Below are 54,759 nucleotides of genomic sequence, written 5' to 3' on the forward strand. Positions count from 1 at the left end.
TCCCCGACTTTTCCCGGGCCGGGGGGGGCGCCGCCCCCCCGGCGGCGGGGTGCCGTCAGATGCTCAGGCCCTTTTCGCTGCCCTTCTTGAGCTTGCGGTCGTCGCGAAGCTGCAGGAACGGCTCCTTGTCGGCGGGGTGTCCGGCCGCGATGGCGCGGCCGCGCTCCAGCTCCGCGTCGAGTTCGGCGCCGAGCAGGACGGCGATGTTCGAGATCCACAGCCAGATCAGGAAGGCGATGATGCCGGCGAGTGCGCCGTACGTCGCCTCGTAGTTCGCGAAACCGGTCAGGTAGAAGACGAACGCGCCGGAGGCGACGAGCCAGAGCAGCACCGCGAAGACGCCGCCCGGAGTGACCCAGCGGAAACCGCCGGTCCTCGCGTTCGGCGAGGCCCAGTAGAGGATCGCGAACATCAGGCTGACGATCAGTATCAACACGGGCCACTTCGCGATGCCCCACGTGGTCACGGCCGCGGAGCCGAGGCCGATCGCCTCGCCGGCCACCTTGGCGACCTCGCCGGTGAACACGACGATGACGACAGAGGCGATCAGCATCAGGCCGACGACCGCGGTGACGGCGAGCCGGATCGGCAGCGTCATCCAGACCGGCCGGCCCTCCGGCACGTCGTAGATGGCGTTCGAGGCGCGCATGAAGGCGCCGACGTAGCCGGACGCCGACCAGAAGGCCACGACGATGCCGATGACGGCCGCCAGCCCGGCGGTGCCCGGGTCCGAGACCTGGCTGAGCACCTGGTCCAGCAGGCTCTGGATCTGGCGGGGGGCGATCTCCTGCACGGACTTCTGCACGGTCTCCTGCCCGTTGTCGCCCACCATGCCGAGGATCGACACGATCACCAGGACGCCGGGGAAGATCGACAGCACGCTGTAGTAGGTCAGCGCCGCGGCCCAGTCGCTGAGGTTGTCCTCGGAGAACTGCTTGAGCGTGCGCTTGAGCGCGCGCAGCAGGCCCCTGCCGCCGAGCTGGGTCGGCTTGTCCGGGCCCGCGTCGGGGCCGGGCGCGGAGGGGGCGTCCGCGGCGGCGCCGACGCCGCTGCCGTCGACGTCGCGGGCCCCGGCGGCGCGTGCCTCGCCGGGGGTCTCCGGAGCATCGCCCGCGCCGGGAGGGCCGGCGGCCCGGTCGTCGGCCGGGTGATCGGTCTTGCGGAGAAGCCTCATCGTGGGACCTCCAGGCGGCGCGTCATGATCTCTGCCGCCTTCCGGACGCCTGCCACCCCCCGCAGGCGGCCCGTGGGAAGCGCGGTCCAGCAGTGAGAATGCCCAGCGGCGGGTGATCTAACCCTGCGCTCTCCCAGCGGACGCACAGCCCCGGGGTCAGCGGCAGAGCAGCCGGCCCATCCGGCGGCCCGCGACGAGCAGGCCGATCACCAGCAGCACGAGCAGGTAGAGCACGTCCAGCAGCTGGGTCCAGCCCACCGAACCCAGCGTGATCGCCCGGATCAGGTCGACCGAGCGGTAGAGCGGCGTCACCTCCACCACCCAGCGCAGCAGCGGCGGATAGGCCTCGGCCGGGACGAACGTGCCCGAGAACAGGAAGAGCGCGAACTGGGCCGACCCCATCAGGTCGAAGTCCTGCCAGCTGCGCATGAAGGTGGACAGCGCCATGCCGACGCCGCCGAAGGCGAAGCCCACCAGGACCGTGGCCGCGAACGCGCCGAGGGCCGGGCCGGCCGTGGTCAGCCCCATCGCCACCATGATCGCCAGGAAGGCGGCGGCGTAGACGCTGCCGCGGATCATCGCCCAGGACAGCTCGCCGAGGGCGATCTCCATCGGCCGCACCGGGGTCGCCAGGATCCCGTCGTAGAGCTTCATGAACTTCATCTTGCTGAAGAAGTTGAAGGTGGTCTCCGCCAGCGCGCCCGTCATGGCCGACGAGGCCAGCATCGCCGGCGCCACGAACGCCGCGTATTCGATCACCCGGCCGTCCGGCAGCGTCAGGTCGCCGACCAGCGAGCCCACCCCGACCCCGATGGAGAACAGGTAGAGGACCGGCTCGAGGAAGCCCGACGCCATCACCAGCCAGTAGGCCGTGCGGAGGGTCGACGCGTTGCGCTCGACGATCGATGCCGAACGACGCGCCGCGCCCTGGACCAGAACCAGTCGCGGCAGGAGCAGGGTCACCATTTCGCAAGTCCTCTCACACCACGAGCCGGCGGCCGAACTGCCGGTAGGCCAGGAGCCAGCCGAGAACGACCCAGAGGGTCAGGTAGAGCAGGTGCCCCAGGGCGGGCCAGGCCGGCGCGACGCCGAGGGTGGCGGCCCGGCTCAGGTCGACGCCGTGCCAGAGCGGCAGCACATAGGCGATCCAGCGCAGCAGCGAGGGCAGCGACTCGACCGGGAAGAAGACACCGGAGAAGAGCGACATCGGGATCATCCCGAGCCGGAAGAGGATCGCCAGGTAGCTGTCGCTGCGGACCGTCGCGGAGTAGGCGAACGTCACGGTGGCCACCGCCAGGCCGACGAGCGCCGCGATCGGCAGCGTCGCCAGCGCCCACCAGGAGTGCAGCGCGCCGAACCCGGTCGCGATCAGCAGGAACGCCCCGCAACTGGTCAGCGTGCGGAAGACGATGAAGGCCAGGTGCCCGTCGAGGATGTCGGTGACGCGCAGCGGCGCGGCCGCCTGGCCGAAGTAATAGCGCTGCCATTCGAAGCCGCCGAACACCGGCCACGCGGAGTCGCTCATCGCGACCTGAACGGCGGTCGAGGCGATCAGCCCCGGCACCATCCAGTCCAGATAGGGCACGCCCTCGACGCCGCCGGTCACATAGGCGCCGACGCCCACGCCGAAGCCGAGCATGGTCAGCAGCGGCAGCACGAACGACGAGAGCACGCTCGAGCGCCAGATCCGCCGGTAGCTGACCAGGTGGTATTCGAGGACGTAGCGGGTCATCTCAATCCACCAGGGTCCGGCCGGTGAGGAGCAGGAAGACGTCCTCGAGGCTGCTGCGGCGCACCAGCACGCTGGCCGGGCTGAGCGACCGGCCGTGCACCTCGGCGACCGCGGCGTCGCCGTCGGCGACGTAGAGCAGGATCCGGTCGGGCAGCACCTCGATCCGCTCCGCCACCGCGTCCAGCTTGTCGGCGAAGGCGTCCTGCGACTCCGCGTTGAAGCGCAGCTCGACCACCTCGCGCGTCGAATGCCGCTCGATCAGGTCGCGGGGCGAGCCCTCCGCGACGATCTTTCCGCCGTCCATCACCACCAGGCGGTCGCAGAGCTGCTCGGCCTCGTCCATGTAGTGGGTGGTGAGCACGAGCGTCACGCCCTGCCGCTTGAGCCGGAACAGCCGCTCCCAGACCAGGTGCCGGGCCTGCGGGTCGAGGCCGGTCGTCGGCTCGTCGAGCAGCACGATCTCGGGCTCGTTGACCAGGGCGCGGGCGATGGTGAGCCGGCGTTTCATGCCGCCGGAGAGCGGCTCGACCTTGCTGTCGGCCCGCTCGGTGAGCTGGACGAAGTCGAGCAGCTCCGCGGCGCGGGCCCGGGCCACCTTGCGCGGGATGCCGAAGAAGCGGGCGTAGGTGGTGAGATTCTCGGCGACGGTCAGCTCGAGGTCGAGGTTGTCGAGCTGCGGGCAGACGCCCAGCTTGGCCCGGATCCTCGGCCCGTCGCGCAGCGGGTCCATGTCGAGGATGCGCAGCGTGCCGCCGGACGGCGGGGAGACGCAGCCGATCATGCGCATCGTGGAGCTCTTGCCGGCGCCGTTGGGCCCGAGGAAGCCGAACGCCTCGCCGCGCCGCACGTCGACGTCGATGCCGTCGACCGCGGTGAAGTCACCGAAGCGTTTGACCAGCCCCCGGGCGTGGATGAGAGTCACCAGGCAGACCCTAGTGACCGGGTGCGACAGATTTTCACGCCGGTGGCGTGTTGGCCTCCCGGGCCGAGTCGACCAGCCGGTCGGTGACCTCCACGATCGGCTCCGCGTCGACGGCAGTCCTCGCGTCGTACCGGACCGCCCAGCTCAGGCCGTCGACGCCGCTGACCCGGCGGCCCACGACGCGCACGCCACCGCTCGGCGGCAGCGGGTGGTGCGACGTGTACGCCACCGAGCGGGTCACCCGCGTGCGTACCTGATCGGGCAGTTCACCGGGCTCGAGCAGCAGGAAGCCGATGACGGGCGCGTCGATGAGGACCGTGTAGCCGGGCCGTTCCGCGGCCGTCTCGGCGGGCGTGATCAGCAGCTCGCGACCGGACCAGGAGACCTTGTGGATCTCGTGCCAGCCGAGCCGGCGGCCGGGCGGCAGCCAGAGCCCCCGGTTGGTGGCCACCAGCACCTCGGTGCCCGGCTCGCCGACGTAAGCCCAGGCCAGGATCCGCTCCTCGGCCTCGAGGGGCGGGCTCAGCCCGGCTGGAATCCTTCGGCGCCGACGAAAGATACTCACAATCCACCTGCCGCCTGGTCGCGCAGTGCGCGAGCGTGCTGTTCGAGAGAGAAGAGCTCCCCGGCCAGTGCCAGGTATTCGTCGCGGTGCGCGACGGGGTTGATCCGCTGCACCTTGGACTTCAGCTCCTTGATCCGGGTGGTGACCGCGCCGACCTGCAGCCGGGCGAGCGTCACCTGGACGTACCGCAGGTCAGCCTCGCCGTCGACGTGCAGCGGCACCACCGCGAGCTCGCCGACCAGCGCCTTGCCGCCCAGGTCGTCGCAGGCGTCGCGGACGGCCTCGATCCAGCTCGCGCCGCCGGTCGCCGCGGCGGTGCCGCCCGCGGCCGCGACGGCCTTGCGGATGCCCTGCAGGACCGGATCGCCGTAGGTCTCCGGGCCCAGCGCGTCGAACATCGGGCCGGCGAGCACCGGGTGCTGCAGGGCCAGCTTCAGCGCCTCGCGCTCGACCAGCCGCTGCGGGCTGTCGGCGGCCCGGCGCGGCGCGGCCGCACCGGACGGCGACTCGGGCGCTGACGCGGACGCCACGGCCCGCTGCACCGGCTCGAGGTCCATGCCGAGGTCGCCGGCGAGCTTGCGGGCGTACTCGGGGCGCTTCTCCCGGTCTTTGATCTTGGCAACCAGCGGCGCCGCGCGGCGCATGGCCTCGACCCGGCCCTCGACGGTGTCCAGGTCGAAGCGGGACAGGGTCTGCCGCAGCGCGAAGTCGACGAGCGGCTCGCGGCTCGCGATCATGTCCCGGACCGCGAGGTCGCCCTTGGCCAGCCGCAGCTCGCAGGGGTCCATGTTGTCCGGGCTGACCGCGATGAAGGTGCGCCCGACGAAGCGCTGGTCCTCCTCGAACGCGCGCAGGGCCGCCTTCTGGCCGGCCGCGTCGCCGTCGAAGGTGTAGATGATCTCGCCGGTGAAGCTGTCGCTGTCCATCAGCAGCCGGCGCAGCACGCCGATGTGGTCGATGCCGAAGGAGGTGCCGCAGGTCGCGACGGCGGTCGGCTCCCCGGCCTCGTGGCAGGCCATCACGTCGGTGTAGCCCTCGACGATGACCGCCCGGCCCCGCTTGGCCATCTCCCGCTTGGCGTGGTCGATGCCGTAGAGGACGTGCGACTTCTTGTAGAGCGGCGACTCGGGGGTGTTCAGGTATTTCGGGCCGTCGTCGTCCTCGAACAGCTTGCGCGCGCCGAAGCCGATGACGTCGCCGGTGAGGTCGCGGATCGGCCAGAGCAGCCGGCGGCGGAAGCGGTCGATGAGCGAACCCGAGCGGGCGGGCTTGGCCAGCCCGCCGGCGGTCAGCTCCTCGGCCGTGAAGCCCTTCTGCCGCAGGTGCTTGGTGAGCGGGTCCCAGCCCTCCGGCGCGAAGCCGCAGCCGTAGCGCTCGGCGGCGGCGCGGCCGAAGCCGCGCTGGGCGAGGAACTCGCGGGCGCTGCGCGCGCCCGGCGTGGTCAGCTGGTCCTGGTAGAACTCGGCCGCCGCCGCGTGCGCGGCGATCAGCCGCTGCCGCTGGCCCGGCTGCCGGCGCGGGCCGTCGCTCTTCGGGCCGGACTCGTCGTATCGCAGCTGGATGCCGGCCTTGCCGGCCAGCCGCTCCACCGACTCGATGAAGCTCAGGTGCTCGGCGTCCATCAGGAACTTGATGGCGTCGCCACCGGCGCCGCAGCCGTGACAGAAATAGACATTTCGGGCGGGCGACACGGTGAACGACGGCGTCTTCTCGTCGTGGAAGGGGCACAGCCCCTTGAGGTTGCCGCCGCCCGCGGACCGCAGCGTCACGGTCTCGTTGATCACTTCCGCGATCGAGGTCCGGTCGCGGACCAGCGCGATGTCCTCATCCTTGACCCTGCCCGCCACCGCTACATACTGCCTCGCGCTAGCTATCGGCCGCCATGAGGGTCCGGTGCCAGGCGACCGCCGCCGGATCGGTCAGCGAGGCGACCTGGTCGATCACCACCCGCAGTCGCGCCGCGTCGTTCTCCGCGGTCTTCCACTGCTCCGCGAACATCGGGTCGAGGTGCGCGGGCGCGCGCTCGCTGAGCACCGCGACCAGCTCCGTAAGGATCTCGCGCTGCCGCTCGTACCACTGCTCGGCGGCCCGGGCGCGCATCACGTAGCGCAACGCCATGCCCTTCAGCAGCGCGCACTGGTTACGGACGGTACGCGGGACGATCAGGTCGACGTCGTAGCGCCGTAGCGGATCCGAGCCGTGCCGGCTGTTGGTGGCGCCGACCGCCGAGGAGACGAACCGCCCGGTCAGCACGCTCGTCATGCGCTTGAGGGCGACCTGGGAGCGGCGGCCGCCGTCGTAGTCGGCCGTGGCGGTCACCACCTCGTCGGCCAGCAGCAGTTCCAGCGCCTCGCCGAGCGCGTCCGGGGTCTCGTCGGAGTAGCTGGCCGCCACGTCGGCGCAGAGCTCGGCGCGCTCGCCGGCGTCGAGCAGCAGCGGCCGCAGCGAGAGGTAGCCGCCGTGCACGCCGTCCTCGACGTCGTGCACGGAGTAGGCCACGTCGTCGGCCCAGTCCATGACCTGGGCCTCGAGGCACTTGCGCTCGCCGGGCGGCGCCGTCTCGCGGATCCAGTCGAAGACCGGGCGGTCGTCGTCGTACACGCCGAACTTGCGCTGGCCGGCCCGCCGCGGCCAGGGGTACTTGCAGCTGGCGTCGAGGGAGGCGCGGGTCAGGTTGAGCCCGGCGCCGTCGACCTTGGCCTCCAGCCGGGTGAGCACCCGCAGGGTCTGGGCGTTGCCCTCGAAGCCGCCGCAGGACTCGGCGGCCCGGTGCAGGGCCGCCTCGCCGTTGTGCCCGAACGGCGGGTGGCCGATGTCGTGCGCGAGGCCCGCGACGTCCACCACGTCGGGGTCGCAGCCCAGCCGGGTGCCCATCTCGCGGGAGATCTGCGCGACCTCCAGCGAGTGCGTCAAGCGGGTACGCAGGAAGTCGTCCGACCCGGCGGTGTGCACCTGGGTCTTGGCGGCGAGCCGGCGGAACCCGGCCGAGTGCAGGACCCGGGCGCGGTCGCGCTCGAACTGGGTGCGCCCGTAGCCGCTGTCCTTGGCGGGCTCGCGCACCCAACGCAGGGCATCGCCGTCCGTCATGCCAACACCCTAAGGCGTCCGCCCGGGCCGCCGATGCGTTTGGTGTGGAGTCTGATGCGCACACCCGGTCCCGTCTCACCATCGTCGCGCGCCTGGTCCTGATGGCCGCGATCGGCGTCGCCTCGGTGGCGCTGGTCGTGGTCGCGGCGTCCTGGGGCTCGTCGCACCAGTCCGACGACGCCTCGGACATGGCCTCGGTCAGCAACGGCATGAGCAGCCAGTGGAACGCCGACATGATGCACGACGCCCTGCGCGGCGACGTGATGTCGGCGATGTTCGCGGTAACGGCGCAGCAGCGCGAGGCCTACGGCGTCGCGGAGGTGTCCGAGCACGCCGAGACGCTGCTGAGCAAGTACGACGCCGCCGCCGCGACCGCGCCCGGCCCGCTCGCCGACGACTACGCGCAGGCGCGTCCGGCCGTCGCCGCGTACGCACAGGCCGCGACGGACCTGGTCGCGCTCGCCGGGACCGACCACGCGGCGGCGGTGGCCCGGCTGCCGACGTTCCTCGAGGCCTTCGGCGCACTGGAGGAGCAGCTGGGCTCGATCGACGAGGCGATGCTGCGAGCGGTGCAGGACGCGGAGGCCGCGGGTGACGACTCGAGCCGCACCAGCGGCCTGCTCATCCTGCTCACCGGCCTCGCCGGCGCGGCGCTGACCGCCGCGGCGGCCTACCTCACCATCCGCGCGGTGCGCCGGCCGCTGCGGCTGATGCTCGCGGCCCTGCGCTCGGCGGCCGACCGCGACCTGACCGTCGAGGCCACGGTGATCCGCGGCGACGAGTTCGGCGAGATGGCCCGGGCCCTCAACGCGGCGCTGGCCGCGATCCGGACGACGGTCTCGGCGACCGCCACCAGCGTCGGAGTGCTCACCGCCGCCAGCGGCGACCTGCGCGAGCTGGCCGGCGAGCTCGACACGACGGCGGAACAGACGTCGGCGCGGGCGCGCAGCGCGGACGCCGCGGCCCATCAGGTCTCGGACTCCGTCACCGACATGATGGCCGCGACCGAGGAGCTGTCCGCGTCCAGCCGGGAGATCGCCCGGCAGACCAGCGACGCCGCCGTCACCACGGCCGCGGCCGGCGAGAGCGCGGCCTCCACCACGGCGCTGGTGAGCACGCTCAGCGAGGCGAGCCGAGAGATCGGCACCATCGTGCAGCTGATCACCAGCATCGCCGAGCAGACGAACCTGCTGGCGCTCAACGCGACGATCGAGGCCGCCCGGGCCGGCGACGCCGGCAAGGGCTTCGCGGTCGTCGCCTCCGAGGTCAAGGACCTCGCGCAGGAGACCGCGAAGGCGACAAGCGACATCACCGCCCGGATCTCGGCGATCCAGGACATGACCTCCCGTACGGCCGAGGCGATCGACGCCGTCTCCGCGGTCATCACCCGCATCGACGACGGTCAGCACACGATCGCCGCGGCCGTCGAGGAGCAGTCGGCCACGACCGAGCTCATGGCCCGCAACGTCAGCGAGGTGTCGACCGCGGCCACCGACATCAGCGACACGCTCACGCACATCTCCGCGTCCACCGGGTCCACCGCCGACAACGCGAACACGACCCGCCACTCCGCCGAGCGGGTCAGCACGGCCGCCGGCGAGATCCGGGAGCTGATCGGTCAGTTCACCTACTGACCGGGCTTGCGGGACGACAGCACGCAGAACTCGTTGCCCTCCGGGTCGGCGAGCACCACCCAGCTCACGTCGTGCTGGCCGATGTCGACGTGCCGGGCTCCCATGTCGACGAGCCGCTCGACCTCGGCCTCCTGGTCGTCCGGGCGCAGGTCGATGTGCAGGCGGTTCTTCACCGTCTTCGGGTCCGGCGCCGAACCGAACAGCAGGCCGGGCAGGTCCTCCGGGGTCCGCCGGATCTCCACCTCGTCCGGCTTCTCGTACACGATCTGGTAGCCGAGCGCCGCCGCCCACCAGCGGGCCAGCCGTGCCGGGTCCTCCGCGTCGACGACGATCTGCTCCCACTTGCTCGGCATCGGCAAACCTCCACGAGACGCCATCGAAAAGTGGCGATCATGTTACGCGCAAAAGGCCTGCGGGCTAAGGCATCGGCAACGCACCGTCGGTGCGACCCGCTCCCGCGCCGCGATCGAGACTCATAGGAAGGTCGATGCCCGTTCCTAGGAGCCACCGTGAATTCACTTCGCCGCCTGCTCGTCAACCTGGCCGAGTCCGGGCGCACCGGCGCGCTGCACATCGACGGCTCACCCGGCGGCGTGCTCTACCTGGTGGCCGGACGGCTGACCCACGCCGAGTCGCCGGCCTGCCCGGGCATCGGCGAGCGGCTGGTCGCCTGCGGGCGGCTGTCGGAGGCGGTGTGGCGTTCGGCGTACGAGTCGGGAGTGGACGGCCGGGCCGTCGGGCGGGCGCTGCTGCGCGACGGCCACCTGGGCCACCACGAGCTGGCCTGCCGGGTGGTCGCCGCCATCACCGAGGCCACCCACGTGCTGCTGCAGAGCGACGCCCCGGTGCGCTTCGTTGCGGGCGAGCGGCACTGGTTCGGCACGATCGCCGAGGTGGAGCTCGGCGGCCTCGTACCGGAGACGGCGAAGCGGTTGCTGAACCGCCCGGCGCCGCATCGGCCGCACCGGGTTTCCCGGGCCCGTAAGCCCGCCCAGGCAACGAAATGAGCACGGCGAGGATGACGCACACCTGGTGCGACCCGAGATCGCAGCGTGCCCGCAGGATGGCTCATTGTGACGGCGCGCAGGACCGGATCTGCGCGTCCCAGCACGAAGATCACCCCGGCCGACCGTGGCAAAACAGCCTCGCCGTCCCGCCAGCGGCCGGGCTTGGCGATCGGCGGGAGCATCGCTCGGCTGAGGAGAGATGTGCCCGGGGTTGAGAACTGTCTGCAAGAGGCCATGGCGATTCCTGGCGCGGTGGGGGCCAGCATCGTCGACTACACCACAGGGTTCCCGGTCGCCACGACGGGAGCAGCACCCAACGAGGACCACCAGGCCGCCGCGGCGGGCACGGCAGACGTCGTGCAGGCCGCGCAGAGCCGGTCACTGTTCGTCTCGGCGGTGCCACACGACCTGCTCGAGGACCTGATCATCACGACCGCGGGGGGCTACCACCTGCTGCGGCTCGTCCGCACCGATTTCGACAGCCGGCTGGTGCTCTACGTCTGGCTCGACCGGATCCACGGCAACCTCGCGGTGGCCCGGCGCCGCATGCAGACCCTGGCCGATGAACTCGTAGCGACCTAGCAGTGAGGAGTCAAGGTGAAGCCCTCGAAGACCGCTGCACCCGGGCGCCTGCTCACGCAGGTCGCGGGCGAGCGGCAGACGGGCGCCCTGGTCGTCGGCGGCCATCCCGGCGGCACGGTCTACCTCATCGAGGGGCAGGTGACGTACGCGGAGTCACCGGCCGCCCCGGGAGTCGGCGAGCTTTTGACGGCGTCGGGCCGGCTCGCCGCCCGGACCTGGCAGGCGGCGCTCGACGCCGGGACCTCACGGGCCCACGTCGGGCGGCTGCTGCTGGAACAGGGCCACCTGACGCAGGGGGAGCTCGAGCTGTGCGTGCTCGGCGCCACCTACGACGCCGCGTACTTCGCGCTCTCCCCCGCCTCCGCGCCGGTCGACTTCCTGGACGGCGCCACGCACTGGCTCGGCCAGGTGGTCCGCGTCGACCCGGCGGCGGTCACCCGCGAGGCCCGCCGCCGGGCCCGGCTGCTGGACGAGATCTTCCCGCACCCTGACATCGACACCGCGGCGGTGATCCCCGTCCCGCGGCCGCCGGTCGAGCGGATCACGCTCACCGCAGCCCAGTGGGAGTTGCTGGTCAGCGCCGACGGCCAGCGCACCCCGGCGGACCTGGCCCAGCTGCTGGGCCGGGCCGGGTACGCGACGATCCAGGAACTGCGCCGGCTCGCGGCGCTCGGCCTGATCGAGCGGCCACCGCACCGCGAGCACCCGAACGACAACCCCGATTTCGTACGGCTACCGCGCGCGCGAGGCACGTCGGTGGACGTACAACGGCCGTCCGTCGGCGTTTCCGACAGCCCGACCGTGCCCATCATCACGGGCGCGCGCCCGGCCTCGGGCGACCCGCCGCCGAGCGTGCTGGAGCCCGATCCGGCGACGGCGAACGGCACCGTCTACCGCCCGCCGCGGCTGGCGCGGCGCAAGCCGGGCGCCAAGCTGCCGAAGGACATCGCCGCGGACACCGAGCACACCCATCCCGGCACCGACGAGGTTCTGCTCAAACGCATACGTACGGCACTGAGAGCGCTGCGGTGACCCGCGCCCCACCGACCCGCTGACCCGGGCCTGACCAGAAAGGAGAGACCGAGGATGACGGTGGATCCGGCGGTACTGACGGAACTCGGCAAACTCCGCATCAGGGTTCCCGAGCTCTCCGGCAGTGTCCTCGCCACCGCCGACGGCATGGTGGTCGCGCACGACGCGCACGGCATCGAGCCGGACAGTCTTGCGGCCCTCGCCGCCGCCCACCTCGCCCTCGCCCGTCGGTTCGCGCACGCCGTCAACCACGGCAACCTGCGCGAGTCGGTGGTGGAGTGCGACGGCGGGTACATCACCTCGTACACCGCGGGCCCGAACGCCCTGCTGACGCTCGTCACGTCCGGCGACGCCAATCTGGCCATGGTGCACCTCGAGGCCCGCCGAACCGTCAGACGGCTCGTGAAGATCCTGGTCCTCGAGGCGCAAACACCGACCCGCACGGAGATTCCGACCCAGATGGGGCCGAGTACGCCACTGGCACGGCGCACGCCGATGGCCACCCTGCAGAACACGTTTCGCGGCCGGCAGGCCGGCTGAGCAAGCCACCACCGAAACGCCTCACCCACCATCCCGAAGACGGAGGAACCATCCCATGGCTGACATGGACACCGCGCTCAAGGAAATCATGGACATCGACGGCGCCATCGGCGTCGCGCTGGTCGACCACACGAGCGGCATGGCCCTCGGCACGGCCGGCGGCGGCAAGGAGATCGACCTGACGGTCGCCGCGGCCGGAAACACCGACGTGGTCCGGGCCAAGCTCCGGGCGATGGAGATGCTCAACATCACGGAGAAGATCGAGGACATCCTCATCACGCTGGACACGCAGTACCACATGATCCGGCCGCTCGCGAGCCGCTCCGGCAAGGGCCTGTTCCTGTACGTCGCGCTGCGCCGGGACCGTTCGAACCTCGCCATGGCCCGGCACCACCTGAAGCGCATCGAGGCCGACCTCGACGTCTGATCGGTCGGGCCACACCGGACGGGAGGGGCGGAAACGCCCTTCCCGTCTTTTGGTGGTTCAGCCGCCGCTGTTCTCCATCTCGGCGCCCTCCGGAACGGTGTCGTCGTCGCGGCTGTCCAGCCAGCCGTACGGGAGCGACACCTTGCCGGGCGCGTTGATGCGGCCGCGGGGCTGGCCCAGCGACTCGCGGGGGAACGGCTCGGAGCCGTCGAGCTGCGCCAGCAGGTCGTCCAGGACCGCCAGCGACGTCACCATCGCCAGCGAGCGGCGCAACTCGCCGCCGACCGGGAAGCCCTTCAGATACCACGCCACGTGCTTGCGGAAGTCCGCGCAGCCGTGCCGCTCGTCGCCCAGCGCGTCGACCAGCAGGTGCGCGTGCCGGGACATGATCGCCGCGACCTCGCCCAGGTTGGGCAGCTCCTGCGAGGTCCGGCCGGCGAACGCCGCCTCGAGGTCCTTGAACAGCCACGGCCGGCCCAGGCAGCCGCGGCCGACGACCACGCCGTCGACGCCGGTGTGCTCGACCATGCGGAGCGCGTCCGAGGCCTCCCAGATGTCGCCGTTGCCCAGCACCGGGACGTCGAGGGCCTGCTTGAGGGTCGCGATCGCGTCCCAGTCCGCGGTGCCCGAGTAGCGCTGTTCCGCCGTGCGGGCGTGCAGCGCGACCGCCGCGACGCCGGCCTCCTGCGCGATCAGGCCGGCCTCGACGTAGGTCAGGTGGTCGTCGTCGATGCCCTTGCGCATCTTGATCGTCAGCGGGATGCCCGCCGGCGCCGCGGCCTGGACCGCCTGCCGCACGATCCGGCCGAACAGCTTGCGCCGCCACGGCAGGGCGCTGCCGCCGCCGCGGCGGGTGACCTTGGGCACCGGGCAGCCGAAGTTGAGGTCGATGTGATCCGCCCAGCCCTCCTCGGCGACCATCCGCACGGCGGCGGCGGTCACGTCGGGGTCGACGCCGTAGAGCTGCAGGCTGCGGAACTTCTCGTCGGCCCCGAACTCGATCATCTTGAGCGTCTTGGGGATCCGCTCGACGAGTGCGCGGGTCGTGATCATCTCGCAGACGTAGACGCCACCGCCCTGCTCGCGGCAGAGCCGGCGGAACGCGACATTGGTGATGCCGGCCATCGGCGCGAGCACGACCGGCGGCCAAACCTCGTAGTCACCGAGGTTCAGCGGCGCGGCGGGAAGAGCAGGAGTCACGTCATCGAGCATGACACACCAAAAATCCGGGAAATCAAGGCTGAAGGCGAGGTCAGCAGCCGGGCAGGTGCTTGATCAAGTATTCCTCGATGCGGTCGAGGCCCACCCGCTCCTGCCTCATGGTGTCGCGGTCGCGGACCGTCACCGCGTCATCGGTGAGGGTGTCGAAGTCGACGGTGACGCAGAACGGGGTGCCGATCTCGTCCTGGCGCCGGTAGCGGCGCCCGATCGCCTGCGAGTCGTCGAACTCGACCATCCAGCGCTTGCGCAGCAGGTCCGCCAGGCCGCGGGCCTTCGGCGAGAGCTCCGGGTTGCGCGAGAGCGGCAGCACCGCGACCTTGATCGGCGCCAGCCGCGGGTCGAAGCGCATCACCGTGCGCTTGTCGACGCCGCCCTTGGTGTTCGGCGCCTCGTCCTCGTCGTAGGCCTCGAGCAGGAACGCCAGCACGGCGCGGGTCAGCCCGGCGGCGGGCTCGATGACGTACGGCACCCAGCGTTCCTGCTTCTCCTGGTCGAAGTACGACAGGTCGACGCCGGAGTGCTTGGAGTGGGTGTTCAGGTCGAAGTCGGTGCGGTTGGCGACGCCCTCGAGCTCGGCGAACTCGGTGCCGCCGAACTGGAAGCGGTACTCGATGTCGACGGTGCGCTTCGAGTAGTGCGAGAGCTTCTCCTTGGGGTGCTCGTAGAAGCGCAGGTTGTTCTCGGACAGGCCGAGGTCGCGGTACCAGTTCCAGCGCTGCTCGAGCCAGTATTCGTGCCAGGTCTCATCGGTGCCCGGCTCGACGAAGAACTCCATCTCCATCTGCTCGAACTCGCGGGTCCGGAAGATGAAGTTGCCGGGGGTGATCTCGTTGCGGAACGACTTGCCGACCTGCGCGATGCCGAACGGCGGCTTCTTGCGCGCGGCGGTCGCCACGTTGTTGTAGTTGACGAAGATGCCCTGCGCGGTCTCGGGCCGCAGGTAGTGCAGCCCGTCCGCGCTCTCGGTCGGGCCGAGGTAGGTCTTCATCAGGCCGTTGAACATCTTCGGCTCGGTGAAGGTGCCCTTGTTGCCGCAGTTGGGGCAGTTCAGCTCGCTCAGCGACGCGGGCGGCGTGCCGTGCTTGTGCTCGAACGCCTCCTCGAGGTGGTCGGCGCGGAACCGCTTGTGGCACGACTGGCACTCGGTCAGCGGGTCGACGAACGCGTCGAGGTGACCGGAGGCGGCCCAGACCTCGCGGGCGAGGATGACGGCGGAGTCCAGGCCGACGATGTCGTCGCGCTGCTGGACCATGGTGCGCCACCACTGGCGGCGCACGTTCTCCTTCAGCTCGACGCCCAGCGGACCGTAGTCCCACGCCGAGCGGCTGCCTCCGTAGATCTCGCTGGATCCGAACACCAGGCCCCGGCGCTTGGCCAGGCTGACGACGGCGTCGATGCGATCGGCGGGCATGTTCCTCCTACGCCGGCTGGTTGTCGGCGGGGATCTAGAAAGGTCGGACAAAATCAGGAGATTACTCCTCGACGCTGCACACCTCGAAGGCGCCCGTCCCGTGGTTCTGCTCCAGATAGGCAACCAGCTCGGCGGTGTCACCGTTGGTGTACGTGACGTTCACCGGCGTGGAGAGCTCCACGAATTCGACGTCGCCCACGTCGTAGGTGGCGATCTGCTCCTCGGCGGAGACCCGCCTGGTGAACTCGGACTCGTCCTCGGCCTTCCGCGCCTTTTCGCAGAGCTGGTCGTAGGCCTCCGACCACTCGCGGTCCTTCAGGGCGTGGAAGTAGTCGCCGACGACCACCTCGGCCTGCTCGCTGAGCGCGCTGCCCATGACGGTGACGAGCCCGACCGACGCGGCGACGCCGCCGCCGCAGGCCAGCACCAGCACGGTCACGCCGATGCCGAACCCCATGCCGAGGCGCCGGCCGCGCCCCTCGACCGGCGGCGCCGGGAACGGCGGAACCACGCCGGGGCCCTGCGGTGGCGGCGGTGGCTGCTGCTCCCCGATGAGGGTCATGGGTTCAGCGTACGGCTCAGCGCCACGGCTCGGCGGCCCGGTCGCTGGCCGTGGCCACGACCTCGCCGCCGGGCTGGGCACTGGCCAGCGTCTCGAACGCCGACGGCTCGTCGACCGACTCGGAGAGCAGCGGGGTCGCGTGCACCTTGACGTCGAAGCCGCCGAGCGCGCGCCGGTAGGCTCCGACGGACTCCCATTCGGTGACCAGGGTCCAGTAGGCGGGGTCGTCCAGCGCGCGGGTGAGCCGGCCGGAGAGATAGCCGGGCCGTTCCGCCAGGGCGGCGAGGGCGGCGTGCGCCCGCTCGGTGAACGAATCCTGCGTGTCGGCGGGGACGACGAAGCGGTTGAGCACCAGCATGACGTGAGCGTACGCACACCCCCGGAAGGCCGACGTGACCCCACCCAAGTCCGAGAACCTGCTGCGCCGGCTGGCGGGCGTGAACCCGACGGTGGCCTTCATCGTCGCCCTCGTGCTGCTGCTGGCCGGCCTGTTCCTGCCCGGCATCATCGGCGCCGCGCTGCTCTTCGTGCTGTGCGCGGCGATGGCGGCGCTCACCGTCACCACCTGGCCGGTGCAGTCGACGCCGGTGCGGGCGATCCGGGTCACGCTGCTGACCCTGCTGCTGGCGACGGTCATCGCGAAGATGATCTGACACCATGCGCTTTTGACAATCATTACCAATAGGGCGCACAGTTGGTGGCATGATGCAGCTCCGCCGCCGGCTCGCGGCCGTCGCCGTGGCCCTGCTGGTCGGCGCGAGCGCGGGGTGCGGTGACAAGGCGAGCGGCTTCGCGGCCGACGGCCGGCTCGACATGGTGACCGCGTTCTATCCGCTGCGGTTCCTCGGCGAGCGGATCGGCGGCGACGCGGTGGCGATCACCGAGCTGACCAAGCCGGGCGCCGAGCCGCACGACGTCGAGCTCAACCCGCGCCAGGTCGGCGAGATCAGCGACGCCGGGCTCGTCCTCTACCTCGGCGGCTTCCAGCCCGCGGTGGACGAGGCCGTGGCGCAGGAGGCGACCGGGCGGGCCCTCGACGCCGGCTCGGTGGTCAAGCTGCTCGCCGCCGGTGAGCACGGCGGGCACGCGCCGGGCGAGCGGGAGCACGCCCGGGGCGGCACCGACCCGCACGTCTGGCTGGACCCGGTGCGCTTCGCCGCCGTCGCCGACCGGCTCGCGGAGCGCCTCGCCCAGGCCGACCCGGCCCGCGCGGACGCCTACCGGTCGCGGGCCGCCGCGCTGCACGCCCAGCTCGACCGGCTCGACGCCGAATACGCGGCCCGGCTCGGGACCTGCGCGCGGCGCGAGATCGTCACCAGCCACACCGCCTTCCGGTACCTGGCCGACCGGTACGGGCTGACCGAGGTCGGCATCACCGGCGTGTCCCCCGAGTCGGAACCGTCGCCGCGGCACCTGGCGCACGTCGCGGAGCAGGCGCGGGCCACGGGCACCACCACGATCTTCTTCGAGACGCTGGTGAGCCCGAAGGTCGCCGACACCATCGCCCGCGAGGTCGGCGCGCGGACCGCCGTCCTCGACCCTCTCGAAGGGCTCACCGTGCCGGATGCGGACTACTTTTCGGTCATGCGCAGCAACCTGACCGCCCTGACCGCGGCCCTGGGGTGCACCTCATGAGCGTCGTGGAGGTGCGGCACGCCGCGGTCTCCTACGGCGGTCGCGCGGTGCTGCACGACGTCACCCTGGACGTGGCACCGGGACAGGTCGTCGCGATCCTGGGCGCCAACGGCTCCGGCAAGTCCACCCTGATCCGCACCATCCTCGGCCTGGTGCCGCTGGCGGCGGGCTCGATCGAGCTCTTCGGCACGCCACAGCGCCGGTTCCGGCAGTGGGCCCGGATCGGCTACGTCCCGCAGCGGATGGGCGCCGGCAGCGGCGTGCCGGCGACGGTCGGCGAGGTCGTCGCCTCCGGCCGCCTTGCCCGCCGGGGCATCTTCCGCCCGTCCGGCGCCGCCGACCGGGCCGCCGTCCACGCGGCGCTCGAGGACGTCGGCCTGCTCGATCGCATCGGCGACCCGGTGAGCACCCTCTCCGGCGGCCAGCAGCAGCGCACCCTCATCGCCCGCGCCCTGGCCGGGCGGCCCGACCTGCTGGTGCTCGACGAGCCGACGGCCGGCGTCGACGCGGCCAGCCAGGACGCGTTCGCCGCGGCGCTGCGCCACTTCGGCGGCGCCGGCGGCACGATCCTGCTGGTCGCGCACGAGCTCGGCCCGATCGAGCCGCTTGTCGACCGGGCCGTCGTGGTCCACGACGGCCGGATCGCCTACGAGGGTGCGGTGCCCGAGCCCGCCGGCCACCACGCTCAGCCCGGCCACGACCACGTCCACCCGCACGCCGAGGCCGAACGACCCGCGATCTGCGTGGCACCCACCGATCGGATGCCCACCCGCTGATGCCCGTCCAACCGCCCCGCCGCCGCCCCTGAGGGGACTGAAGACCCATCGACCTTTACCAGTACGAGTTCATGGTCCGAGCCCTCGTCGGCGCGCTGATCATCGGTCTGGTCGCGCCCGCGCTCGGCATCTACCTGGTGCAGCGGCGGCTGTCGCTGATCGGCGACGGCATCGGGCACGTGGCGCTGACCGGCGTCGGCGTCGGGCTGCTGCTGCAGCAGTCACCCGTGCTCACCGCCGTGATCGTCTCGGTGGTCGGCGCGATCGGCGTCGAGCTGGTGCGCGAGCGCGGCCGCACCTCCGGCGACCTGGCCCTGGCCCTGCTCTTCTACGGCGGCATCGCGGGCGGCGTGGTGCTGGTCGGGCTCTCCGACAACAGCAGCAACGCCAACCTGATGCAGTTCCTCTTCGGCTCGCTGACCACCACGTCGCAAGAGGACCTGACGGTCATCGCGGTGCTCGGCGTCGCCGTGCTGATCGCGATGCTCGGGCTGCGGCAGGCGCTGTTCGCGGTCTGCAACGACGAGGAGTACGCGCGCGTCTCGGGGCTTCCCGTGCGTACGCTCAATCTGCTGATGGCCGTGACCACGGCCGTGACCGTCACGATCGCCATGCGCACCGTCGGGCTGCTGCTGGTCAGCGCCCTGATGGTGATCCCGGTCGCCGCCGCCCAGCAGGTCACCCGCGGCTTTCGCAGCACGATGGCCGCGGCCATGCTGATCGGGGTCGGCGCGGCCGCCGCGGGCATCACGCTGGCCGGCGAGGTGAACACCGCGCCCGGCGCCACGATCGTCATCCTGGCCATCGCGGTCTTCGTCGCGCTCACCGTCGGCAGCGCCACCTGGCGGGTGCTGCGCCGGCGGTCCGGACCGGCGCGGGCCGGGGCGGACGCGGAGCCGCCGGACGTCGTTCTTCAGGCGGGGTCCCGATGAGCAGTAACGTTGCCCCGGTGACGACGAGCGGCTACGAGGCCTACGAGGCGGCCGGCGAGCTGCTCCGCGCGCTCTCCGCGCCGATCCGGGTCGCGATCGTCGCGGAGCTCGGCGCCGGGGAACGCTGCGTGCACGAACTGGTCGAGAAGCTGGGCGCGCCGCAGCCGCTGGTCTCCCAGCACCTGCGGGTTCTGCGCGGCGCCGGCGTGGTGCGCAGTGCACGCCGGGGCCGGGAGATCGCATACTCACTCGTGGACGAACACGTCGCACACATCGTCGCCGACGCGGTGAGCCACGCGAGGGAGGGAAGCCGGTCATGACCGACTGCACCGAGCGCAGCGAGGGCCAGGAGGGCATGACGAAGGAGGTGGAGTCATGATCGAACGGGGTGAGGGCGTCCTCGATGAGGGGACCGTCGTCCGGAACACCAAGCAGCGGACCGCGGTCAGCGCGGCCCTTGCCGAGGCCGAGGGGTTCAACAGCGCCCAGGATCTGCACGCGATGCTGCGCAGCCGGGGCGAGCGGGTCGGCCTGACCACCGTCTACCGCACGCTGCAGGGCCTCGCCGACGCCGGCGAGATCGACGTGATGCGCCCGCCCGGCGGCGAGCACCTCTACCGCCGGTGCAGCCAGGGCCACCACCACCATCTGGTCTGCCGGTCCTGCGGCCGGGCCGTCGAGGTGGAGGGGCCGGCCGTCGAGGCCTGGGCCGAGAAGGTCGCCGGCAAGCACGGCTTCGCCGACGTCTCGCACACGATGGAGATCTTCGGAACCTGCCCGGAGTGCGCGGGCAAGCGTTCCTAGCCTCGCCGTGGGACGCTGACCCGCGTGAAGATGTACGCCGACCGGCTGCCCACCGCCCTCCGTCAGCTCCTCACCGACCTGCTCGTCGTCTTCTGGATCTACGCCTGGATCCGGGCCGGGATCTGGATCAACGACCTGGTGGAGAAGCTCGGCGTGCCGGGCGCGAAGCTGCAGGAGGCCGGCACCGGCATCGCCGGCAACCTGGGCGACATCTCGGGCAAGGTCGGCCGGGTCCCGCTGGTCGGCGACCAGCTGACCGCGCCGTTCACCAAGGCCGCGAACGCCGCCAACGCGCTCGCCGAGGCCGGCCGCCAGCAGCAGGACATGGCGGACAACCTGGCGCTTGTCGTCTCCGTGGCGATCATCGCGGGGCCGCTGGCGCTGGTGCTCTTCATCTGGCTGCCGCTGCGGCTGCGCTGGATGCGCCGGGCCGGGGTGGCCTGCCGGGTCCGCGACGAGCCGGCCGGGCAGGACCTGCTGGCGCTGCGGGCGCTGGCCTCCCGGCCGCTGAACGAGCTGACGAAGCTGGGTCCGGACATCGCGCAGTCGTGGCGCAACGGCGACGCGGCGGCGGTGCAGGCGCTGGCGGCGCTCGAGCTCAAGGACATGGGGCTCAAGCCTGCGAAGGCTCGTTAGGCTCCGCCTTCTGCCCCCGGTAGGCCTCGTTGACCTCGTCGAACTCGTCGTCCATCCAGGTGCGCTTGGCGAACGGGATCGCCGCCCAGAACGTCAGGAAGTACGACGCGGTGATCGCCGCCAGCAGGCTCGCGGCCCAGATGTTCATCAGGTAGTCGGCGATCAGCAGGACGCTGCTGACCATCGAGACCAGCAGCAGGGCGAGGCCGCCGGTGGCCATCCGGTGCGCGTAGCGCACCAGTTCCGGCTTGCGGCCCCGGCGGAACAGCGCCCGGTGGAAGGCCACCGGCGAAATGATCATCGCGGCGGCGAACGCGGCCGCCATCAGCGCCACGATGTAGGTGTTCTTCTGGAACTCCGTTGTCGACGGGAAGCCGCTGCTGAACGGCAGGGTCAGCAGGAACGCGAAGAGGATCTGCACGCCCGTCTGAGTCACCCGCAGCTCCTGCAGCAGGTCCCCGAAGTTGCGGTTCCAGCGCTGCCGCTCGGACTCGTGACTGGTCGGTCGCTGATCCGCAGCCATCGAGCCTCCTTGAGATGACGCAGGAGACTCCCGGCCGGAGCGGCGTCAGACGCCGATGCGAGCCAGAGTCACGTCGGCCAGCGCCTGCGGCGCCTCCTCCGGCACCCAGTGGCCGATCCCCCGCAGGGTGACGAACCGGTAATCTGCCGCGACCCAGGTGGCGGTGGCCAGCGCCGCCGGCCTGCCGACGGCCGGGTCGCCGTCGCTCCAAACATACGTGGTCGGCACTGTGATCTTGCGAACCTTCGCCAGCTTACCCGGGGTGATCGCGCGGTACCAGTTCAAGGCGCCGGTCAGCCGGCCGGGGTCCTGCATCGCGGTCGCGTACTGGCCGGCGCGGGCGCCGATGGGTCGCATCATCCGGCGCAGCATGCTCGCGTTGCCGGCGAGCAGCAGCCGCTCGGCCATCCTGGACCGGAACACACCCATGTAGGCGAACCGCAGCTTCTGCGACGGCTGGTTGTGCAGGGCGATGCCGAGCCCGCGCGGGTGCGGCACCGAGACGGCCGTGAGCGTGCTGACCCGCTCGGGATGCAGGTCGGCCAGCAGCCAGCCGACCTGCGCACCCCAGTCGTGGCCGACGACGTGCGCCTTCTCGACGCCGAGCGCGTCGAGCACCGCGATCGCGTCGGCGGCCGGCTCGTCGAGGCGGTAGTCGGCGACCGCGGTCGGCCGGGCGCCGGGCGAATAGCCGCGCTGGTCCAGGGCGTACGTGCGTAACCCGGCGGCGTGCAGCCTCGGGAGGATAAGATCGAACTCGCGGTGATCCTGCGGGAAGCCGTGCAGCAGAAGGACCGGCGGGCCGTCGACCGGGCCACCCTCGTACACGTCGAAGGTGAGCCCCCTCGCCTTGATCTGCATGTGACGCCTCCTACGCTGTCCCGTACGGCCGTACGGTGTTAGCGTCATCGAAACACATGCAATGAGGTCTGTTCTCGAACGGGCCTCACCGACAGGGGAGCGCACAGCGCTGAGAGTGCGGGTGACACCGCAGACCCTAGAACCTGATCTGGGTAATGCCAGCGCAGGGAGCTCGGTCTTTCTCAAGCCGCGCCGTGCCCGGGAGCACCCGGGCGGGGTGTCGCGTCTCCTCCCGGTACGAGCTGGGAGGCACGAATGAATTACCGCTGGCGCACGGTCGACATCATCGTCGCATCGATCATCGCCGTCACCTTCGGCGTGATCTTCTGGGCCTGGAACCTGGTCTGGAGCGCCACCGCAGGCGCGTTCGCCTTCTTCCCGCCCGCGCAGGCGCTGCTCTACGGCGTCTGGCTGATGCCGGCGGTGCTGGCCGGGCTGATCATCCGCAAGCCGGGCGCCGCGCTCTACACCGAGACGGTCGCGGCCGTCATCTCCGCGCTGCTGGGTTCCTCCTGGGGCGTCATCATCATCCTGCAGGGCCTCGCGCAGGGAATCGGCGCGGAGCTGGCGTTCGGCATCCTGCTGTACCGCTCGTGGAAGCTTCCGGCGGCGCTGCTGGCCGGCCTGCTGACCGGGTTCAGCGCGGCGGTGTTCGACTTCTTCTACTGGAACGCGGCCGCCGACCTGTGGGACTACCGGATCCCGTACGCGGTGATCACGATGGTCAGCAGCACGATCATCGCGGGCGCCGGATCCTGGGCGCTGGCCCGGGCGCTGGCACCGACCGGCGTGCTCGACCGTTTCGCCGCGGGCCGCGACCGAGCCCTGGTCTAGCCCGTGCCCGAGGTCGTGCTGCGCGGTTTCGGCTGGCGCCACGCCGGGCGCCGGGCCTGGGCCGTGCGCGGCGTCGACCTGCGCATCTCGCACGGCGAGCGGGTGCTCCTGCTGGGACCCTCCGGGGCCGGCAAGAGCACCCTGCTCGCCGCGCTGGCCGGCCTGCTGCCCGAGGACTCCGGCGAGTCCGAGGGCACCGTCGAGATCGACGGGCTGGAGCCGGTCAAGGCCCGCGAACGGGTCGGCATCGTCTTCCAGGACCCGCAGACCCAGCTCGTGATGGCCCGCTGCGGCGACGACGTGGCGTTCGGGCTGGAGAACCGGGGCGTGCCCGCGGAGGAGATCTGGCCGCGGGTGTCCGAGGCGCTCGATCGCGTCGGATTCCCGTACCCGATCGGCAGGAGGACCGCCGCCCTGTCCGGCGGCGAGCAGCAGCGCCTGGCCCTCGCCGGGGTCCTCGCGCCGCGGCCGGGCCTGCTGCTGCTGGACGAGCCGACCGCGAACCTCGACCCCGCGGGCGGCGCGCTGATCCGCTCGGCGATCGCCCGGTCACACGACCCGGACACCACGCTGATCCTGGTCGAGCACCGGATCGCCGAGGCGCTCACCCTGGTCGACCGGGTGGTCGTCCTGGAGCCCGGCGGCGGCGTCCGCGCCGACGGCACGCCGACGGCGGTCTTCTCGCTCCTCGGTGATCAGCTCGCCGAGCAGGGCGTCTGGGTGCCGGGCCGGCCCCTGCCGACCCACCGGGCCGTCGCACCCCCGGCCGATCCCCTGGTACGCGCGGAGCACGTCACCGTCCGGCACCGGCTCCCGGCGACCACCATCTGCGCACGGGCCGGCGAGGCGCTCGCCGTGACCGGCCCGAACGGCGCCGGCAAGTCCACCCTGGCCCTGCTGCTCGGCGGGCTGCTCGCACCCACCTCGGGCTCGGTCGACGCGGCGCCGGGCGGCGCCCCGCACAAATGGCGGGCGGCGGCGCTCACCCAGCGCATCGGATCCGTCTTCCAGTCGCCGGAACACCAGTTCGTCACGTCCCGGGTCGCCGACGAGCTCGCCCTCGGCCCCCGGCAACTGGGCCGGACGGACGTCTCCGCCACAGTGGACGAACTGCTCGATCGGCTGCGGCTGACGAAGCTGGCCGGCGCGAATCCCTACACCCTCTCCGGCGGCGAGGCCCGGCGGCTCAGCGTCGCGACGGCCCTGGCCACCGCGCCCCGGCTGCTCGTACTCGACGAACCCACCTTCGGCCAGGACCGGCGCACCTGGATCGAGCTGGTCGAATTGCTGGCCCGGCTGCGCGACGACGGGTGCGGCATCGTCGCGGTCACCCACGACGAGGACTTCGTGACCGCCCTCGCCGACCGCACTGTCGTCCTGGGCCGGCCCGGATGACCCTCGTCCTGGAACCGGTCGCCGACGCCACCGCTCCCCTGGCCCGGCGCAACCCGGTCGCCAAGCTCGGCGCGGCGCTGCTGTTCTCGCTGCCGCTGGCGGCGACCCTCGACCCGCTGACCCCCGCCCTCGCGCTCGTCATCGAGCTGGCGCTGCTGCCGTTCTTCGGCGTCCGCTACCGGGTGCTGGCCCGGCGGTCCTGGCCGCTCACCCTGGCCGCCGCGGGCATCCTGGTGACGATGGTGCTGTTCGCGGCCGACCGCACCGGGGCGCCGCTGTTCTCGCTGGGGCCGTTCGACATCACCACCGGCGTGGTCGCGACCGCGCTGGGCCTGGTGCTGCGGCTCTTCGCGGTCGCGCTGCCGGGCATCATCGTCTTCGCCACCACCGACCCGACCGATCTCGCCGACGCCCTGGTGCAGAACGCGAAGGCACCCGCCCGCTTCGCGATCGGCGCGCTCGCGGCCTTCCGGATTGTCCCGCTGCTGGGCGAGGAGTGGCAGATGCTCGCCCTGGCCCGCCGGGCCCGCGGCATCGACGCCGGCCGCAACCCGCTCGCGCGGCTGCGGCTGTTCGGATCCACCGCCTTCGCCCTGCTGGTGGGCGCCCTGCGCCGCGGCGCCCGGCTGGCACTGGCGATGGACGCCCGCGGCTTCGACTCCGGCATCCCCCGCACCTGCGCCCGCCGCCAGGTCTTCGGCCGCGCGGACGCGGCGCTGATGATCGGCGCGGCCGCGCTCTCGGCGGCGATCCTGACGATCAGCATCCAGGCCGGCCTCTTCCGCCCGATCATCGGCTGAGACCCGCCCGGGCTACCGGCCGCGGATGGACCGCAGGAGGCTCTCGGGGAACAGCTCCTCGCGCTCCAGCGGATCGGCGCGATCCGCCCAGCGGCTCCAGACGGTTTCGCAGGTGCGGCACCAGAACGGCATCCTGCAGACCCGCTTCTGGTCCTCCTGGCGACGGCAGAGCAGAAAACCGAGCGACCTCAAGTCCCCATCGCAACCCGGGCACCTGTCGTCCTGCCACACCGAGTCCGCCATCCCGCCAGCATGGCCCGCCGGCGGCCATCCGTCCACGTGGCCTCCGCCGTCGTGCAGGCGGTAGTTCATCGGGTTACCAGGCCGGACTCCCAGGCCCAGGCAGCGATCCCGACGCGGTTGAGTCCGCCGAGCTTGGTGGACAGGTGGGTCACATGGGTCTTCACGGTGCCGGCCGAGATGAACAGTTCGGCGCCGATCTGTTCGTTGCTCAGCCCGCGGGCGAGCAGCCGGGCCACGTCCCGCTCGCGTTCGGTGAGTGGCGGTTCGGGACTTCGGGTGGCGCGGCCGGTGGTGAGCCCGGCCAGCAGCCGAACGGTGACCTCCGGGCTGATGAGGGTGGTGCCGGCCAGCGCGGCGCGGACGGCCTCGACGAGCAGCCCCGGGGCGGAGGCCTTGAGCAGGAAACCGCTGGCGCCGTCGCGCAGCGCGCGGGTGACGTACTCGTCGTCATGGAACGTGGTGACCACGACGACCTTCGTGGGCAGCGATGGTGTGGCGACGATGCGCCGGGTCAGTTCGAGGCCGTCGATGCCCGGCATGCGAATGTCGGCGAGCAGGATCGTCGGCCGCAGCCGCCGGACCAGCGCCCACGCGGAGTCGCCGTCGGCGGCCTCGCCGACCACGTGGTAGCCGCGCTGTGCGGCGAGGACCATCCGGAAGCCGTGGCGGATCATCTCGTGGTCGTCGGCGATCACCACGGTGGTCACGGCTTCGGCCTTCGGAGTCAGTCCAGGGGCAACGATGCGGCGACCCTCCATTGTGATCCGGCGGCTCCGGCGTTCAGTTCGCCGCCGAGCGATCGCACCCGCTCGTCCAGAGCGGCCAGCCCGGTCGCTGCGGCCGCGCCCCGGGCCGGCTTCGGGTGTGGCCGCAGCTCGTTGACGACCACGATGTGCAGCTGCCGTTCGTCCCGGCTGATGCGGACCTGGACCTCGGTGTCGTGCGGGGCGTGCCGTCCGGCGTTGGTCAGCGCCTCGGTGATCACGCGATGGGCGGTGTCCTGCACCACCGCGGGTATGTCGGCTTCATCGTCCGCGGCGGTCGTCAAGGTCACCGGCATGGGATTGTTCGCGGTGAGCTCCGGCACGTCCGCGAGCCGGTACCGCGGCCGGGCCGCGGCATCGATCCGGAGCAGAGCGATGCTCCGGTCCAGCCGCCGGAGGGCGCGCGCCGCGGCCTGTTCGATCTGCCCCAATGCCGGCCGCACGTCGGGCCCGGGTGCGAGCCGCATCGACTGTGCCATGACGGCGATGGCGGCGACGTCGTGTGCCACGTAGTCGTGCAGATCGGCGGCGAGCAGGTGGCGTTGCTCCGACCGCGCCCGGTGCACCGCCTCGGCCGCGGCCCGGGCACGGCCGTCGAGGTGGCGGCCGAGCAGGATCGCCGACCCGACCACGGAAGCGCCGAGGCCTGCGAGGAAGAGCTGCTGCGGTAGCGGGGAGCCGGGCAGGAGCCGCAGCGACACCGCGGCGCCCGGGACGAGGAGGAACAGCCCACTCAATCGTCCCGGGTACGCCGGCCGGCCGGCGAGCACCGCAAGCCCGGCGACCTCGATGGTGGTCCAGAACAGCACCCGGTCGCCGTCGGCCCGGACGTCGACGAAGCTGTAGCCGAACGTGCGCCAGGCCCAGACGCTCGCGGCGAGTGAGACCCCGGCCGCGACGATGCCCAGCGGCAACCGCCAGGTGATCAGCGACCGGGCCAGGGCGGCGGCGAGAACGACCGCGGTTGCCGAGAGGCGCAGCTGCACGGGCGTGCCGTACCAGGATGCCAGCACGCACACGACACCCACCGGAACCCAGATGAGCCGCCCCATGCCCGCCAGCATGTCACGGCGCCACCGGCTGGACGGTCACGCCGGGCTCCGGTAAGGACGGCACGGGTGGCACGTTACGGAGCCGAACGTCGAAGAAGGCGACGAGGTAGCGCCGGACCGTCCGATAGGCCAGCGGCTGCACTTCGCCGACATCCTGCCGGACCCGCGCCGCGGTCGCCGGATAACGCGCGGCCACCTGGGCGAGGATCACCCCGTCGTCGGTGAAGGCACGGGCCGTCGCGCCCGGCACGCTCACGGTCGCCCGCCGGGCCGGGCCGGAGTCCGGCTCGTCGCCGATCACCAGCGCCGGCGGATCCGCCGGGCCCGCTCTCGCGTACGGCGCCACCCCGATCGATGCCATCGCGGAGACGCCGGGAAGTGCGGCCAGCGCCGCGAGCGTCCCCCGGCTGGTGCCGGCCCAGCCGAAAAGACCGACGCGCCGGAGGTCCACGGTGGCACGCAACTCGGGGTCGAGCCGGTCGAGGCGACGCAGAACGGAACCGATGTCCGCAGCTCGTGCCGCGTCCGCGGCGGCGCGGTTCGGTGTCCGGGTGGCGCCGGACGGCCGGATCACCCTTCGGGTGGGAAACAGCTCCACGACGGGGGCGTCGTACGGGTGGTCGACGGTGACCACCGCATAGCCGTGGCTGGCCAGCTCCTCGGCGATGCCGCCGTACGCGGTCCGCATCACGCCGGGCGGCGCCGACCCGATCAGGACCGGGAACGAACCGGCCGCGGGTGGCGCCCATTCGTGGGCGTGGGTGCGAAACATCCAGTTGACGTCGTCGGGCCGCAATCCGAGCCGCCGCTCCTCGCCGGGTGCCCAGGCCAGGCTGCCCAGTTCGGTCATGTCCTGAGCGACCGCGTAGTACGCCAGCGGCGTCCGCCCCGCCGCGGCGGGATAGTGCACGTCGAGCATCACCGTCCGGTGCTCGTCCGGCCGCCACGGATCCGATCGGGCGGTGTCCGTCAGAAGCATCCGCCGGACCCCGACGTCGTACGGGCCGGTAGGTGCGGGCAGCACGGGGCTGAACGTCTGCCGGCGGCCGCCGGTCTCACCGAACCGCGGCAGCAGCAGCATCATGGCGCCGGCCAGGAGCAGCCCGGCGAGCGCCGAAACCAGGAGTCGTCTTCGCACCGGTTCATGCTGCGGGCCGCCACCGGCAACGCACATCTCCCGGGCGGGAGAGCACCGGCACGCCATCGCGGCGGAACTCCCCCGCCGGGGAGACGACCGGCGACCGAGGACATCGGACACTGCCGTCATGAGAGCATCACGAGCGGCCGGTGCCGTCTGGGGCTGGGCCGTCTTCCTCGCCGCGATGGGCGTCTACTGGACCCTCGGCGGTGCCGGCTATCCGTTCGGCCGCAACGATGTCGACGGACCCGCCTACACGTCGCTGTTCAGCGGCGTCGAGCGCGGCGTGGGCGGCCCCGCCATCGCCATCGCGGGTGTCGTGGCCGGGCTCATGGCCGTGCACCTGCAGAAGGCGCCTCGCGGACCACGGCATCGTGCCGTGGTGCTCGGTGCGGCCACCGTCCTGGCGCTCGGGCTGGTCGGCGTGGTGGCCGACGGCCGGATGATCCTGCTGCTGCCGCCGCTGGGTCTCTTCCCGATCGCCTGGCTCGCCGCGGACTGGCCCACCGTCTTCCAGGCCGGGCTGGTTGCCGGCGCCGCGACGCTCCTGCCGGCCTGCGTCGGCTACGCCCGCCGGACTCGCGACCCGGGCGGGCGGGCCCGCCGACACCCGGGACGCTGGATCCGGATCGGCACGGTGGCCACGTTCGTGGCGGCGGCCTGCCCCGTGCCGTACGCGATGATCCGGCTGGCCTGGTCGCGCGGCTGGAGCGTCGGCGCACCGGAGCCGTTCGTAGCCTCGCTGCTGCGCAACCAACCGGAGAATGCGCTCATCGAGCCCGTCCTGGCATCGTTCGCGCTCGGCGGTGCCACCCTCACCCTCGGCCTGCTGTGCCGGTGGGGCCGGATCTTTCCCCGCTGGATTCCGAGGCTGCGGGGCAGGGCCGTACCGCTGTGGTTTCCGCTCGGGCTTGGCGGGTCGGCCGCCATCGGCATCCTCGGCTTCGGTCGCGGCCTGCTGTTGACCCAGCTCGGATACCGGCCACCGGGGCAGCTCGACACGTTCCAGCTCTGGGGTCAGCCGATCCACGACCCCGCCTACTGGGGCGCCGGCGGCCTCGGCTGGATCTTCTTCCCGCTGTGGTCCATCAGTCTCGGTCTGGCCCTCACCGGCTACTACCTCCGCCGTCGGTCACCCGCGTTCCATGGAGCCGGGTTGTCCTAGTGGCTTCCGGCGCCCCTGCGCGGCACCGTCCGGAGCCGGCAAGGCCTCGGTGCCGGCCGGAAGGTGCAGGGACCCCAGCAGGTCGAGCGCGCCGGGAGGCGCAGCAGCGAGACAGCGAGACGTTCATCGGCCGGCCGCCCTGTCAGGATGGTGGCATGCTTGTTGCCTTCTCCATCACCCCGCTCGGCGCGGGTGAGTCCGTCGGTGACCTGGTGGCCGAGGCCGTCCGGGTCGTGCGGGCCTCCGGGTTGCCCAATCGCACCGACGCCATGTTCACCACCGTCGAGGGCGAGTGGGACGAGGTCATGGCCGTCGTCAAGCAGGCGGTCGACGCCGTGGCCGCCCACGCGCCACGGGTGAGCGTCTCGCTCAAGGCCGACATCCGGCCCGGCGTCACCGACGCGCTGCACGCCAAGGTCGAGCACGTCGAACGGCGGCTGGCGCAGCGGTGAGAAGCCTGATCATGTGGGACATCGACTACACCCTGCTGCGCGGCGGAGGGGTGGCCGCGCAGGCCTGGCGGGCCGCGTTCACGGAGGTCACCGGGGTCGCGTGGCGGGCGACGCCGAGCTTCGGCGGCCGGACCGACCTCGACATCTGCGCCGAGGTCTTCGCCACGCACGGCGTCACCGACTGCACGCCCGAGCGGTTCTTCGCCCGCTATGTCGAGCAGGTGCACGTCTCGCGGCATCTCTTCGCCGAGCAGGGCGCGCTGCTGCCGGGCGTGCGGGGCGTGCTCGACCAGCTGAGCGCGCGCGACGACGTGGTGCAGACGCTGGTCACCGGGAACGTGCCGCAGGTCGCCGCCGCCAAGGTCGCCGCGTTCGATCTCGGCGCGGCGTTCGATGCCGAGATCGGCGGTTACGGCACCGACGACAGCGTGCGCGCCGCGCTGGTGCGGCGGTGCCTGGAGCGGGCCGAGGCCAAGTACGGCGAGCGGTTCCGGGCCGTGGTGATCGGCGACACCGCCTACGACGTGAGGGCCGCGCTGGCCAACGACGCCTTCGCCGTGGGGGTGGCCACCGGGTCGGCCAGCATGGCCGAGCTGGTGCTGGCCGGCGCGCACGCCGTGCTGCCCGATCTCTCCGACGTGGACGCCGCGGTCGCGGTCATCACGGCCTGAGCCCGCGGCGGTCGCTCAGCTCGGTGCGACGGGGTTGGGTATCGCCCCGCCGAAGCGGCGGTCGCGCCGGGCGTAGAGCTCGCACGCATACCAGAGGTGGCGGCGGTCGAAGTCGGGCCACAGCGTGTCGAGGAAGACCAGCTCCGCGTAGGCCGACTGCCAGAGCAGGAAGTTGGAGGTGCGCTCCTCGCCGGAGGGGCGCAGGAACATGTCCACCTCGGGGATCTCCGGGTGGTACAGGTATTTCGCGATCGTCTTCTCGTTGATCTTGTCGGCCTTGAGCCGGCCCGCCACCACGTCGCGGGCGATCGCCGCCGCCGCGTCCGCGATCTCGGCCTGGCCGCCGTAGTTGACGCAGAACTGCAGGGTCAGCTTGGAGTTGCCCTTGGACATCTCCTCCGCCGTCTGCAGCTCGGAGATCACGCTTTTCCAGAGCCGGCCCGCGCGGCCCGACCACACCACCCGGACGCCCAGGTCGACCAGCTCGTCGCGGCGGCGGCGGATCACGTCGCGGTTGAAGCCCATCAGGAAGCGGACCTCCTCCGGGGAGCGCTTCCAGTTCTCCGTCGAGAACGCGTAGGCCGAGAGGTAGGGGATGCCGAGCTCGATGGCGCCCTCGACGGTGTCGAAGAGCGAATACTCCCCCTGCTCGTGACCCTTGGTGCGGGACAGCCCCCGGTCCTTGGCCCAGCGACCGTTGCCGTCCATCACCACCGCGACGTGCTTCGGAATCGCGGCCGCCGGCAGCGCCGGCGGGCGGGCTCCGGAGGGGTGCGGAGTGGGCGGACGTGTCACGAGGTGCTCTCCCGTCGATCGACAAGCGGCAGCGCGCGCAGGTTGCGCTCCATGTGCCACTGCAGGTGTGCTGCCACCAGGCCGCTGCACTCGCGGCGGACCGGTGGCTCGGTGGCGTCGGCGACCTGCCAGTCGCCGCTGGTCAGGGCTGCCATCAGGGCGATCGTCGCGGGCGCCGGGTGCGCCGCGCCGGGCGGGCGGCAGTCGGGGCAGACCGAGCCGCCCGCGGGCACCGAGAACGCGCCGTGCTGCCCGGGGGTGCCGCAGACCGCGCACTCGGCCAGCGCGGGCGCCCAGCCCGCGAAACTCATCCCGCGCAGCAGGTAGGCGTCCAGGACCAGGCTGCTGGCGTGCTCGGCCGCGGCGAGGGCCTTGAGCGCGCCGAGGGTGAGCTGGAACAGCCGCAGCGCCGGCTCCCGCTCGACCGGGGAGAGCCGCTCGGCGGTCTCCGCGATGGCGCTGGCCGCGGTGTAGCGCGGGTAGTCACCGAGGAACCTCTTGCCGAACAGCGTCACGGCCTCGACCTGGCTGACCGAGTAGAGGCTGCTGCCGACCCCCTCGGGCGAGCCGGCGAGCTGCAGGTCGATGTGGCCGAACGGCTCGAGCCGGGCGCCGAAGCGGGACGTAGTGCGCCGCACCCCGCGGGCCACCGCGCGCAGCCGACCGTGACGGCGGGTGAGAACGGTGATGATCCGGTCGCTTTCGCCCAGCTTCTGCACACGCAGGACCACCGCGTCGTCGCGGTAGAGCTGGCGGCGGTATCCGGCGGGCACGGACGCCATTCTGCCCCCTGGGTACGACAGACCCTGACCCGGATCTCAGGGTCTTCTCCGGGCTGCCTCAGTGGGAGGACCGATAGCGCCCGGACGGGGAGGCGCCCTAGCGTCACAGGCATGACCCCGACTCTCGCCCGGCGCGCCGGCGCCGTCACCCTGATCGCCGCGAGCGCGGCCGCCCTGGCCGGCTGCGGCGGCGGGATCGGCGCGCGGCTGACCTACGACGACACCGAGAAGGTGAAGGTCTCCGAGATCGTCCTGGACGGCGGCAGAGGAAACGTCACCGTGACGACCGCCGCGATCGCGGAGACCCGGATCAAGCGGGTCATCCGCACCGGCGGCGAGGACGACCCGCAGGACTCGTATCGGCTGGACGGGACGGTGCTGAGCATCGACACCCGCTGCGGGCACCAGTGCAACGTCTCCTACGAGATCCAGGCCCCCACCGGGGTGCGCGTGCACGGCAAGCTCGGCTCCGGCGACATCAGCCTGACCGAGGTCGGCTCCGCGGACGTCACGGTGGGCTCGGGCAACGTCGAGGTGGACCGGGCGAGCGGCGCGGTGTCGGTCAAGTCGGGCTCGGGCGACATCACCGTCAACGACCTGCACGGCGCGGTCACGCTGGTGGCCGGCTCCGGCAACCTCGAGGCGCGCGGGCTCACCGGCGGCGCGGCGGTCCGGGTGCAGGCCTCGTCCGGCGACGTCGACGTCGCGCTGGCCGAGGCCGGCCCGGTGACGGCGCGGACCGGCAGCGGAAACGTGGACCTGGCGGTGCCGGACGGCGCGTACCAGGTGAAGACGCACACCGGTTCGGGCGACGCCGAGCTGATCGGCGTGGCCAACGACCCGAGCGCGAAGAACCTGCTGGACGTGCAGACCGGCAGCGGCGACGTGACGATCACCTCCGTTCCGGTGGCATAGCCTCCTCGACCGAGCGAATGTCGGCCGGGTCCCGCTCACGCCGCGACAGCCAGACGAACGGCAGCGCGAGCGCGGACAGCCCGGCCGACAGCACGTACGAGAACGGGTAGCCCCAGATGTCGGCGGCGCGGCCCAGCAGGGGCTGGCTCACCACCCCGCCGGCGGAGGCCATCAGCGAGTCGAGGGACAGCACGGTCGCACGCTGCTGCGACGGGATCATGCCGTTCAGGTACGCCTGCCGCACGGGCTCCGCCGCCGCACCGAGCAGCCCCCAGAGCACGACCAGCACCAGCACCGCCCAGAAGTTCGGGATCAGCCCGATCAGCAGCACCACGACCACGCTCGGCCCGAGGGTGACGAGCAGCATCGAGGTACGCCGGATGAAGACCCGCCCCAGGTACGGCGTGACCAGCCCGCCGACGATCCGCGCCGCCGCCAGCAGCGCCGCCGCCAGCCCGGCGATCCCGTACGCGGTGCTGTCGCCCCACAACTCGAGCAGGTACGGCTGGAGCGCGTACGCGACGTAGATCGTGACGCCGCCGGTGAACGGCGCGGCGAGCATGAGCCAGCGCACCGGCCGGACCCGCAGCCCGAACCGCACCGAGTTCCCGGCGATCCGGCCGATCTCCGCGCGGAAGCCGGCGCCGCGTTCCGGGGTGAACCCGAGGTCGCGCATCAGGACCGCGGCCAGCACGAACATCACCACCAGCAGCCCGGTGCGCAGCAGGTAGGGCGCGCCGAGCCCCGCCACCTGCGCGAGGTAGCCGCCGCCGGCCGCGCCGACCAGCATCCCGACGCCGGTGAACACCTGGGCGCGGGCGAAGACCTCGTCGAGGGTGCCGGCGTACCCGGTGGCGCGCAGGGCGTCGACCAGCCAGGCGTCGGTCGCGCCGGAGAAGAACGTGAAGCCGAGGCCGATCAGGACGGACGCCGCCGCCCAGGCCCAGAACGGCCCGCCGGCCTGCCACAGCCAGACGTAGAGCACGGTGGTGACGGCGAGCGTGACCGTGCCGAGCAGGTAGGACGCCCGGCGCCCCCACCAGTCCGCGACGATCCCCGTCGGCACCTCGAACAGCACCATGCCGGCGGTGAAGAAGGCGTTCGCGGCGAACGCCTCGAAGTTGTTCAGCCCCGCGTCCAGCAGCAGGATCGTGTTGACGCCCCAGATGAGCGACGCGGCCAGGGTGTTGCCGAGGCTGAGTGCGTAGTACGTGCGCCGGACCAGAGCGGCGGTAAAGGTCATGTGGGAACGGTCTCACCCACCGGGGCGCCGTGGCTTGCCGCGACCGGGTGAATCGCCGGGGAGACCGGCGCCTCGGCGGGCCGGCGGGGTCGTCCGCCCGGCACCAGCATCAGTGGGCGCCCGGCGGCGAAGTCCTCGACCCAGCCGAAGAGCAGCACGGCCAGGCTGACCAGGGCGACGATCACCACGAACCGCCAGCCGATGCCGGCCGCGCCGCGTACCGGAAGGCCGTGCGCCTCCCCGATCTTGGTGACGGCCACGATGATCGGCACGTGCCACAGGTAGATCGTCAGCGCCCGGGCGTTGAGGATCGTGACCAGCCGCCGGGGGCGGGCCGCGGTCGTGAGCGGCGCGAAGCCGAGCGAGATCAGCACGAACGCGGCGGACCACAGCGCGTTGCCGAGGGGCACGTCGTTGATGTCGTAGCCGCGCGGTCCGGGATGGGTGGCGATCCAGGCCCCGCCGAGCGCCGCCAGCCCCGCCGCGATCGCGACCAGGCGCCGCCGCGGCAGGCGGCGCAGCATCCCGTCGTGGTGCGCGAAGCCGAGCAGCCACGCGCCGCCGTAGAGGGCCATGTCGCGCACGATCGGGTGCGGCGTCAGCCCACCGAACGTGATGACGGCGAGCGCGACGTAGGGCAACGAGACGGACAGCTTCGGGAAGCGGCGGAAGACCGGCAGGGCGAGCGGCGACAGCAGCACGAACCAGAGGAAGTCACGCAGGTACCAGGTGGCGTTCAGCGTCATCGCGCCCCAGCCGTTCGCGGGCGGGTCCTGGATCGGGAAGGCCCAGTAGAGGATCTTCCAGTCCCAGGCCAGCCCGGTGAGCAGCATCGCGGGCACGGCGATCGCCGAAACGGCCCACAGCGAGGGCAGCAGGCGACGCAGGCGACGCTCGACGGCGAGCGGCCCGCTGCGGTCGATCGAGGCCGCCATCAGGGAGCCGGCCAGGGCGAACATCACCATCATCGCGGGGAAGGCGATGGTGAGCGCCATCCAGCCGGTGGAGTGGTAGACGACCACCCGGACGACGGCGATCGCACGCAGCAGGTCCAGATACCGATTCCGCATGGTCTAAAGGGCTATCGAAATAGCCCTCGACAAAGCAAACCAAACGGTCAGAGCGTGAGAAGACCCACAATAGGGTCCTAAAATCCCAACTTGCGCAGCTGCTTGGGATCCCGCTGCCATTCCTTGGCGATCCGGACGTGCAGATCCAGATAGATCTTGCGGCCGAGCAGCTTTTCGATCTCGGCCCGCGCCCGGATGCCAACGTCCTTGAGCCGGGCGCCCTTGGTGCCGATCACGATCGCCTTCTGGCTGTCCCGCTCCACGAAGAGGTTGGCGTAGATCGTGGTGGTCTTGCCCTCGACCAGCATCTCCTCCACCAGGACGGCGATCGAGTGCGGCAACTCCTCGCGGACGCCCTCGAGCGCGGCCTCGCGGATCAGCTCGCCGATGAGCACCTGCTCGGGCTCCTCGGTGAGCACGTCGTCCGGGTAGAGCGGCGGCGACTCGGGCAGGCGCTTGACGATCACGTCGACGAGCGTCTCGACCTGATGGCCGGAGACGGCGCTGACCGGCACGATGTCGGCGAAGTCGTAGAGCTTGCTGACGTCGAGCAGCCGCTTGGTCAGCGTCGCCGGATCGACCAGGTCCACCTTGGTGACGACGGCGATGACGGTGGCCTTGAGCTCGGCGATCTCGGCCGAGATGAACCGGTCCCCGGCGCCGACCGGCTCGTCCGCGGGGAAGCAGATCCCGATGACGTCGACCTCGCTCCAGGTCTCGCGGACCAGGTCGTTGAGGCGCTCGCCGAGCAGGGTCTTCGGCCGGTGCAGGCCGGGGGTGTCGACGAGGACGAGCTGGGCGTGCTCCTGGTGCAGGATGCCGCGGATGATGTGGCGGGTGGTCTGCGGCTTGTTGGACGTAATGGCGATCTTCTGGCCGATGATCGCATTCGTCAGGGTGGATTTGCCGGCGTTGGGCCGACCGACAAAACAAGCAAATCCGGCACGGTAGGTGGTGTCGACGGCCGCGGCCCGGCTCGCGGCCTTGTGCCGGTGCTTCTTTCTTTCCGTACGGGCGCCCTCCGCACCGCCGGAAGTCCGTGGTCCCTGGCTCAGGTCCGGCCGGGACGCACCGCCGCCGCGAACGGTCTCGTCCCCCGGGGCCGTCGCAGCCGCCGGGCGCGGCTTGGCCGCCGCGGCGCGGGCCGGTGCCGCGCGCTTCGCGCCCGGGGTGGTGCCGCGACCGGCGCCACCCGGCGCCGCGTCGGCCTGCTCGCGGCGAGCGGCGCGACGCTCCTGGCGCCGCTGCTCGTTGCGCTCACCGGCCGTGAGCCGCCGGTCGGAACCGGCCGCCTCGGCGGGACCGCCGGCCGGCCGGGCCTCACCGGTGCGCCCGGCGTCCTGGCCACGCGCGCCGCGGACCGGCCGGGCCTCACCGTCGTTACCGACCCGGGTGGGCCGGGCCTCCCGGCCCCGCCCGGTGGCCTGACCACGCGCGCCGCGAACGGGCCGGGCCTCACCGTCGTTACCGACCCTGCTCGGTCGAGCATCCCGGCCCCGGCCCGCCAACTGGCTGCGCCCGGTGCGAACCGGCAGCGCCTCGCCGTCGTTACCGACCCGGGCCGGCCGGGCATCCCCGCCGCGTCCCGCCGGCTGGCCACGCCCGGCGCGAACCGGCCGGGCCTCACCGTCGTTACCGACCCGGGCCGGCCGGGCATCGCCGCCACGCCCCGCGGCCTGACCGCGCCCGGCCCTGCCCTCGCGCTTCTCCGGCGTCATGCCGTCACCGTGCCCAGCAGGGCGCCGGTCGGGGCCGCCACGTGAATCGGGGCATCCGCCGCCAGATCCCGGACCGCCGCCTGCCCGGCCTCGTCCAGCGTCGACGCCTCGGTCACCACCGCGGCCGCCTCGAGCTTCGTCGCGCCCGCTGCCACCGCCGAGGCCACCGCGAGCTGCAGGGCCGTGATCGACAGGCTGGGCAGGGCCACGCTCGCCGCCGCGTAGGTGCGGCCGTCCTGATCGCGTACCGAGGCTCCCTCGGCCGCGCCCACCCGGGCGCGGGCGCCGCGGGCCAGGGTGACCAGTTTCGTGTCCTCGGCGCTGAGCTCGCCCTCGGCTGGGTTGACGGCGGATCCGGCGGGGATGTTCTGGTCAGGCATCGGCGTGCTGTCTTTCCTCGTTCTCGGGGGCGTTCGCTTCTTCGTCACTGGGATCCGACCCGACCCGGCGCACCAGCACCGAATCGATCCGGTTGCGGCGGCCGATCGTGCCCTCCGCGATCAGGTGCAGGCCGCACACGTCGACCGACGCGCCCGGGATCGGCACCCGGCCGAGCGTCTGCGCGAGCAGGCCGCCGACCGTCTCGACCTCGTCGGCGGGCAGTTCCACGCCGAAGATGTCGCCGAGGTCCTCGATCGGCAGCCGCGCGGTCACCCGCACCGCACCGTCCTCGAGGTGGTCGATGGGCGGATGCTCGACGTCGTATTCGTCGGTGATCTCGCCGACGATCTCCTCGAGGATGTCCTCGATGGTGACCAGGCCGGCCGTGCCACCGTACTCGTCGACCACGATGACCAGGTGGGTGCGGGCCGCCTGCATCTCCGACAGCAGGTCGTCGACCGGCTTGGACTCCGGCACGAAGGTGGCGGGGCGCATCAGCTCGGACACCGGCATGGACGCCGCCGCCGGCTCGCCGCTCTGGGTGCTGCGCACGACGTCCTTGAGGTAGAGCACGCCCAGCACGTCGTCCACGCTCTCGCCGATCACCGGGATGCGGGAGAAGCCGGAACGCAGGAACAGGAAGAGCGCCTGCTGCTGCGTCTTGGGCGCCTCTATCCACACCATCTCGGTGCGCGGCACCATCACCTCACGGGCGATGGTGTCGCCGAGCGCGAAGACCGAATGGATCATCTCGCGCTCGCCGTGCTCCACCACGCCACGCTGCTCCGCCAGATCCACAAGCTCACGCAGCTCAACCTGACTGCCGAACGGCCCGTCGGGGAAGCCCTTGCCGGGCGTGACCGCGTTACCGATCAGGATCAGCAGCGACGCCAGCGGGTTCAGCGCGCGGCCCAGCCAGCGCACCAGCGGGGCGGTGGCCCGGCCGACCGCGTACGCGTGCTGGCGCCCGACCGTGCGCGGCGCGACACCGACCACGACGAAGCTGACCAGCGTCATCGCGCCGGCCGTGACCAGGGCGGACCGCCAGCCGACGCCCCAGCTGTCCACCGCGACGAGCGCGACGAGCGTGGTCGCGGTCAGCTCGCAGAGCAGCCGGAGCAGCAGCAGCAGGTTGAGGTGGCGCACCACGTCGCCGGCCACCGCGGCCAGGGCGGCGGCGCCACGCTGGCCGTCCCGCTCCATCTCCGCGGCGCGCGCTGGTGAGACGGTCGCCAGCGCGGCGTCGGTCATCGACGCCAGGCCGGCGAGGAAGACCAGGACCACCGCATAGATGATCAGTTGCAGGTCAGGCAGGCCGTTGGATTGGCCCGCCGCGAGTAACGACGGCTCCACGGGGATCAGCCGGCCCGCCGTCCGGAGCGCCAGCTCTGCAGCAGCCGGGCCTGCAGCGCGAACATCTCGCGCTCCTCCTCGGGCTCGGCGTGGTCGTAGCCGAGCAGATGCAGCACACCGTGCACGGTGAGCAGGTGCAGCTCGTCCGCTGGGGTGTGCTCGGCGGCGACGGCCTGCTTCGCCGCGACCTCGGGCGCCAGCACGATGTCGCCGAGCAGCGCCGGCTCGCCGGTGCCGGACTCGCCGGGGCCGTGGTCGACGCTGCCCTCGTCCATGGGGAACGCGAGCACGTCGGTGGGGCCGTCGCTGCCCATCCACCGCAGGTTGAGCTCGGCCATGTAGTCGATGTCGACAAGCAGGATGGAAAGCTCGGCGAGGGGGTTGACCCCCATCTCCTCGAGCGCGTGCCGGGCCACCGCCAGGATCGCGTCGGTGTCGACGTCGACTCCCGACTCGTTGGCGATCTCGATGGACATGTAGTGCTTAACCCCTTATCAGCGCCGGCGATTAGGGCGACCGCCGCTGGCGGCGCGCCCCTGCACGGCATGGACGGACTGCGTGGCCTGCTGTTCCTGGTCGGCGTCGAAGCGGGCGTAGGCATCGACGATCTCGGCGACCAGCCGGTGCCGGACGACGTCGGAGCTGGACAGCTCCGCGAAGTGCACGTCGTCGACGTCCCGCAGGATCTCCCGGACGACCCGGAGCCCGCTGCTCGTGCCCCCGGGCAGGTCGACCTGGGTGACGTCGCCGGTCACCACGATCTTCGCACCGAAGCCCAGCCGGGTCAGGAACATCTTCATCTGCTCGGGTGTCGTGTTCTGCGCCTCGTCGAGGATGATGAACGCGTCGTTAAGAGTTCTTCCGCGCATGTATGCCAGCGGGGCCACCTCGATCGTGCCCGCCTGCATCAGCCGCGGGATCGACTCGGGGTCGAGCATGTCGTGCAGGGCGTCGTAGAGCGGCCGCAGGTAAGGGTCGATCTTCTCGTTGAGCGTGCCGGGCAGGAAGCCGAGCCGCTCGCCGGCCTCGACGGCCGGGCGGGTGAGGATGATCCGGCTGACCTGCTTGGCCGTCAGCGCCTGCACGGCCTTGGCCATCGCCAGGTAGGTCTTGCCCGTGCCGGCGGGGCCGATGCCGAACACGATCGTGTTCTCGTCGATGGCGTCGACGTAGCGCTTCTGCCCCAGCGTCTTGGGGCGGATGGTCTTGCCGCGCCGGGAGAGGATGTTGAGGGTGAGCACCTCGGCGGGACGCTCGGCGGTGTTCTGCTCGAGCATCGCGACGGTGCGGCGGACGGCGTCGACGCTCAGCGTCTCGCCCTTCTCGGTCAGCTCGATCAGCTCCGAGAAGAGGCGTTCGGCGGTAGCGTTGTCGGCGGGTGCGCCGGTGATGGTGATCTCGTTGCCGCGGACGTGCACGTCGCTGGTGAGGATGCGCTCGATCAGCCGCAGGATCTCGTCCTTGGCGCCAAGCAGATTCACCATGATCTTCGGGTCGGAGACCGAGATCCTGGTCTGCACCCGAGCGGCGGCGTTGCTGGAGTCGGTGCCAGTCATAGAGCGGCCGTGAGGCCTACGCCACCTGCTCTCTTTCTCGTCCCCGCCGATGCTCGGCGGCCCGCGTTTGGATCGTGCCATCGTATCCGGTCGGCGGCCCGGCCGCCGAGGCCATTATCGGCGGTTCCGCCGCCGCCGGGCGTCCGGGTCAGCCGGTGGAGACCGGCACGCCGTCGAACGTCTCCTGAACCCGGGTGAACCGGTAGGTGGCCCAGTGCATCCGTACCACCGTGCCGCCGGCGTCCCGGGTCAGCCGCAGCAGCTCGCCGGCCTCGCGCCCGGAGACCGTGCGGAGCAGGTCCGGCTGGTCGGGCAGGGGCCGGAAGATCGACGGCGGCCGGTCGGCGGGTGCGTCGACGGCACGGGATTGGAGGGCGCCGTCGTGCCAGCTGAAGACGTGCGCGAAGCCCTCGCCCCACCACGGCCCGAGCACCGACCGGTACGCCTCCGGCGCGGCCGGGCCCGGCGCCCAGGCCCGGATCTCGGCGGGGTCGGTCTCGACCGCGAGCCCGAGCAGCTCGTGCACCAGCTCGTTGATCTCGGTGGCGGTGCCGGAGGAGGCGAGCACCGCCGCGCCCAGCGCCGCCGGGGTGCCCTCGCCGCCGCGGCGGCCGTAGACGCCGGCCAGGAAGCCGGGCATGGCGCCGTCGTGGCCGATGTGCATCACCCGCTTGCCCTGCGGCACGAGGATCAGCCCGAGGCCGAAGCCGGCGGACCAGAGCGTCTCGTCGGTGGTGGTCTGCGGCCAGTACATCTCGGCGACGGTGTCCGCCGCGAGCACCAGGGCGCCCGGGTCGACCGTCGCGGGGCTGGTCAGGAACGCGGCCCAGCGGGCCATGTCGGCGGCGGTGCTCCAGAGCTGCGCGGCGGGCCCGGCGCCGCCGAGGTCCAGCTGCGGCTCGGGCCGGGCCGCGTCCGAGTAGGGGTCGACCAGGTAGCCGACGACGGCGTCCGCGGTCGGCTCGACCGTGGTGGCGTGCAGGCCGAGGGGTTCGAGGATCCGCTCGCGCAGCACGCCGGCCCAGGTGCCGCCGCGCAGCTTGGCCACCAGCTGCCCGAGCACCGCCAGGGCGAGGTTGGAGTAGTGGTAGCGGCGGTTGTTGGGCAGCACCCGTTCGGCCGCCGCGAGGTCGGCGAGCAGGCCCGCGTCGTCCGGCGCGACCAGCAGGTCCCACACGTCGCCGTGCGGCTCGCGCTGCAGGCCGGCCGTGTGCGACAGCAGCCGGCGGATGGTCGCGGTGCCGTGCGCGGGCACGTCCAGGTGCGCGGAGATCGGGTCGTCGAGGTCGAGCAGGCCGTCGTCGCGGGCCTGCATGACCAGTACGGCGGTGAACGTCTTGGTGACCGAGCCGATCCGGAACCGGCTGTCCGCGTCCAGCGGGTGGCCGGCGTTGCCCGAGTCGCCCACGGTGCAGGTCCAGAGGCTGCGGTCGGAGCGGTGCAGCGCGACGGAGAGGGCCGGGACCCGGGCGTCGGCCTGCACCCGGCGCACCGCGCGTTCGAGCCGCTGCTGGGTCGTCACCGGGACACCATCGGGCCGAGCGGCCGGCCGCCGAGCACGTGGGCGTGCACGTGGAAGACCTCCTGGCCGCCGTGGGCGCCGCTGTTGAAGATCAGCCGGTAGCCGTCGGCGAGCAGCCCCTCGGCCTCGGCGACCGCGGCGGCCGCGGCCAGCAGGTCGGCGGTGGCCGCCGGATCCGCGTTCGCGATCGCGGCGACGTCCGGGTGGTGCTCCTTGGGAATCACCAGGACGTGCACCGGCGCCTTCGGGTCGATGTCGCGGAAGGCGAGCGTGGTGTCGGTCTCGTGCACGACGGTCGCGGGGATTTCCCCGGCGACGATGCGGCAGAACAGGCAGTCGTTGTCCACGCCGAAGATCCTAGAGTGAGCTTATGACAGGACGGGCGATCCTCGTGACCGGTTCCTCCCGTGGCATCGGGCGGGCGATCGCCGCCCGTTTCGCCGCGGACGGCGACCGCGTAGCGATCCACCACCGCGACTCGGCAGAGCTCGCGCAGCAACTGGCCGCGGAGTTGCCGGGCTCGGGCCACGTCGTGGTCCGCGGCGACCTGGCGGATCCCGCGGCGGTGCGCGCCCTGGTCGACGACGCGGCCGCGCGGCTCGGCGGGCTGGACGTGCTGGTGAACAACGCGGGCGTGTTCGGCCCGGTGAACCGGCCGCACCCGGTCTTCGGTGCCGGCTACGACCGATGGCAGGCGACCTGGCGACACACCTTCGACGTCAACCTGTTCGGTGCGGCGAACGCGGCGTGGGCGGCGGCGCAGCACATGCGCGACCGCGGCGGCCGGATCGTCAACGTGTCGTCGCGGGGCGCGTTCCGGGGCGAGCCGGAGCAGCCCGCGTACGGCGCCAGCAAGGCGGCGCTGAACGCGATGGCGCAGTCGCTGGCGGTGGCGCTGGCCCCGTACGGGATCGGGGTGGCCTGCGTGGCGCCCGGATTCGTCGAGACGGACATGACGAACGAGCACCTCAAGTCCGAGCGGGGCGAGGCGATCCGGGCGCAGAGCCCGTTCGGCCGGGTGGCCCGGCCGGAGGAGATCGCGAGCGCGGTGCACTGGCTGGCGTCGGCCGAGGCGGAGTGGGCGTCGGGGACGATCATCGACCTGAACGGCGCCTCGTATCTGCGCACGTAAGATCCACCGGAGCCGACTGATGGGAGCGCTTCCATGGATGACCTGCTGGCCCGGTTGACCCTTGAGGAGAAGGTGTCGCTGCTGGGCGGCCAGGACTTCTGGTCCCTGCCCGCGATACCGAAGATCGGGCTGCGCTCGCTGGTGATGTCCGACGGGCCGATCGGCGTCCGCGGCACCGGCTGGGCGCCGGAGGATCCGTCGATCGCGTTGCCCAGCCCGACCGCGCTCGCCGCGACCTGGGACCCCGTCCTGGCCCGCAAGGCCGGCCGGCTGCTCGGCCAGGAGTCCCGGCGCAAGGGGGTGCACCTGCTGCTGGGCCCGACGGTCAACCTGCACCGCACCCCGCTGGGCGGGCGGCACTTCGAGTGCTACTCCGAGGATCCGCTGCTCACCGGCGAGATCGGGGCGGCCTTCGTCGAGGGCGTGCAGGAGCACGGCGTCGGCACGACGGTCAAGCACCTGGTGGGCAACGACTTCGAGACCGACCGGATGACCGTCGACGTGCGGATCGGCGAGCGGGCGCTGCGGGAGATGTACCTCGCGCCGTTCGAGCGGGTCGTGGCGGCGGGCGGCTGGGGCGTGATGAGCGCCTACAACGCGGTCAACGGGCAGCCGATGGCCTCGAACGGGCGCCTGCAGTCCGACGTGCTCAAGGACGAGTGGGGCTTCGACGGCATCGTGGTCTCCGACTGGCGGGCCGCCCGCTCGACGGTCGGCGCGGCGCTCGGCGGCCTCGACATCGCCATGCCGGCCCTGGAGAACCCGTGGGGCGAGCGGCTGGTCGCGGCCGTGCGCGCCGGCGAGGTGCCCGAGGCGGTCGTCGACGACAAGGTGCGGCGGGTGCTGCTGCTGGCCGCGCGGGTCGGGCTGCTCGACGGCGTACCCCCGGCCGTGCCGACACCCCCCGCGGACCTGGACGGCGACGCCGTGGCGCACGAGATCGCGGCCCGCTCCTTCGTGCTGGCCCGCAACGAGAACTTCACCCTGCCGCTGGAGGCGGTGGCGCTGACGAAGGTCGCCGTGATCGGCGCGCTGGCGACCGACGCGCGGGTGCTCGGCGGCGGCAGCGCCCAGGTGACGCCGCCGCATGTGATCTCGCCGCTGGAGGGCCTGGTCCGGGCGCTGCCGGGGGTCGACATCGGTCACGCGGTCGGCGCGGACCCGCGGCCGTTCCTGCCGCCGCTGCCGCTGGCGACGTCGGTCGAGCTGACCGGTGCCGGGCACAAGTTCGGCGTCGAGACCGCCGCCGTGCGCTGGATCGGCGACCTGCCCGGCGGCATCGACCCGGCCGGGGTCACCGGCATGGAGCTGCGCACCACGTTCACGCCGGACGAGGACGGCGAGCACACGTTCGCGGTGTCCGGCTTCGGCACGTTCGACCTGTGGATCGGCCGGGAACACCTCTACATCGGCGCGCTGCACCCGGCGAACGCCACCCGGGCGGACCTGCTGCTGTCGCCGCGCGAGCACCGGGCGACCGTGCGGCTCGAGGCGGGCGAGCCGGTCGAGATCGTGGTGAAGCAGACCATCCAGCCGGGCATGGCGCACACGGTCAGCGCGACCCTGGGCCATCGCGGGCCGGGCGTCTCCGCGGAGAGCATGATCGCCGAGGCGGTGGAGCTCGCGGCCGAGTCCGACGTGGCGGTCGTCGTGGTGGGCACGACCGAGCAGGTCGAGTCCGAGGGCTTCGACCGCACCTCGCTCTCGCTGCCGGGCAGCCAGGACGACCTGGTGGCCCGGGTGGCGGCGGCGAATCCCCGCACGATCGTGGTGGTGAACGCCGGCTCGCCGGTGCTGCTGCCGTGGGCGGACGACGTGGCCGCGGTGCTGCTGACCTGGTTCCCGGGCCAGGAGGCGGGCGCGGCGCTCGCCGACGTGCTGCTCGGGGTCCTCGAACCGGGCGGGCGGCTGCCGACGACCTGGCCGCGCCGCGAGCACGACTGCCCGATCCTCGAGGTGTCGCCCCGGGACGGCGCGGTCGAGTACGACGAGGGCCTCTTCATCGGATACCGCGCCTGGCAGCGGACCGGCAACACCCCGCTGTACGCGTTCGGCCACGGCCTCGGCTACACGACCTGGGAGTACGAGATGCTCGCGGTGTCGGCGACCGAGGCGCTGGTGACGCTCACGAACACCGGCGCACGCTTCGGCAGCGAGATCGTGCAGGTGTACGCCGAGCCGCAGGGACCGCCGCCGGTGGGCGTCGGCCCGGCCGGGGTGGTGCCCGAGCGTCCGGCGAAGTGGCTGGCCGGCTTCGAGGCGGTGTCGGCACACCCCGAGGAGACGGTGACCGTACGGATCCCGCTGCCGCCGCGCACCTGGCAGGTCTGGGACTCCGGCTGGCACACGGTGCCGGGAACGTACGCGGTGACCGCGGCGCACGCGCTCGACGATCCGCGGCTGACCGCGACGCTGGAGCTGTAGACACACCGACGGGCCACGACCGTCCGCAGGTCGTGGCCCGTTCGGTGGTGCGCGCCTCAGTCTCTGGTGACCCTGAGGTCCAGGCCCTGGGCCTTGTCGTTGGTCCAGGTGACGGTGAAGCCGGGCCAGTCACCCTGAAGCTGGCCGTCGCCGTGGACCGTGGAGTACATCCGCGAGCTCAGCGCGCCCGGGACCTGCAGGGTGTCGAGAACACAGGTCATCGAGCTCTCCGAGAGGCCGTCGTTCGGGGATTTCTCCCCGGCGCCGTCGACGACCAGCACGCTGTTGTTCTTTTCGAGCTTGGTGCTCCTCTTGACGGGGTCGCACTTGGCGACGGCGGCGAGCAGCGGGTCCTGCTCTCCGTCGGAGACCGTTTTGGCCCCGTTGTTGCCGTTCGTGTCGAGCAGCTTGGGCACCAGGATGATGCCGGCGGCCACCAGCAGAACGGTGAGGACGATCCAGGGAAGCGGACTTCGCTTCCGGGCGTGCGGTTGTGGAGGGGTCTGGCGTGGCTGCGTCATATGGGTCCTTCGCGTCGGGGGGAGGGGGCGGACGCGCGGACGAAATTGTCCGCCCCCACGCGCAGCAAGACAACGATCACGATGCGAACTGACTAATCGGACGAGTCGACTGTGGAAGTAAGTCTTACCAGACCCCTAAGCCTCAGTGACAGACAGTTACAAATATCACTTAAAGAAGATGCCTCGTCACTCTCAGCCGTCATTGATCTATGGGCCCGGCGGCCGCCGCGATCACACCCCGATCAGCGCCGGGGCCGACCTGCGGGCCACCACGGAGTCCAGGATCTCGCCCACCCGGATCGCCGGGTTCGACAGCAGCGCCGACGTGATGCCGTGGGTGTGCTCCGTGCCGCCCTGCAGATAGACGCCGACCCGCAGCCGGGGATCGGTCGCCGCGCGGTAGTCGCGCCCCACCGCAGGCCGGCCCTGATCGTCGCGCCCGCACAGGTCGCCCAGCTCGCCCAGGACCGCGTACGGGTGGATCGACTGGACCTGGACCGCCGAGGAGCTCGAGCGGCTGGTCCGGGCGCAGTCGGCGCCCTACCCGCAGGCCTTCTGCTTTCACCAGGGCCGGCGGCTGGAGATCGTCACCGCGGCCTTCTCGCAGGCGGTCTACGGCGGAACGCCCGGGCGCATCTTCTTCCGCGAGGGCGACGGGGTCGCGATCGTGGCGGGCGCCGAGGCCCGGCGCGGGCGCAGCAGGGCGCTGCTGATCCGCTCGGTGCGCAACCACGAGGGCGTCGAGATGCCGGCGCACGAATACTTCACGACCATGGGCGGCTACCTGACCAGCCACCCCGACCGCTAGCCGCCGGCCTCGCGGGCGGGGTTCGCGCCCCGCCCGCGGCGGCGGTGACTCGACGGCGGCGACTCAGTGAGCCAGGACCTTGCCGGAGACCTGGTCGTCCGCGCCCGGCACCGGCGCCGAGGGGTCCGAGCCGATCTCGATCAGCTCGTTGCGCTCGTTCACGTGCGCGACGCGGGGCGCGTAGTCGGCCCGCTCGCGCTCGTCGACCTGCTTGAACGACATGATGATGATCAGATCGCCGACCGAGACCAGGCGGGCCGCGGCACCGTTGATGCCGATCACGCCGGAGCCGGCCGCGCCCTCGATGACGTACGTCACCAGGCGGGCGCCGTTGTCGATGTCGACGACCTGGACCTGCTCGCCCTCGACGAGGTCGGCCGCGTCCATCAGGTTCTTGTCGATGGTGATCGAGCCAACGTAGTGCAGGTCAGCCTGGGTCACGGTGGCCCGATGAATCTTGCCGCCGAGCAGGGTCCGCTGCATGTGCCGTCCTCCTGAGTGTGTACCGCGAAAAGTGAGGCCCTGGGGCCGCCGCGGAAGCAAGGGTAGCCTAACCTAACCTTCAGTCCGAGCAACCGGACCCCCGATCGAGGAGCCAGACTAATGAACCGACGCACTCGCGGGTGGCGCCGCGTGCTGACCATCGCCGCCGCCGGCCTTCTTGCCGCCGCCACCGCCACCGCCTGCGCGTCCGACGACGAGCCCACCACCCCCACCGCGCCAGGCTCCGCCGCGGCCGCGTTCCCGGTCACCATCGAGCACAAGTTCGGGTCCACCAAGATCGAGAAGCGGCCGGAGCGGGTCGTCACCGTCGGCTGGAACGACCAGGACCCGGTGCTGGCGCTCGGCGTCGTGCCGGTCAGCACCCGCGAGTGGTTCACCGAGTACCCGACCTACCCGTGGGTCAAGGAGGCGCTCGGCGGCAAGCCCCTGCCCACGTTCTCCGCCGAGCTCAACTTCGAGGCGATCATCAAGCAGCAGCCGGACCTGATCCTGGCGATCTACGAGACGATCAACAAGGAGACGTACGAGAAGCTGTCGCAGATCGCCCCCACGGTGATCCAGTCCTCGGCGTACGCGGACGAGCAGACCCCGTGGGACGTGCAGACCCTGACCACCGGCAAGGCGCTCGGCAAGTCCGCCGAGGCGCAGGCGCTGGTCGACAAGGTCAACGCGAAGATCACCGAGGCGAAGAGCGCCAGCCCGCAGTTCGCCGGCAAGACCCTCGTGGTCGACTTCGGCCCGGAGAAGGGCCAGCACTGGCTGGTCCCGGCGAAGGACCCGCGCCGCGCGCTGTTCGACGCGCTCGGCTTCGCCGCGCAGACCGAGTCCGAGGACGTCAGCGAGGAGCGGCTCGACCTGCTCGACCGCGATGTGCTCTTCGTCAACGGCGCCGCCCGGAAGGACATGCTGACCTCCCCCGCGTTCAGCCGCCTGAAGGTGGTCACCGAGGACCGCACCCTCTACACCGCGTTCGACACCTCGCTGAGCGGCGCGCTGGCCTACAGCGGCCCGAACGCCCTGCTCTACGCGCTGGACGTCCTGGTGCCGCAGCTGAAGAACGCCACCGACGGCGACCCGGCGACCCCGGTCACCGACCTGTCGAACGCCGCCTGACGCAACCCGCGACTACGAAGAAGGGGCGACCAGGGCGCCCCTTCTTCACAACGCAGCATCGTGTCGCTCCACCCTTCCAGCGGGCTGTCACCAGGAGTGCGGTCTTCTCGATGGGCGGCAGGCCGTCATCGAGGTCGCGCAGGCGCTGATAGATCTCCCGCATCTGCGCCCGGTCGGTGATGTGCGTGGTGCCGGCGGCCTTCTCCAGGACCGTCAGGGTGCTCGCCAGCCTGATCGATCCGACCGTGCTGCCGGTGGACCGGCGCCGTTCCAGGCGCCGGATCTCGCGGGTGGCCGTCTCGGCTCCCAGCCCATCGTCGATCAGCACGATGATCGGCGCCCGCTTCCGCGGCCACGACCGCGTGCGCGATCACCATCGTCTCGCCGAGGTCCTTGGATCGCCTCAGACGCTCGGCCATGGGTTGCTGGGTGATCCGGTTGACGACCCGGGCCAGCTCGGGCGTCAGATCGTCGGGCAGGATCTGGATCCACGCCGGCGCCAGCCTCCTCCAGGCTGCCGCCGCCGGGCGGAAACGGCGTCGAGGTCCACCTGCACCTCCGGTAGCTCGGCGGGATCGGCCCAGCTGACCGGGTGCCGCGCGGGGAAGATGCCGGCTTCACGGAGCTCCGCAGCGGCGGTGTCGGGCGCGATGCCCCGCAGGGTGGCGATGGTCTGCGCGGAGACCACGCCGTCGATGTAGCCCCGAATGGCGCGGGTCAGCAGCCGCTGCGGCGCCCGCCGCCGATCCGCGTCGACCTGGAGCGCCTGATATTGGTCGCTCCAGCCGAAGCGCCGCACCCCGTTGAAGATCTCGCGCAGGACCACCACGGTCCACTTCTCGCCCTGCCGCCCTGCCGTCATCTTCCCGCACCTCCGATGTGGAACGCCCGAGGGCGCGCGTCATCGACGCGGGATTAGGTTAGCCTAACCTATCTCGACGGCGCCGGGGGCATACCGAAACGGGCGCACCGCCGTCGCGGTGCGCCCGTCGGTGACGTCCCGTCAGGCCGGGGTCGAGCTTCTCGACTCCCAGGCCGACCAGAGCTGGGCGTAGCGGCCGCCGGCGGCGACGAGCTCGGCGTGCGGGCCCGACTCCACGACGACGCCGTGCTCCATGACGATGACCCGGTCCGCCGACGCGGCCTGGGTGAGCCGATGCGCCACGATCAGCACCGTCCGGCCCCTCGTCGCGGCCGCCGCCGACTGCTCCAGCGCGCGGGCGCCCGCGCTGCCGGCCTCGGCGGTGGCCTCGTCCAGCACGGCGACCGCCGGGTCCAGCAGCACCAGCCGGGCCAGCGCCAGCTGCTGCGCCTGCGCGGGGGTCAGGTCGTGGCCGCCGTCGCCGACCGCCGTGTCCAGCCCGTCGGGCAGCTCCCGCGCCCAGTTGAGCGCGCCCACCGCGTCCAGCGCCGCCTCCACCTCGGGCCGGCTCGCGCCCGGGCGGGCCAGCCGCAGGTCCTCCACCAGCGGGCCGGCGAAGACGTGCGTCTCCTGGCTGATGATGGCCACGGTCCCGGCGGGCAGTTCCCGCACCGGTACGCCGTCGACCCGGGCCGTGCCCTCGCCGGGGTCCAGGATGCCCGCGGCGATCGAGGCCACGGTGGTCTTGCCGGCGCCGGTCGAGCCGACCAGGGCGACACGCTCGCCCGGCTCGAGGCGGATGCTCAAGCCACGCAGCACCGGCGTCCTGCCGTCGTAGCTGAAGCTGACGTCGTCGAGGCTCAGCGAGGCGTCCGCGGGCCGCCGGGCGGCCTCGCGCCGCTCCACCGGCACCGTCTCGACGCCGACCAGGCGGGCGAGGCTCGCGCCGGCCGCCTGGATCTCGTCGAAGGTGTAGAGCAACATCGACACCGGGTTGAAGAGCCGGTGGAAGAGCAGGGCGGCCGCCGAGGCCTGGCCGACCGAGACGGATCCGTCGCGGACCAGCAGGAAGCCGACCGTCAGCAGCGCGGCGAGCCCGAAGAACTCGGCCCGGTTGATCCGGCCGACGAAGCGGGTGAAGAGCGTGAAGACGCCGACGTCGATGTCGCGCGCCTTGGCCGACGCCCTGTCGATGTCGTCCAGGTGCCGCCGCTCCAGCCGGTAGGCGTGCACGGTCCGCAGCCCCTGCATGCTCTCCACGAGCAGCTGGGACCGCTCGGCGACGGCCTGGCGCTCGTCGGCGTACCGGGGCGCGGAGAGCGGCAGGTACCAGCGCAGCGCGATCACGTAGAACGGCACCGCCACCGCGCCGGCCAGGCCGAGCCGCCAGTCGATCCCGGTCATCGCCGCCAGGCTCAGCACGGCCAGCAGCAGGGCCGAGATCACGTTGGGCAGCACGTGGGCGACGGCCTTGCCGATCGCCGCGATGTCGGCGCCGACCCGCGACAGCAGGTCGCCGCGCCCGGCCCGGTCCAGCACCAGCGCCGGCAGCCGCAGCGCGGTCGCGACGGTGCTCTCCCGCAGATCGGCGAGCATCCGGGACCCGAGCCGGCCGATCAGGTACTTGGACAGCCCGATCGCGACCCCGCCGATCAGCGCGGCGGCGCCGATGACGATCGAGATCGAGACGATCGCGGACGTGCCGGCGCCGGAGCGGACCCGGTCGACCAGCACGCCGAGGGCGTACACGGGCAGAATCGCGGCCGCGGCCGCGGCGATGCCGGCCAGCAGCGTGCCGGCCACCTCGCCGCGGCGTCCGCGAAGCTCCGCCCGCAGCCAGGCGCGGGTCTGCCGGGTGGTCGCGATGGGCAGGATCTGGCTCATCTCAGCACCAACTGACGGTAGGTCTCGTCGCTCGCGCCCAGCGCCTCGTGCCCGCCCTCGGCCGCCACGACGCCGTCGCCGAGCACGACGACCCGGTCGGTGGCGGCGAGCAGGGCGGGGCTGCTGGTGATGACGACGGTGGCGAAGCCGGACTCGGGCCCGTGCCGCAGCGCGCGGATGCCCTGGGCGATGGCGTGCTCGGTGACCGCGTCGACGGCGGTCGTCGGATCGTGCAGCACCAGCACCGGCGGCCGGGCGAGCAGCGCGCGGGCCAGCGCGATCCGCTGCCGCTGCCCGCCGGAGAGGCTCGCGCCCCGCTCGGCGACGACCGTGTCGAGCCCGTCGGCCTGGGTGGCGAGCACCTCGTCGGCGGCCGCGGCGCTCAGCACGTCGGTCAGGATCTCGTCGCCCGCGTGCACGGCGACGTTCGCGGCGATGGTGCCGGTGAACAGGTCGGCGTGGTGCGGCTCGACCAGCAGCAGCCGGCGGGCGTGCGCGCGCTCGACCTGCTCCAGCGGCGAGCCGCCGAGCAGCACGCTGCCCTGGTAGTCGGCCGGCACCGAGAGCAGCCTGACCAGCGCCTCCGCGTCGCCGGAGCGGCGGGCGACCACACCGACGAACTCGCCGGGGAGCACGTGCAGGTCCAGGCCGTCGAGCGGGCCGTGCCGCACCCCGGACAGGCGCAGGTCGCACGGGTGCTCGGCCGGCGTCGCGACACCCTCGGGAAGCACCAGGCCGGCGTCGGCGATCAGCGCGACCCGGTCGGCGGACGCCCGGGCCTCACCGATCCAGCTCGGCGCGACCGCGAGGGTCCCGAACGGCTCGATCAGGAACTGGGCCAGGCCGATCACCGCGATGAGCTGGCCGACGGTGATCCGGCCGGTCAGCGCGAACCAGCCGGCCATGATGGCGATGCCGCAGGCCAGCAGCGTGCTGAGGGTGGTGGAGGCGGCCAGGTAGGCGCCCTGGGTGCGCGCGGCGCGCAGGGTGGCCCGCAGCGAGCGGCGGCTGACCTCGCGGTAGCGCTCGGCGGCCGCGTCCTGTGCGCCGAGGCCGCGCAGCGGCCGCAGCCCGGTGACCAGGTCGGTGGCGAGCGAGGTGGCGCGGCCGGCCTGCTCCTGCTGGTCGGCGACGCGCCTGGTGATCACCGGCGAGCTGATCTGCAGCAGCACCAGCACGATCGGCGTGGCGATCAGCACGACCAGGCCGAGCGGCACCGAGATCAGGAACAGCGCGACGGCGCTGACCACGGTGGCCACGATCGCGCCGACGATCCGGGGGATGTAGTCCAGCAGGTACGACGTGTTGTCCGCGTCGCTGGTCGAGACCGTCAGCAGGTCGCCCGCGCGCAGGTCGGTGCGCACCCCGCGCGGGTGCAGGATCTTCGCGGACACCTCGAGGCGCAGCTGGTGCCCCTCCTCGGCGATGGCGGCCATCAGCCGCCGCGCGCCGAAGCGGTACGCCGTGGTCAGCAGCGTGAACTGCACGGCGAGCACGCCGATCCAGAGCAGTAGCCGGCCGAGGTCGCCGGGGGTGACCGCCCGGTCGATGATGACGCCGATCATGATCGGGACGAACGTCTCGCAGATCTGGTGCACCGCGATCAGCGCCGTGCCGGTCCAGAGCCGGCGGGCGTTGCGGGTCGTGCTGCGAAGCAGGATGCGGGCGCCGGAGCGGCTCACGGGGCCGTGCTCACTGGGCCATGCTCTCGCGCAGCGACCTGGGGCGCAGGTCGGTCCAGTTGGCGTCCACGTAGTCGACGGCCTCACTCCGCGGCGACGGTCCGAAGACGCTGCGCCAGCCCGCCGGGATCTCCTTGAAGGATGGCCACAGCGAGTGCTGCTCCTCGTCGTTCACGAGGACGTGGAAGGTGCCGTTCTCGTCGTCGAACGGGTTGCTGGACACGACGTCTCCCCACCGATCTGCCGAAAGTTAGGACAGCCAACCTATGCGTTGGAGCACCGACGCCCGCGGGATGACCAGCGGGGTGTGCGTCTCCGGGTCGTCGATGATCCGGCAGCCGAGCCCGAAGACCTCCTCGACCAGCTCGGCCGTCATCACCTCGCGCGGGTCGCCCTGCGCCACGATCGCGCCGGACTTCATCACCACCAGGTGATCCGCGTACCGCGCGGCCTGATTGAGGTCGTGCAGCACCGCTACCATCGTCGTGTCCTGCTCCCGGTTGAGCCTTACGCACAGCTCGAGCAGTTCGATCTGGTGCGCGATGTCCAGGAACGTCGTCGGCTCGTCGAGCAGCACGATCGGCGTCTGCTGCGCGAGCACCATCGCCACCCAGACCCGCTGCCGCTGACCGCCGGACAGGGTGTCGACCAGCTCACCTGAGAGTTCGGTCACACCGGTGGCCGCCATCGCCGCCACCACCGCGTCCTCGTCGGCGGCCGACCACTGCCGGATCAGCCTCTGGTGCGGGAACCGGCCCCGGGCGACCAGCTCGGCGACCGTGATCCCGTCCGGCGCGATCGACGACTGCGGCAGCAGCCCCAGCCGCCGCGCGACCTCCTTGGCGGGCCGGGCGTGGATGTCCCGCCCGTCGAGCAGCACCTCGCCGCGGCCGGGCCTGAGCAGCCGGGACAGGGCGCGCAGCAGCGTCGACTTGCCGCAGGCGTTGGGGCCGATGATCGCGGTGAACCGGCCCTCGGGCACCGCCAGGTCCAGGTGCTCGCTGATCGTCTTCCTGTCGTATCCGATGGTGATGTCCCGGGCCGCAAGACTCATCGTGCTCCCTCTCCCCTACCGCCGCGCCTGGCCGACCAGCAGCCAGACGAAGTAGATGCCGCCGACCGAGACGGTCACGATGCCGACCGGCAGCTGGGTCGGCGCGAACGCGCTCTGTGCGAGCCAGTCGCTGAGCATCAGCAGAAAGGCGCCCATGGCCGCCGACGGCACCAGCGCGATGCCGCCCGTGCGGGTGAGCCGCTGCGCCAGTTGCGGCGCGGCCAGCGCGACGAAGGCGATCGGCCCGGCGGCCGCCGTCGCGACCGCGGTCAGGCCGACCCCGATGACCAGGTACACCAGCCGGGCCGGCTCCACCCGTACGCCCAGAGCGGCCGCCGCGTCCTCGCCCATCTCCAGCAGCGAGAGCCGGGGCCCGAACCCGATCAGCGCCACGCAGAGCACGGCGACGCCGACCGCGACCGGGGTGACCTGCGCCCAGCCGAGCCCGTTGAGGCTGCCCTGCTCCCAGACCGACGCGGCGAAGGCCGCCTGCAGGTCGACCCTGATGATGAACCACTGATTGGCGGAGGCGAGCATGGCGCTGATCGCGATGCCCACGATGATCAGCCGGAAGCCCTGCACGCCGCGCTTGAACGCCAGCAGGTAGACCACGATCGCGGTGGCCAGGCCGCCGGCCAGGGCGCCGGCCGCGGTGACGTAGTAGCCGTTGCCGATGAACACGGTGGCGACGAGCACGCCGGTGAACGCGCCGGTGCTGAACCCGATGACGTCCGGGCTGCCGAGCGGGTTGCGGGTGAGCGCCTGGAAGACGGCGCCGGCGAGCCCCAGCGCGACACCGATGATCACCGCGAGCAGCACCCGCGGCAGCCGCCACTCGACGACGACGAGCCGCGCGGCCCGGG

Annotated in this window: 61 protein-coding genes, 2 pseudogenes and 1 riboswitch (1 of these 64 only partly in view); of the genes and pseudogenes, 24 read left to right on the forward strand and 39 right to left on the reverse strand. The window is 72.2% G+C overall.

Annotated elements, in window-relative coordinates; all coding sequences use genetic code 11:
• Positions 1-55 precede the first annotated feature (55 nt).
• The 7 genes from AB0F10_RS08130 to AB0F10_RS08160 form a co-directional block, all read right to left on the reverse strand.
• Positions 56-1,174, reverse strand: a complete 1,119-nt coding sequence (locus tag AB0F10_RS08130; RefSeq protein WP_360621316.1) for a YhjD/YihY/BrkB family envelope integrity protein — start codon at positions 1,172-1,174, stop codon at positions 56-58.
• Positions 1,175-1,330: 156 nt separating this feature from the next.
• Positions 1,331-2,140, reverse strand: a complete 810-nt coding sequence (locus AB0F10_RS08135) for an ABC transporter permease (RefSeq protein ID WP_360621318.1) — start codon at positions 2,138-2,140, stop codon at positions 1,331-1,333.
• Positions 2,141-2,153: 13 nt separating this feature from the next.
• The gene (locus AB0F10_RS08140) at positions 2,154-2,906 is read right to left on the reverse strand and encodes an ABC transporter permease (protein WP_360621320.1); all 753 of its coding nucleotides are present in this window, start codon (positions 2,904-2,906) and stop codon (positions 2,154-2,156) included.
• Position 2,907: 1 nt separating this feature from the next.
• Positions 2,908-3,831 carry an ABC transporter ATP-binding protein gene (locus AB0F10_RS08145; protein ID WP_360621459.1) on the reverse strand — a complete coding sequence of 308 codons (924 nt, stop codon included), beginning with the start codon at positions 3,829-3,831 and terminating at the stop codon, positions 2,908-2,910.
• Positions 3,832-3,862: 31 nt separating this feature from the next.
• Entirely contained in the window at positions 3,863-4,393 is a 531-nt protein-coding gene (locus AB0F10_RS08150) for a hypothetical protein (protein ID WP_360621322.1), read from the reverse strand.
• Positions 4,390-6,240, reverse strand: a complete 1,851-nt coding sequence (gene dnaG / locus AB0F10_RS08155; RefSeq protein WP_360621324.1) for a DNA primase — start codon at positions 6,238-6,240, stop codon at positions 4,390-4,392. Before dnaG ends, AB0F10_RS08150 begins: the two co-directional genes overlap by 4 nt.
• 19 nt (positions 6,241-6,259) lie before the next feature.
• Positions 6,260-7,480: a deoxyguanosinetriphosphate triphosphohydrolase gene (locus tag AB0F10_RS08160; RefSeq protein WP_360621326.1), complete on the reverse strand. Its 1,221-nt coding sequence runs from the start codon at positions 7,478-7,480 to the stop codon at positions 6,260-6,262.
• Between the two features lie 44 nt (positions 7,481-7,524).
• Here AB0F10_RS08160 and AB0F10_RS08165 point away from each other — a divergent pair, with 44 nt between their 5' ends.
• Positions 7,525-9,114 (forward strand): methyl-accepting chemotaxis protein, encoded by a 1,590-nt coding sequence (locus AB0F10_RS08165; protein ID WP_360621328.1) that lies wholly within the window; start codon positions 7,525-7,527, stop codon positions 9,112-9,114.
• On the opposite strand, the gene AB0F10_RS08170 is transcribed toward AB0F10_RS08165, so the two are convergent.
• A complete protein-coding gene (locus tag AB0F10_RS08170; RefSeq protein ID WP_360621330.1) occupies positions 9,108-9,467 on the reverse strand; it encodes a VOC family protein in 360 nt (119 codons plus the stop codon). The two genes, AB0F10_RS08165 and AB0F10_RS08170, sit on opposite strands and share 7 nt — an antisense overlap.
• A gap of 156 nt (positions 9,468-9,623) precedes the next feature.
• Here AB0F10_RS08170 and AB0F10_RS08175 point away from each other — a divergent pair, with 156 nt between their 5' ends.
• The 5 genes from AB0F10_RS08175 to AB0F10_RS08195 all read left to right on the forward strand — a co-directional run bounded on the left by AB0F10_RS08175 (position 9,624) and on the right by AB0F10_RS08195 (position 12,702).
• Positions 9,624-10,121, forward strand: a complete 498-nt coding sequence (locus AB0F10_RS08175; RefSeq protein WP_360621332.1) for a DUF4388 domain-containing protein — start codon at positions 9,624-9,626, stop codon at positions 10,119-10,121.
• A 234-nt stretch (positions 10,122-10,355) separates the two neighbouring features.
• Positions 10,356-10,703, forward strand: coding sequence for a hypothetical protein (locus tag AB0F10_RS08180; protein WP_354720537.1), 348 nt, complete (start codon positions 10,356-10,358; stop codon positions 10,701-10,703).
• A 15-nt stretch (positions 10,704-10,718) separates the two neighbouring features.
• Entirely contained in the window at positions 10,719-11,735 is a 1,017-nt protein-coding gene (locus AB0F10_RS08185) for a helix-turn-helix domain-containing protein (protein WP_360621334.1), read from the forward strand.
• A 54-nt stretch (positions 11,736-11,789) separates the two neighbouring features.
• Complete coding sequence (locus AB0F10_RS08190; protein ID WP_360621336.1) at positions 11,790-12,275, forward strand: roadblock/LC7 domain-containing protein; 486 nt, start codon at positions 11,790-11,792, stop codon at positions 12,273-12,275.
• A 55-nt stretch (positions 12,276-12,330) separates the two neighbouring features.
• Positions 12,331-12,702 carry a hypothetical protein gene (locus AB0F10_RS08195; protein WP_184996857.1) on the forward strand — a complete coding sequence of 124 codons (372 nt, stop codon included), beginning with the start codon at positions 12,331-12,333 and terminating at the stop codon, positions 12,700-12,702.
• 57 nt (positions 12,703-12,759) lie between these two features.
• Here the strand turns inward: AB0F10_RS08195 and dusB are convergent, their stop codons facing one another.
• From dusB to AB0F10_RS08215, 4 genes are all read right to left on the reverse strand, one after another.
• Positions 12,760-13,914: a tRNA dihydrouridine synthase DusB gene (gene dusB, locus AB0F10_RS08200; protein WP_360621339.1), complete on the reverse strand. Its 1,155-nt coding sequence runs from the start codon at positions 13,912-13,914 to the stop codon at positions 12,760-12,762.
• A 40-nt stretch (positions 13,915-13,954) separates the two neighbouring features.
• Positions 13,955-15,334, reverse strand: coding sequence for a glycine--tRNA ligase (locus tag AB0F10_RS08205; RefSeq protein ID WP_360621341.1), 1,380 nt, complete (start codon positions 15,332-15,334; stop codon positions 13,955-13,957).
• A gap of 61 nt (positions 15,335-15,395) precedes the next feature.
• Positions 15,396-15,896: a hypothetical protein gene (locus tag AB0F10_RS08210; protein ID WP_360621343.1), complete on the reverse strand. Its 501-nt coding sequence runs from the start codon at positions 15,894-15,896 to the stop codon at positions 15,396-15,398.
• Positions 15,897-15,912: 16 nt separating this feature from the next.
• Positions 15,913-16,254, reverse strand: coding sequence for an antibiotic biosynthesis monooxygenase (locus AB0F10_RS08215; protein WP_360621345.1), 342 nt, complete (start codon positions 16,252-16,254; stop codon positions 15,913-15,915).
• 34 nt (positions 16,255-16,288) lie between these two features.
• Between AB0F10_RS08215 and AB0F10_RS08220 the strand changes: the two genes are divergently transcribed.
• From AB0F10_RS08220 to AB0F10_RS08250, 7 genes are read left to right on the forward strand one after another with little or no spacing between them, the layout of a single operon-like run.
• Positions 16,289-16,549 (forward strand): hypothetical protein, encoded by a 261-nt coding sequence (locus AB0F10_RS08220; protein ID WP_360621347.1) that lies wholly within the window; start codon positions 16,289-16,291, stop codon positions 16,547-16,549.
• Positions 16,550-16,601: 52 nt separating this feature from the next.
• Positions 16,602-17,531 carry a metal ABC transporter substrate-binding protein gene (locus tag AB0F10_RS08225; protein ID WP_360621461.1) on the forward strand — a complete coding sequence of 310 codons (930 nt, stop codon included), beginning with the start codon at positions 16,602-16,604 and terminating at the stop codon, positions 17,529-17,531.
• Positions 17,528-18,307, forward strand: a complete 780-nt coding sequence (locus AB0F10_RS08230; RefSeq protein WP_360621349.1) for a metal ABC transporter ATP-binding protein — start codon at positions 17,528-17,530, stop codon at positions 18,305-18,307. The genes AB0F10_RS08225 and AB0F10_RS08230 overlap by 4 nt, the downstream gene beginning before the upstream one ends.
• Before the next feature lie 47 nt (positions 18,308-18,354).
• A complete protein-coding gene (locus tag AB0F10_RS08235; RefSeq protein ID WP_360621463.1) occupies positions 18,355-19,239 on the forward strand; it encodes a metal ABC transporter permease in 885 nt (294 codons plus the stop codon).
• Complete coding sequence (locus AB0F10_RS08240) at positions 19,236-19,559, forward strand: metalloregulator ArsR/SmtB family transcription factor (protein WP_360621351.1); 324 nt, start codon at positions 19,236-19,238, stop codon at positions 19,557-19,559. The genes AB0F10_RS08235 and AB0F10_RS08240 overlap by 4 nt, the downstream gene beginning before the upstream one ends.
• A 55-nt stretch (positions 19,560-19,614) precedes the next feature.
• Positions 19,615-20,043, forward strand: a complete 429-nt coding sequence (locus AB0F10_RS08245) for a Fur family transcriptional regulator (protein WP_360621353.1) — start codon at positions 19,615-19,617, stop codon at positions 20,041-20,043.
• 30 nt (positions 20,044-20,073) lie between these two features.
• Entirely contained in the window at positions 20,074-20,679 is a 606-nt protein-coding gene (locus AB0F10_RS08250; protein ID WP_360621465.1) for a hypothetical protein, read from the forward strand.
• Here the strand turns inward: AB0F10_RS08250 and AB0F10_RS08255 are convergent.
• Positions 20,657-21,202 (reverse strand): DUF6328 family protein, encoded by a 546-nt coding sequence (locus tag AB0F10_RS08255; protein WP_360621355.1) that lies wholly within the window; start codon positions 21,200-21,202, stop codon positions 20,657-20,659. The genes AB0F10_RS08250 and AB0F10_RS08255 overlap by 23 nt on opposite strands.
• A 45-nt stretch (positions 21,203-21,247) precedes the next feature.
• Positions 21,248-22,063 (reverse strand): alpha/beta fold hydrolase, encoded by an 816-nt coding sequence (locus AB0F10_RS08260; RefSeq protein WP_360621357.1) that lies wholly within the window; start codon positions 22,061-22,063, stop codon positions 21,248-21,250.
• 83 nt (positions 22,064-22,146) lie between these two features.
• Positions 22,147-22,251, forward strand: a riboswitch (TPP riboswitch).
• Positions 22,252-22,318: 67 nt separating this feature from the next.
• On the opposite strand from AB0F10_RS08260, the gene AB0F10_RS08265 reads away from it, so the two are divergent.
• From AB0F10_RS08265 to AB0F10_RS08275, 3 genes are read left to right on the forward strand one after another with little or no spacing between them, the layout of a single operon-like run.
• Positions 22,319-22,897 (forward strand): ECF transporter S component, encoded by a 579-nt coding sequence (locus tag AB0F10_RS08265; RefSeq protein WP_360621359.1) that lies wholly within the window; start codon positions 22,319-22,321, stop codon positions 22,895-22,897.
• A gap of 3 nt (positions 22,898-22,900) precedes the next feature.
• A complete protein-coding gene (locus AB0F10_RS08270; RefSeq protein ID WP_360621361.1) occupies positions 22,901-24,292 on the forward strand; it encodes an ATP-binding cassette domain-containing protein in 1,392 nt (463 codons plus the stop codon).
• Positions 24,289-25,092: an energy-coupling factor transporter transmembrane component T gene (locus tag AB0F10_RS08275; protein WP_360621363.1), complete on the forward strand. Its 804-nt coding sequence runs from the start codon at positions 24,289-24,291 to the stop codon at positions 25,090-25,092. Before AB0F10_RS08270 ends, AB0F10_RS08275 begins: the two co-directional genes overlap by 4 nt.
• 12 nt (positions 25,093-25,104) lie before the next feature.
• Here AB0F10_RS08275 and AB0F10_RS08280 read toward each other — a convergent pair whose 3' ends face one another.
• From AB0F10_RS08280 to AB0F10_RS08295, 4 genes are read right to left on the reverse strand one after another with little or no spacing between them, the layout of a single operon-like run.
• A complete protein-coding gene (locus AB0F10_RS08280; protein ID WP_360621365.1) occupies positions 25,105-25,404 on the reverse strand; it encodes a hypothetical protein in 300 nt (99 codons plus the stop codon).
• Positions 25,401-26,042, reverse strand: coding sequence for a response regulator transcription factor (locus AB0F10_RS08285; RefSeq protein ID WP_360621367.1), 642 nt, complete (start codon positions 26,040-26,042; stop codon positions 25,401-25,403). The genes AB0F10_RS08280 and AB0F10_RS08285 overlap by 4 nt, the downstream gene beginning before the upstream one ends.
• 17 nt (positions 26,043-26,059) lie before the next feature.
• Positions 26,060-27,151 carry a histidine kinase gene (locus AB0F10_RS08290; RefSeq protein WP_360621369.1) on the reverse strand — a complete coding sequence of 364 codons (1,092 nt, stop codon included), beginning with the start codon at positions 27,149-27,151 and terminating at the stop codon, positions 26,060-26,062.
• 13 nt (positions 27,152-27,164) lie between these two features.
• Entirely contained in the window at positions 27,165-28,289 is a 1,125-nt protein-coding gene (locus tag AB0F10_RS08295) for a hypothetical protein (protein WP_360621371.1), read from the reverse strand.
• 127 nt (positions 28,290-28,416) lie between these two features.
• Between AB0F10_RS08295 and AB0F10_RS08300 the strand changes: the two genes are divergently transcribed.
• From AB0F10_RS08300 to AB0F10_RS08310, 3 genes are all read left to right on the forward strand, one after another.
• Positions 28,417-29,454 carry a hypothetical protein gene (locus AB0F10_RS08300; RefSeq protein WP_360621373.1) on the forward strand — a complete coding sequence of 346 codons (1,038 nt, stop codon included), beginning with the start codon at positions 28,417-28,419 and terminating at the stop codon, positions 29,452-29,454.
• 155 nt (positions 29,455-29,609) lie between these two features.
• Positions 29,610-29,906 carry an MTH1187 family thiamine-binding protein gene (locus AB0F10_RS08305; RefSeq protein WP_360621375.1) on the forward strand — a complete coding sequence of 99 codons (297 nt, stop codon included), beginning with the start codon at positions 29,610-29,612 and terminating at the stop codon, positions 29,904-29,906.
• On the forward strand, positions 29,903-30,577 hold the full coding sequence (locus tag AB0F10_RS08310; RefSeq protein ID WP_360621377.1) for an HAD family hydrolase: 675 nt from the start codon (positions 29,903-29,905) through the stop codon (positions 30,575-30,577). The genes AB0F10_RS08305 and AB0F10_RS08310 overlap by 4 nt, the downstream gene beginning before the upstream one ends.
• Before the next feature lie 15 nt (positions 30,578-30,592).
• Here AB0F10_RS08310 and AB0F10_RS08315 read toward each other — a convergent pair whose 3' ends face one another.
• Complete coding sequence (locus AB0F10_RS08315) at positions 30,593-31,372, reverse strand: isoprenyl transferase (protein ID WP_360621379.1); 780 nt, start codon at positions 31,370-31,372, stop codon at positions 30,593-30,595.
• Complete coding sequence (recO, locus tag AB0F10_RS08320) at positions 31,369-32,154, reverse strand: DNA repair protein RecO (RefSeq protein ID WP_360621381.1); 786 nt, start codon at positions 32,152-32,154, stop codon at positions 31,369-31,371. The genes AB0F10_RS08315 and recO overlap by 4 nt, the downstream gene beginning before the upstream one ends.
• A 111-nt stretch (positions 32,155-32,265) precedes the next feature.
• On the opposite strand from recO, the gene AB0F10_RS08325 reads away from it, so the two are divergent.
• Entirely contained in the window at positions 32,266-33,069 is an 804-nt protein-coding gene (locus AB0F10_RS08325) for a DUF4097 family beta strand repeat-containing protein (protein ID WP_360621383.1), read from the forward strand.
• Here AB0F10_RS08325 and AB0F10_RS08330 read toward each other — a convergent pair.
• The 9 genes from AB0F10_RS08330 to AB0F10_RS08370 all read right to left on the reverse strand — a co-directional run bounded on the left by AB0F10_RS08330 (position 33,047) and on the right by AB0F10_RS08370 (position 42,259).
• The gene (locus AB0F10_RS08330; RefSeq protein ID WP_360621385.1) at positions 33,047-34,312 is read right to left on the reverse strand and encodes an MFS transporter; all 1,266 of its coding nucleotides are present in this window, start codon (positions 34,310-34,312) and stop codon (positions 33,047-33,049) included. The two genes, AB0F10_RS08325 and AB0F10_RS08330, sit on opposite strands and share 23 nt — an antisense overlap.
• Positions 34,309-35,382: an acyltransferase gene (locus AB0F10_RS08335; protein WP_360621387.1), complete on the reverse strand. Its 1,074-nt coding sequence runs from the start codon at positions 35,380-35,382 to the stop codon at positions 34,309-34,311. The genes AB0F10_RS08330 and AB0F10_RS08335 overlap by 4 nt, the downstream gene beginning before the upstream one ends.
• A gap of 77 nt (positions 35,383-35,459) precedes the next feature.
• Entirely contained in the window at positions 35,460-36,437 is a 978-nt protein-coding gene (gene era, locus AB0F10_RS08340; RefSeq protein WP_360621467.1) for a GTPase Era, read from the reverse strand.
• A 659-nt stretch (positions 36,438-37,096) separates the two neighbouring features.
• The gene (locus AB0F10_RS08345) at positions 37,097-37,480 is read right to left on the reverse strand and encodes a cytidine deaminase (RefSeq protein WP_360621389.1); all 384 of its coding nucleotides are present in this window, start codon (positions 37,478-37,480) and stop codon (positions 37,097-37,099) included.
• Positions 37,473-38,834: a hemolysin family protein gene (locus tag AB0F10_RS08350; RefSeq protein WP_360621391.1), complete on the reverse strand. Its 1,362-nt coding sequence runs from the start codon at positions 38,832-38,834 to the stop codon at positions 37,473-37,475. The genes AB0F10_RS08345 and AB0F10_RS08350 overlap by 8 nt, the downstream gene beginning before the upstream one ends.
• A gap of 5 nt (positions 38,835-38,839) precedes the next feature.
• Positions 38,840-39,310, reverse strand: coding sequence for an rRNA maturation RNase YbeY (ybeY, locus tag AB0F10_RS08355; protein ID WP_360621393.1), 471 nt, complete (start codon positions 39,308-39,310; stop codon positions 38,840-38,842).
• 18 nt (positions 39,311-39,328) lie between these two features.
• The gene (locus tag AB0F10_RS08360) at positions 39,329-40,390 is read right to left on the reverse strand and encodes a PhoH family protein (protein WP_360621395.1); all 1,062 of its coding nucleotides are present in this window, start codon (positions 40,388-40,390) and stop codon (positions 39,329-39,331) included.
• A gap of 148 nt (positions 40,391-40,538) precedes the next feature.
• Positions 40,539-41,912: a serine hydrolase domain-containing protein gene (locus AB0F10_RS08365; RefSeq protein WP_360621397.1), complete on the reverse strand. Its 1,374-nt coding sequence runs from the start codon at positions 41,910-41,912 to the stop codon at positions 40,539-40,541.
• The gene (locus AB0F10_RS08370) at positions 41,909-42,259 is read right to left on the reverse strand and encodes an HIT domain-containing protein (protein WP_360621399.1); all 351 of its coding nucleotides are present in this window, start codon (positions 42,257-42,259) and stop codon (positions 41,909-41,911) included. Before AB0F10_RS08370 ends, AB0F10_RS08365 begins: the two co-directional genes overlap by 4 nt.
• Positions 42,260-42,282: 23 nt before the next feature.
• On the opposite strand from AB0F10_RS08370, the gene AB0F10_RS08375 reads away from it, so the two are divergent.
• Together AB0F10_RS08375 and AB0F10_RS08380 are read left to right on the forward strand one after the other, a co-directional pair.
• Complete coding sequence (locus AB0F10_RS08375) at positions 42,283-43,044, forward strand: SDR family oxidoreductase (protein ID WP_360621401.1); 762 nt, start codon at positions 42,283-42,285, stop codon at positions 43,042-43,044.
• A 33-nt stretch (positions 43,045-43,077) separates the two neighbouring features.
• Positions 43,078-45,468 carry a glycoside hydrolase family 3 C-terminal domain-containing protein gene (locus tag AB0F10_RS08380; RefSeq protein WP_360621403.1) on the forward strand — a complete coding sequence of 797 codons (2,391 nt, stop codon included), beginning with the start codon at positions 43,078-43,080 and terminating at the stop codon, positions 45,466-45,468.
• 56 nt (positions 45,469-45,524) lie between these two features.
• Here AB0F10_RS08380 and AB0F10_RS08385 read toward each other — a convergent pair whose 3' ends face one another.
• Entirely contained in the window at positions 45,525-45,905 is a 381-nt protein-coding gene (locus AB0F10_RS08385; protein WP_360621405.1) for a hypothetical protein, read from the reverse strand.
• 315 nt (positions 45,906-46,220) lie between these two features.
• Positions 46,221-46,457, reverse strand: a pseudogene (locus tag AB0F10_RS08390) (L-lysine 6-monooxygenase); the annotation flags it as partial.
• A 13-nt stretch (positions 46,458-46,470) separates the two neighbouring features.
• Here AB0F10_RS08390 and AB0F10_RS08395 point away from each other — a divergent pair.
• A pseudogene (locus AB0F10_RS08395) lies at positions 46,471-46,797 on the forward strand (methionyl-tRNA formyltransferase); the annotation flags it as partial.
• A 63-nt stretch (positions 46,798-46,860) separates the two neighbouring features.
• Here AB0F10_RS08395 and panD read toward each other — a convergent pair.
• Entirely contained in the window at positions 46,861-47,280 is a 420-nt protein-coding gene (panD, locus tag AB0F10_RS08400; RefSeq protein ID WP_360621407.1) for an aspartate 1-decarboxylase, read from the reverse strand.
• 120 nt (positions 47,281-47,400) lie between these two features.
• Here panD and AB0F10_RS08405 point away from each other — a divergent pair, with 120 nt between their 5' ends.
• Positions 47,401-48,414, forward strand: a complete 1,014-nt coding sequence (locus AB0F10_RS08405) for an ABC transporter substrate-binding protein (RefSeq protein WP_360621409.1) — start codon at positions 47,401-47,403, stop codon at positions 48,412-48,414.
• On the opposite strand, the gene AB0F10_RS08410 is transcribed toward AB0F10_RS08405, so the two are convergent.
• The 7 genes from AB0F10_RS08410 to AB0F10_RS08440 all read right to left on the reverse strand — a co-directional run.
• Entirely contained in the window at positions 48,389-48,742 is a 354-nt protein-coding gene (locus AB0F10_RS08410) for a hypothetical protein (protein WP_360621411.1), read from the reverse strand. The two genes, AB0F10_RS08405 and AB0F10_RS08410, sit on opposite strands and share 26 nt — an antisense overlap.
• A gap of 135 nt (positions 48,743-48,877) precedes the next feature.
• On the reverse strand, positions 48,878-49,276 hold the full coding sequence (locus AB0F10_RS08415) for a hypothetical protein (RefSeq protein WP_360621413.1): 399 nt from the start codon (positions 49,274-49,276) through the stop codon (positions 48,878-48,880).
• A 141-nt stretch (positions 49,277-49,417) separates the two neighbouring features.
• Positions 49,418-51,160, reverse strand: a complete 1,743-nt coding sequence (locus tag AB0F10_RS08420) for an ABC transporter ATP-binding protein (protein ID WP_360621415.1) — start codon at positions 51,158-51,160, stop codon at positions 49,418-49,420.
• The gene (locus tag AB0F10_RS08425; protein ID WP_360621417.1) at positions 51,157-52,842 is read right to left on the reverse strand and encodes an ABC transporter ATP-binding protein; all 1,686 of its coding nucleotides are present in this window, start codon (positions 52,840-52,842) and stop codon (positions 51,157-51,159) included. The genes AB0F10_RS08420 and AB0F10_RS08425 overlap by 4 nt, the downstream gene beginning before the upstream one ends.
• A 10-nt stretch (positions 52,843-52,852) precedes the next feature.
• Positions 52,853-53,065 (reverse strand): MbtH family protein, encoded by a 213-nt coding sequence (locus AB0F10_RS08430; protein WP_360621419.1) that lies wholly within the window; start codon positions 53,063-53,065, stop codon positions 52,853-52,855.
• 27 nt (positions 53,066-53,092) lie between these two features.
• Positions 53,093-53,896: an ABC transporter ATP-binding protein gene (locus AB0F10_RS08435; protein WP_360621421.1), complete on the reverse strand. Its 804-nt coding sequence runs from the start codon at positions 53,894-53,896 to the stop codon at positions 53,093-53,095.
• 15 nt (positions 53,897-53,911) lie between these two features.
• Positions 53,912-54,759, reverse strand: partial view of an iron chelate uptake ABC transporter family permease subunit gene (locus tag AB0F10_RS08440; RefSeq protein ID WP_360621423.1) — the 3' portion only. It continues 196 nt past the right edge of the window; the window shows 848 of its 1,044 coding nt (coding positions 197-1,044); its start codon lies beyond the right edge, outside the window — the gene reads right to left on this strand; it ends in the stop codon at positions 53,912-53,914.

Source organism: Actinoplanes sp. NPDC026623 (assembly GCF_040638275.1).
In the GTDB taxonomy this organism is placed as follows: Bacteria; Actinomycetota; Actinomycetes; order Mycobacteriales; family Micromonosporaceae; genus Actinoplanes.

Coding starts and splice junctions, on each gene's coding strand:
- AB0F10_RS08205 (WP_360621341.1), bottom strand. CDS start 15,334: ATGCCCGCCGATCGCATCGACGCCGTCGTCAGCCTGGCCAAGCGCCGG.
- AB0F10_RS08160 (WP_360621326.1), bottom strand. CDS start 7,480: ATGACGGACGGCGATGCCCTGCGTTGGGTGCGCGAGCCCGCCAAGGAC.
- AB0F10_RS08245 (WP_360621353.1), top strand. CDS start 19,615: ATGATCGAACGGGGTGAGGGCGTCCTCGATGAGGGGACCGTCGTCCGG.
- AB0F10_RS08415 (WP_360621413.1), bottom strand. CDS start 49,276: ATGACGGCAGGGCGGCAGGGCGAGAAGTGGACCGTGGTGGTCCTGCGC.
- AB0F10_RS08180 (WP_354720537.1), top strand. CDS start 10,356: ATGGCGATTCCTGGCGCGGTGGGGGCCAGCATCGTCGACTACACCACA.
- AB0F10_RS08330 (WP_360621385.1), bottom strand. CDS start 34,312: ATGACCTTTACCGCCGCTCTGGTCCGGCGCACGTACTACGCACTCAGC.
- AB0F10_RS08345 (WP_360621389.1), bottom strand. CDS start 37,480: ATGCCTGACCAGAACATCCCCGCCGGATCCGCCGTCAACCCAGCCGAG.
- AB0F10_RS08405 (WP_360621409.1), top strand. CDS start 47,401: ATGAACCGACGCACTCGCGGGTGGCGCCGCGTGCTGACCATCGCCGCC.
- recO (WP_360621381.1), bottom strand. CDS start 32,154: ATGGCGTCCGTGCCCGCCGGATACCGCCGCCAGCTCTACCGCGACGAC.
- AB0F10_RS08300 (WP_360621373.1), top strand. CDS start 28,417: ATGAGAGCATCACGAGCGGCCGGTGCCGTCTGGGGCTGGGCCGTCTTC.
- AB0F10_RS08255 (WP_360621355.1), bottom strand. CDS start 21,202: ATGGCTGCGGATCAGCGACCGACCAGTCACGAGTCCGAGCGGCAGCGC.
- AB0F10_RS08360 (WP_360621395.1), bottom strand. CDS start 40,390: ATGACTGGCACCGACTCCAGCAACGCCGCCGCTCGGGTGCAGACCAGG.
- AB0F10_RS08325 (WP_360621383.1), top strand. CDS start 32,266: ATGACCCCGACTCTCGCCCGGCGCGCCGGCGCCGTCACCCTGATCGCC.
- AB0F10_RS08260 (WP_360621357.1), bottom strand. CDS start 22,063: ATGCAGATCAAGGCGAGGGGGCTCACCTTCGACGTGTACGAGGGTGGC.
- AB0F10_RS08305 (WP_360621375.1), top strand. CDS start 29,610: ATGCTTGTTGCCTTCTCCATCACCCCGCTCGGCGCGGGTGAGTCCGTC.
- AB0F10_RS08280 (WP_360621365.1), bottom strand. CDS start 25,404: ATGAACTACCGCCTGCACGACGGCGGAGGCCACGTGGACGGATGGCCG.
- AB0F10_RS08380 (WP_360621403.1), top strand. CDS start 43,078: ATGGATGACCTGCTGGCCCGGTTGACCCTTGAGGAGAAGGTGTCGCTG.
- AB0F10_RS08215 (WP_360621345.1), bottom strand. CDS start 16,254: ATGCTGGTGCTCAACCGCTTCGTCGTCCCCGCCGACACGCAGGATTCG.
- dusB (WP_360621339.1), bottom strand. CDS start 13,914: ATGCTCGATGACGTGACTCCTGCTCTTCCCGCCGCGCCGCTGAACCTC.
- AB0F10_RS08230 (WP_360621349.1), top strand. CDS start 17,528: ATGAGCGTCGTGGAGGTGCGGCACGCCGCGGTCTCCTACGGCGGTCGC.
- AB0F10_RS08435 (WP_360621421.1), bottom strand. CDS start 53,896: ATGAGTCTTGCGGCCCGGGACATCACCATCGGATACGACAGGAAGACG.
- AB0F10_RS08140 (WP_360621320.1), bottom strand. CDS start 2,906: ATGACCCGCTACGTCCTCGAATACCACCTGGTCAGCTACCGGCGGATC.
- AB0F10_RS08135 (WP_360621318.1), bottom strand. CDS start 2,140: ATGGTGACCCTGCTCCTGCCGCGACTGGTTCTGGTCCAGGGCGCGGCG.
- AB0F10_RS08265 (WP_360621359.1), top strand. CDS start 22,319: ATGAATTACCGCTGGCGCACGGTCGACATCATCGTCGCATCGATCATC.
- AB0F10_RS08210 (WP_360621343.1), bottom strand. CDS start 15,896: ATGACCCTCATCGGGGAGCAGCAGCCACCGCCGCCACCGCAGGGCCCC.
- AB0F10_RS08130 (WP_360621316.1), bottom strand. CDS start 1,174: ATGAGGCTTCTCCGCAAGACCGATCACCCGGCCGACGACCGGGCCGCC.
- AB0F10_RS08335 (WP_360621387.1), bottom strand. CDS start 35,382: ATGCGGAATCGGTATCTGGACCTGCTGCGTGCGATCGCCGTCGTCCGG.
- ybeY (WP_360621393.1), bottom strand. CDS start 39,310: ATGTCCATCGAGATCGCCAACGAGTCGGGAGTCGACGTCGACACCGAC.
- AB0F10_RS08275 (WP_360621363.1), top strand. CDS start 24,289: ATGACCCTCGTCCTGGAACCGGTCGCCGACGCCACCGCTCCCCTGGCC.
- AB0F10_RS08170 (WP_360621330.1), bottom strand. CDS start 9,467: ATGCCGAGCAAGTGGGAGCAGATCGTCGTCGACGCGGAGGACCCGGCA.
- AB0F10_RS08190 (WP_360621336.1), top strand. CDS start 11,790: ATGACGGTGGATCCGGCGGTACTGACGGAACTCGGCAAACTCCGCATC.
- AB0F10_RS08240 (WP_360621351.1), top strand. CDS start 19,236: ATGAGCAGTAACGTTGCCCCGGTGACGACGAGCGGCTACGAGGCCTAC.
- panD (WP_360621407.1), bottom strand. CDS start 47,280: ATGCAGCGGACCCTGCTCGGCGGCAAGATTCATCGGGCCACCGTGACC.
- AB0F10_RS08375 (WP_360621401.1), top strand. CDS start 42,283: ATGACAGGACGGGCGATCCTCGTGACCGGTTCCTCCCGTGGCATCGGG.
- AB0F10_RS08195 (WP_184996857.1), top strand. CDS start 12,331: ATGGCTGACATGGACACCGCGCTCAAGGAAATCATGGACATCGACGGC.
- AB0F10_RS08250 (WP_360621465.1), top strand. CDS start 20,074: ATGTACGCCGACCGGCTGCCCACCGCCCTCCGTCAGCTCCTCACCGAC.
- AB0F10_RS08420 (WP_360621415.1), bottom strand. CDS start 51,160: ATGAGCCAGATCCTGCCCATCGCGACCACCCGGCAGACCCGCGCCTGG.
- AB0F10_RS08290 (WP_360621369.1), bottom strand. CDS start 27,151: ATGGGGCGGCTCATCTGGGTTCCGGTGGGTGTCGTGTGCGTGCTGGCA.
- AB0F10_RS08225 (WP_360621461.1), top strand. CDS start 16,602: ATGCAGCTCCGCCGCCGGCTCGCGGCCGTCGCCGTGGCCCTGCTGGTC.